Source organism: uncultured Methanobrevibacter sp. (assembly GCF_902769175.1).
GTDB lineage: Archaea > Methanobacteriota > Methanobacteria > Methanobacteriales > Methanobacteriaceae > Methanobrevibacter.
On record NZ_CACXNW010000004.1, the window covers coordinates 57672 to 113697 of the forward strand.

At 29.5% G+C, this 56026-nt stretch carries 34 protein-coding genes, 3 pseudogenes and 1 CRISPR repeat array (1 of these 38 running past the window's edge); of the genes and pseudogenes, 35 read left to right on the forward strand and 2 right to left on the reverse strand.

Annotated elements, in window-relative coordinates:
* The 13 genes and pseudogenes from prf1 to rbr all read left to right on the forward strand — a co-directional run.
* A protein-coding gene (prf1, locus tag QZV12_RS02205) for a peptide chain release factor aRF-1 (protein ID WP_295616518.1) crosses the window boundary here: on the forward strand, window positions 1-159 show its 3' end. The gene continues 1086 nt to the left of window position 1, outside the view; the window shows 159 of its 1245 coding nt (coding positions 1087-1245); the start codon falls outside the window, past its left edge; it ends in the stop codon at window positions 157-159.
* A 17-nt stretch (window positions 160-176) separates the two neighbouring features.
* Complete coding sequence (locus QZV12_RS02210; protein ID WP_295616521.1) at window positions 177-830, forward strand: DUF655 domain-containing protein; 654 nt, start codon at window positions 177-179, stop codon at window positions 828-830.
* 836 nt (window positions 831-1666) lie between these two features.
* Entirely contained in the window at window positions 1667-2092 is a 426-nt protein-coding gene (locus QZV12_RS02215; protein ID WP_295616524.1) for a hypothetical protein, read from the forward strand.
* Window positions 2093-2104: 12 nt separating this feature from the next.
* Window positions 2105-3931 carry a subtype A tannase gene (locus QZV12_RS02220; RefSeq protein ID WP_295616527.1) on the forward strand — a complete coding sequence of 609 codons (1827 nt, stop codon included), beginning with the start codon at window positions 2105-2107 and terminating at the stop codon, window positions 3929-3931.
* Window positions 3932-4531: 600 nt separating this feature from the next.
* Window positions 4532-5173 (forward strand): hypothetical protein, encoded by a 642-nt coding sequence (locus tag QZV12_RS02225; protein WP_295616530.1) that lies wholly within the window; start codon window positions 4532-4534, stop codon window positions 5171-5173.
* A 51-nt stretch (window positions 5174-5224) separates the two neighbouring features.
* Window positions 5225-5497: pseudogene (locus QZV12_RS13630) on the forward strand (hypothetical protein); the annotation flags it as partial.
* A gap of 186 nt (window positions 5498-5683) precedes the next feature.
* A pseudogene (locus tag QZV12_RS13635) lies at window positions 5684-5896 on the forward strand (hypothetical protein); the annotation flags it as partial.
* An 84-nt stretch (window positions 5897-5980) separates the two neighbouring features.
* Window positions 5981-6979 (forward strand): hypothetical protein, encoded by a 999-nt coding sequence (locus tag QZV12_RS02230; protein WP_295616533.1) that lies wholly within the window; start codon window positions 5981-5983, stop codon window positions 6977-6979.
* Window positions 6980-7325: 346 nt separating this feature from the next.
* Window positions 7326-8126: a hypothetical protein gene (locus QZV12_RS02235; protein WP_295616535.1), complete on the forward strand. Its 801-nt coding sequence runs from the start codon at window positions 7326-7328 to the stop codon at window positions 8124-8126.
* A 114-nt stretch (window positions 8127-8240) separates the two neighbouring features.
* Window positions 8241-8681: a hypothetical protein gene (locus QZV12_RS02240; RefSeq protein ID WP_295616538.1), complete on the forward strand. Its 441-nt coding sequence runs from the start codon at window positions 8241-8243 to the stop codon at window positions 8679-8681.
* A 410-nt stretch (window positions 8682-9091) separates the two neighbouring features.
* Window positions 9092-9514 (forward strand): hypothetical protein, encoded by a 423-nt coding sequence (locus QZV12_RS02245; protein ID WP_295616541.1) that lies wholly within the window; start codon window positions 9092-9094, stop codon window positions 9512-9514.
* A 173-nt stretch (window positions 9515-9687) separates the two neighbouring features.
* Window positions 9688-10320, forward strand: coding sequence for a 5-formyltetrahydrofolate cyclo-ligase (locus tag QZV12_RS02250; protein ID WP_295616544.1), 633 nt, complete (start codon window positions 9688-9690; stop codon window positions 10318-10320).
* Window positions 10321-10798: 478 nt separating this feature from the next.
* Complete coding sequence (gene rbr / locus QZV12_RS02255; protein ID WP_295616547.1) at window positions 10799-11344, forward strand: rubrerythrin; 546 nt, start codon at window positions 10799-10801, stop codon at window positions 11342-11344.
* Between the two features lie 1053 nt (window positions 11345-12397).
* On the opposite strand, the gene QZV12_RS02260 is transcribed toward rbr, so the two are convergent.
* A complete protein-coding gene (locus QZV12_RS02260; protein WP_295616550.1) occupies window positions 12398-12892 on the reverse strand; it encodes an SseB family protein in 495 nt (164 codons plus the stop codon).
* 1957 nt (window positions 12893-14849) lie between these two features.
* Here QZV12_RS02260 and cas6 point away from each other — a divergent pair.
* The 20 genes from cas6 (at window position 14850) to QZV12_RS02355 (ending at window position 53017) form a co-directional block, all read left to right on the forward strand.
* On the forward strand, window positions 14850-15581 hold the full coding sequence (gene cas6, locus QZV12_RS02265; protein ID WP_295616553.1) for a CRISPR-associated endoribonuclease Cas6: 732 nt from the start codon (window positions 14850-14852) through the stop codon (window positions 15579-15581).
* Window positions 15582-15601: 20 nt separating this feature from the next.
* Complete coding sequence (locus QZV12_RS02270; RefSeq protein WP_295616556.1) at window positions 15602-17647, forward strand: hypothetical protein; 2046 nt, start codon at window positions 15602-15604, stop codon at window positions 17645-17647.
* A gap of 56 nt (window positions 17648-17703) precedes the next feature.
* Window positions 17704-18603 (forward strand): type I CRISPR-associated protein Cas7, encoded by a 900-nt coding sequence (locus QZV12_RS02275; RefSeq protein WP_295616616.1) that lies wholly within the window; start codon window positions 17704-17706, stop codon window positions 18601-18603.
* Window positions 18604-18618: 15 nt separating this feature from the next.
* The gene (gene cas5 / locus QZV12_RS02280) at window positions 18619-19449 is read left to right on the forward strand and encodes a CRISPR-associated protein Cas5 (RefSeq protein WP_295616560.1); all 831 of its coding nucleotides are present in this window, start codon (window positions 18619-18621) and stop codon (window positions 19447-19449) included.
* Window positions 19431-22268, forward strand: coding sequence for a CRISPR-associated helicase Cas3' (gene cas3 / locus QZV12_RS02285; RefSeq protein ID WP_295616563.1), 2838 nt, complete (start codon window positions 19431-19433; stop codon window positions 22266-22268). The genes cas5 and cas3 overlap by 19 nt, the downstream gene beginning before the upstream one ends.
* 184 nt (window positions 22269-22452) lie before the next feature.
* Window positions 22453-22947, forward strand: a complete 495-nt coding sequence (gene cas4, locus QZV12_RS02290) for a CRISPR-associated protein Cas4 (RefSeq protein ID WP_394350716.1) — start codon at window positions 22453-22455, stop codon at window positions 22945-22947.
* A gap of 14 nt (window positions 22948-22961) precedes the next feature.
* Window positions 22962-23930, forward strand: a complete 969-nt coding sequence (cas1b, locus tag QZV12_RS02295) for a type I-B CRISPR-associated endonuclease Cas1b (RefSeq protein ID WP_295616567.1) — start codon at window positions 22962-22964, stop codon at window positions 23928-23930.
* A gap of 5 nt (window positions 23931-23935) precedes the next feature.
* A complete protein-coding gene (gene cas2, locus QZV12_RS02300; protein WP_295616570.1) occupies window positions 23936-24199 on the forward strand; it encodes a CRISPR-associated endonuclease Cas2 in 264 nt (87 codons plus the stop codon).
* Window positions 24200-24301: 102 nt separating this feature from the next.
* Window positions 24302-42983: direct repeats of the CRISPR family, unit length 30 nt; unit sequence ATTTCAATCCCAAAATGGTCTTATTTTAAC.
* Window positions 42984-43589: 606 nt separating this feature from the next.
* The gene (locus QZV12_RS02305; protein ID WP_295616573.1) at window positions 43590-43766 is read left to right on the forward strand and encodes a hypothetical protein; all 177 of its coding nucleotides are present in this window, start codon (window positions 43590-43592) and stop codon (window positions 43764-43766) included.
* Window positions 43750-43872, forward strand: a complete 123-nt coding sequence (locus QZV12_RS02310; protein ID WP_295616575.1) for a hypothetical protein — start codon at window positions 43750-43752, stop codon at window positions 43870-43872. Before QZV12_RS02305 ends, QZV12_RS02310 begins: the two co-directional genes overlap by 17 nt.
* 335 nt (window positions 43873-44207) lie before the next feature.
* Entirely contained in the window at window positions 44208-44699 is a 492-nt protein-coding gene (locus QZV12_RS02315; RefSeq protein WP_295616578.1) for a hypothetical protein, read from the forward strand.
* 100 nt (window positions 44700-44799) lie between these two features.
* A complete protein-coding gene (locus QZV12_RS13640; RefSeq protein WP_366925521.1) occupies window positions 44800-44892 on the forward strand; it encodes a zinc-ribbon domain-containing protein in 93 nt (30 codons plus the stop codon).
* A 41-nt stretch (window positions 44893-44933) separates the two neighbouring features.
* Entirely contained in the window at window positions 44934-45035 is a 102-nt protein-coding gene (locus QZV12_RS02320; protein ID WP_295616582.1) for a zinc ribbon domain-containing protein, read from the forward strand.
* A 344-nt stretch (window positions 45036-45379) separates the two neighbouring features.
* Window positions 45380-45508, forward strand: coding sequence for a hypothetical protein (locus QZV12_RS02325; RefSeq protein WP_295616585.1), 129 nt, complete (start codon window positions 45380-45382; stop codon window positions 45506-45508).
* 344 nt (window positions 45509-45852) lie between these two features.
* Window positions 45853-48816 (forward strand): Ig-like domain repeat protein, encoded by a 2964-nt coding sequence (locus QZV12_RS02330; protein WP_295616588.1) that lies wholly within the window; start codon window positions 45853-45855, stop codon window positions 48814-48816.
* Between the two features lie 280 nt (window positions 48817-49096).
* Window positions 49097-49348, forward strand: a complete 252-nt coding sequence (locus QZV12_RS02335) for a hypothetical protein (RefSeq protein ID WP_295616591.1) — start codon at window positions 49097-49099, stop codon at window positions 49346-49348.
* Window positions 49349-49501: 153 nt separating this feature from the next.
* The gene (locus QZV12_RS02340) at window positions 49502-50221 is read left to right on the forward strand and encodes a potassium channel family protein (protein ID WP_295616594.1); all 720 of its coding nucleotides are present in this window, start codon (window positions 49502-49504) and stop codon (window positions 50219-50221) included.
* 48 nt (window positions 50222-50269) lie between these two features.
* Window positions 50270-50728: a hypothetical protein gene (locus tag QZV12_RS02345; RefSeq protein ID WP_295616597.1), complete on the forward strand. Its 459-nt coding sequence runs from the start codon at window positions 50270-50272 to the stop codon at window positions 50726-50728.
* A gap of 699 nt (window positions 50729-51427) precedes the next feature.
* Window positions 51428-52684 carry an exodeoxyribonuclease VII large subunit gene (gene xseA / locus QZV12_RS02350; RefSeq protein ID WP_295616600.1) on the forward strand — a complete coding sequence of 419 codons (1257 nt, stop codon included), beginning with the start codon at window positions 51428-51430 and terminating at the stop codon, window positions 52682-52684.
* Between the two features lie 93 nt (window positions 52685-52777).
* Complete coding sequence (locus QZV12_RS02355; RefSeq protein ID WP_295616603.1) at window positions 52778-53017, forward strand: exodeoxyribonuclease VII small subunit; 240 nt, start codon at window positions 52778-52780, stop codon at window positions 53015-53017.
* 202 nt (window positions 53018-53219) lie between these two features.
* On the opposite strand, the gene QZV12_RS02360 is transcribed toward QZV12_RS02355, so the two are convergent.
* Complete coding sequence (locus tag QZV12_RS02360) at window positions 53220-53954, reverse strand: archaeosine tRNA-ribosyltransferase (RefSeq protein WP_295616606.1); 735 nt, start codon at window positions 53952-53954, stop codon at window positions 53220-53222.
* A 525-nt stretch (window positions 53955-54479) separates the two neighbouring features.
* Here QZV12_RS02360 and QZV12_RS02365 point away from each other — a divergent pair.
* Together QZV12_RS02365 and QZV12_RS02370 are read left to right on the forward strand one after the other, a co-directional pair.
* A complete protein-coding gene (locus tag QZV12_RS02365; RefSeq protein ID WP_295616608.1) occupies window positions 54480-54920 on the forward strand; it encodes a MarR family winged helix-turn-helix transcriptional regulator in 441 nt (146 codons plus the stop codon).
* A gap of 467 nt (window positions 54921-55387) precedes the next feature.
* A pseudogene (locus tag QZV12_RS02370) lies at window positions 55388-56026 on the forward strand (CoB--CoM heterodisulfide reductase subunit C); the annotation flags it as partial.

Here is a 56026-nt window from a genome sequence, read left to right on the forward strand (position 1 = left end):
AAAATCACCAATGAGGAAGATTTGGTTGAAGACTTGGCAAACATTGCTGAAGAGTTAGGTTCCTCTGTTGAGATCATTTCCACCGAAACTGAAGAAGGAAGCCAATTATATAGGGCATTTGGTGGAATCGGAGCTATTTTAAGATATAATGTAAGATAATTCCTGAGGTGTTTCTTATGAAAAAAGATGAGGATTATGGTTTGGTTTTAAGCACCAAAGAAAATGATGACATTAAATCTGCACGTATCATTGGTACAAAATATTTCCAATTGGTTGAATTTGATTTAAACCCAGATGCAAATGTAAATGTTCAGGATAAAATTTTCATCGGAAAAGGCAGTGAAATCATCAAACAGGAAAGATCTCAATTAAGTTATGATGATTTGAATAAGACTGAAGAATTTGAAGTTGAAAAGGCAATTCATAGCATTGTAATTGCTAATGAACCTTATTATGTGGAATTCTTCAATAAGCAAAGCAAGGAAGGAAGCCAATTGCATTTATTGGATGATAGCCTCAGCAGAAAGTTAGGTTCTAAGATATTAGCTGAAAAGGAACTTAACGGTGACTTTGAAAGTTTTGAAGACATTGACAGTAGGATAAGATTCATTGACAGCTCAATGGAATTGGTTGTTAATAGGATTCTCCATGAAATGATTGTGGAACATACAATCAAAAAGGGAAGACCTGTTTATTTATTCACTGTTGTTAAGAGTTCCAACAAAAAAGAGGTCCCAGAATATGATGAATTCGTTACTGATGACACTCGTTTCATAGAAATGATCAAAGAAAAAGGACTTCTAGAAAAAGAAGGTAAACGTATAAAATAGTTTTCTTCTTTCTTTTTTTATTTTTATTATTTTTAGTTATTTTTTAGCATTTTTTAGCTATTTTTTAGTTATTTTTTTATTCTTTTTATTTTTATTAGTTTTTTAATAGATTTTTTTATTCTTTTATCATTTTTAGTTATTTTTTTAGCTATTGCTTTTATTTTCATATTTATTTTTTTAAAATCTTCAAAAGAGATTATTGCATTATTATTTTAATTCATTATCGTGTTGATGTATGGTAATTTTTTAGAGTGATAGGGGGTGGGGGGATTAACAAATATATTGAGTTTTTTGGGTTAAAATTGAATGAGTAACTTTGAGTACAATCTATTGAGTGAATATGCTAATTTTCCAGTAAAATAAAAAGGTATTTTTCTATAAATGTTAATCCCAATTCTTTATTTATTCTAAATTACATTTAAATCTTTCTATTTGATTTTTAACTCTTTATAATTTCTTTATTTAATTTTATAATTGATTTTCACTTGTTAAATTAAAATTACATTGTTAAATTTATTTTATATTAGAATATTGTTTGATTTTGGAATATTTTTTAATTTAGTTAAATTTATTTTATATTAGAATATTGTTTGATTTTGGAATATTTTTTAATTTTGTAAAATTTATTTTATATTAGAATATTGTTTGATTTTAGAATATTTTTTGAACTTGTTAAATTGCTTTTATCTTAGAATATTCAACAAACTTGTTAAATTATAATCATTCTCTAAAATTAATTTCACATTATCAAATTATAATCACATTCCCAAATTCAGTTTAAAAAAATTTATATTATATGATTTAAAAAATTTTATTTAATAATAAATGGTGTTTTTATGTCTAATCTGAATATATGTTCAAATGAGAAATTTTCATTCAAATACAATGAGGAATGGGAATTGGAAGATGTTCCATTGGATAATAACCCTGATTGCTTGGCTACATTGAGTTATATTGATGGCAGCTTATTGAATGTAATTGCTTTTCAATCTGAAATGCCTTCATTAGATGCATTTAAGGAAATCATTGAAGAAAGCATTTTAAATGACAATAATGAAATAGTCGCATCTGAAATAGCAAATGTAGGCAAAAGGCAATCTATTCAAATTCATTCAAAGATTTCCATTCCTGAAATTGATTTTGAAATGTTTTCAGTTGTATTTTTAGAGGATGGTTTTGTTTATATCTTTGAACTTAGGACAGTTAGTGATATAGTTTCCAAATTTATGGAAATCGTCAGAACATTTGAGATTCTTTGTTAGTGGGGTGTGATTATGGATAGGACAGATAAATTGAGTTTGCTTATAACTGTGGTGATTGGAATATTTGCAGTTGTGGCAGTTGCAGGTCAAATGGGCTTATTGAATGATGCCAATCATTATGATGTCAATCTAACAGAAGTGATTAGTGACTTAACCATTGATATGTCCAATTGGAGTTATGACGAGAAAAATAATGTCTATTATCAAACTGGAATCGTCTACTGCACACATCCTGAAGCACCAGAATATGAGTCCTTAGCAATTTATGTTCCTGGACAGTACTTCAATGGAAAGAAAAATCATAATGGCACATATACCTGTGCAGCAGTAAATGGTGTAGGTGGTAATTATTCAGAATCTAATGCTCCTATTGTAATGCCTATCAACACTCCGGGATATTCTGCCCATAAATCTCCTACAGGCTATAATGCTGATGAAGTGAAACCATACATAGATGCAGGTTTCATCTATGTAGATGCCGGTTGCAGAGGTAGGGAAAATGGCAAGAATTACTCTGGCGGAGCTCCTTGGGGAGTGGCTGACTTAAAGGCAGCAGTCCTTTATTTGAAATTCAATGATATATCCCTTCCTGGAGATAGCAATAGGATCTTTTCCTTTGGTCACAGTGGCGGTGGAGCTCAAAGCGCTATTTTAGGTGTAAGCGGTAACAGTGAATTGTACATTCCATACCTTGAATCCATTGGAGCAGTGCTATTGGATAGAAACGGCAAAAAATTGTCTGATGGCATATGTGGAGCAATGTGCTGGTGTCCTATCACCTCTTTAGATAGTGCTGATGAGGCTTACGAATGGACTATGGGCCAATATTCAAGTAGGGGAGTACGTGGAAACGGCACTTGGACTGGGGCTTTATCTGATGATTTGGCTAGCGCTTATGCGCAACACATAAATGAGTTAGACCTTAGAAGTCCTGATGGCAAGCCTTTAATCCTTAACGAATCTGAAAACGGCACTTTTGCATCTGGACCTTATTATGATTATTTGCTTTCAGTTGTAGAGGATTCCTTAAATAATTTCCTGAATGATACAGATTTCCCATACACTCCAAGTTCCAATGGAGGAATGGGCATAGGTTCTGCAGCAGGAGGCAGTCCTAATGGAGATATGCTTAGTGGAGAGATACCTGATGGGGTCACTCCTTCAACTGAGATGGGAGGTTCAGGCTCACAAACCTATAGGACCCCAAAGGATTATATTGATTCATTGAATGGTGATGAAGAATGGATTAAATACAACAGTTCTTCAAATTCTGTAAAAATCACAAGCATTGAAGCATTTGTAAATCATTGCAAATCTCCATCTAAGGATGTTGGGGCATTTGATGATTTAGGAAGAGCTCAAGCAGAAAACGATTTGTTTGGAAATGACAAGTATGATTCATTGCACTTTGACAGCATTATGGCAGATGTATTGAAGAATAATTCAGAAAAGTACTCTAACTTCTCTGATTATGACTCTTCTAAAGCAAGCAGCTATGCAAAAGACTTAACTAAATTGGATAAATTTAATTACACAATTGAAAATCGTTCCAATATGTATGATCCATTGTATTACATTTCTGGCCATTATGATGGTGTTGGATCATCTAAGCCTGCTAAATATTGGAGAATAAATGCAGGAATCCAACAGACCGACACTTCATTTACAGTTGAAACTAATTTGATGCTTACATTAAAGCAATGTAGTGATGTTGATAGCGTTGAATTCAATGAAGTCTGGGGTCAAGGCCATACCCAAGCTGAAAGAACAGGATCTCCTGAATCAAACTTCATTTATTGGGTAAATAATTGCTTAAGCAAAGAATCAAATTTATTTTAATTTGAGACTGTAAAATTTTATGGGCCTTTTTTAATTTTATTAGATTTCTTTATAAATAAAAATTAATATTATGATTTTAAGCCTAAACTTTTTTTTAGAAACTCTTTAATTTTAATTTCTTTTTTTTAATTAGAGTGTCCGCCAAAAGAATAAAAATCCTTTCAAAAAACTTCAGTTATAGATTGTTTTTATGAAAACATATTTGCTTCGTTTTCTAAAAATCCTTAAATAATTTTAGGGGCCTGATAATTTCAGTTTTCAGATAATTGCTGTATGGCTGTTTTTGAGTAAAATCCTTGCGATACTATCAGCGCTCCTAAAAATACATTTAAATATAGAGTATAGGTTAAAAGAATGGAAATTTATAGGAATTTTCATATCAAAAAATTCAGACTCCTAAATAATTTTAATAAGTTTAAATTGTTATTTTTGAATTGAAATTCGTTTAATTATTTTAAATAATTAATTTTTTCCTCTTATAAATCTTATTAAGCGTTAAATGATGGTATTGGGGAGCAAGCAAGTACATACATGCGAAAAAGTTTAAATACTATTCGAATAAATATTTTATTGAATTAAATCTAAATTAGGGGATGTAATATGAATAAAAGGATACTTGTTTTTTCTATTTTTTTGTGTCTTGTTCTATTGAGTTTAAGTTCTGTTAGTGCAATTGATAATAATGGCACTATAATTCAAAATAAGGATTTAAGCTCTTTAGATAGTAACTCTGAAAAAATGAAACTACTGGAAGATGTTGATATTAATCAAGTAAATGAAGATGATAGCAAGGAAAATATTGCTATAGATGAACCTGATGCCAATCACTTAAATAATGATTGTGTTGGTGAGTTAGCTATAACTGAATCTAAAAATTTAAATATTGGCAATGATTTGAGAAACTATGCTCTTGATTTAAATGACCTTCAAGATCTCATCGATAATAATTCTGAAGGCTCAACTTTAGACTTGAATTCTGATTATGCAGCTGTCAAAAATAAGTTAATAATCAAAATTTCTAAAAGCATGGCGATAGATGGTCATGGCCATACAATTGATTTAGCTGGAAGCAGCAAAAATGACCATTATTTCAAAGTCAATAAGGGATCAGTTACATTTAAAAACATCAAATTCACAAACGGATACAACAATGATGGTGATGATAAAGGTGGAGCGATTCTCTTTAATAGTTCCGGAATCAGTACTTTAATCAACTGTACCTTTGAAAATTGCTTTTTCTGAAAAAATGGGGGGGGTGCAGTTTTTTCCGTTGGAGAATTAGGTGTTTACAACTCTAGATTCTTCAATAATACTAGTAAAAGGGGTGGAGCCATTTATACTGAAGGCAAATTAATCGTTAATGGTACTTCTTTTGCTGGCAATAGTGTTGGTTACGGAAGTGGAGCTATTCAAGCTAATGGTTCTAATTCGGAAATATGTGGCTGTGTTTTTGAAAATAATAGTGCAAAATACTATGCTGGAGCAGTTTGGGCCATGGGTAATATGGTCGTAAAGGATAGCTTATTTGTTGGCAATAATGTTGGTATCTGTGCTGGGGCCATTTAGATTAATCCTAAGGAAGGTTTTAAGGCAGAAATATGTGGCTGTGCTTTTGAAAATAACAGCGCAAAGGATGACGATGCTGGAGCAATTTATGCTAATGGCAATCTAATCCTTAATGGTACTTCTTTTGTTGGCAATAGTGCTGGTGACTGTGCTGGGGCTGTTGATGTTGAAGGTTCTAGGGCACAAATATTTGGTTGTGTTTTTGAAAATAACAGTGCAAAAGACGATGGTGGAGCAATTTATGCTAATGGCAATCTAATCCTTAATGGTACTTCTTTTGTTGGCAATAGTGCTGGTGACTGTGCTGGGGCTATTGATGTTGAAGGTTCTAGGGCACAAATATATGGTTGTGTTTTTGAAAATAACAGTGCAAAAGACGATGGTGGAGCATTATGGGTCAAGAGTTATCTAAACGTCCAAAATACAACATTTAAACATAACAGTGCTGGTGATGAAGCAGGAACAATCTATGTTGGAAGCGACTTGAGTTTAATTAACTCTTCTATTTTCACTGATTCTACAGATAAAAAATCAATTGTATGCAAAGGTAGTATGAAGATAAATGCCTCTCTTACTCCTAACCTAAAGGACCTTTCATTTTTAATTGACAATGTTGCGGAAAATTCAATTTTAGATTTGGGTTCTGATTATGTAACTATCTATGGTAAGTTAATAATCAACATTACTGAAAGCATGACGATAGATGGTCATGGCCATACAATGGATTTAGCTGGAGGTAGCAAACATGACCATTATTTCAAAGTCAATAAGGGATCAGTTACATTTAAAAACATCAAATTCACAAACGGATACAACAAGGATGATGATAAGGGAGGTGCAATCTTCTTTAAAAGTTCAGGAGTTTGTACTTTAATCAATTGTATCTTTGAAAACTGTTGGGCAGAAGATTATGGTGGTGCAGTTTATTCCGTTGGGGAATTACGTGTTTACAACTCTACATTCTTCAATAACAGTGTTGAAAATGACGGTGGAGCCATTTATGCTGAAGGCAATCTAATCCTTAATGGTACTTCATTTGTTGGCAATAGTGCTGGTGACTGTGCTGGGGCTGTTGATGTTGAAGGTTCTAAGGCAGAAATGTCTGGTTGTGTTTTTGAAAATAACTCTGCAGAAGACGATGGTGGAGCAGCATGGGTCAATGGTAATCTAATCCTTAATGGTACTTCTTTTGTTGGCAATAGTGCTGGTGACTGTGGTGGGACTGTTGATGTTGAAGGTTCAAAAGCTGAAATAAATAACTGTACTCTTGAAAGTAATCGTGCAGGAGATCGCAGTGGAGCAGTATGGGCTAAAAACAACCTAAATGTATTCAATACAACACTTAAGAACAACAATGCTCCTAATGCAGGAACAATTTATACTGGAGGGGACTTGAGTTTAGTTAAATCCAATGTTCTATATGATACTGCAGAAGACGATAAAGCAATTGTATGTAAAGGCTACATTACATTTTCAATTTAAAAAATTGGACAATTTATAATTTTAATTAAAATAATTAAAAGTTTATTAATTATTTTAATTTATTTTAATTATTTTTATTCATTAGTTTTTAGTGAAATTTTTTTTAATTATTTTTCTATAATCGTCCGATATTTTATTTCATTAAAAAGATCATTTTCATTACATGGATTTATCATATATAAGCACATGTTCATGCATCTACCTATTTTAAATTTATTTATTTTTAGCTATTATTCTCAAATTTCTTTTTATTTTTATAGTTTTATTATAAAATCGCTTTAATTTTTATATAATTTTTTAAAATTTAATAATAAGGTTTATAAAGACTAAATACATATTAATAATTATGATTATCAAGGCTGGGAAAATTAATAAGTCAAGAGGTAATATTGTTCTCACAATTGGTAAGGAAGATGTGAATAAGCATAATCTTGAAGATGGAGATTTTGTAATCTTGACTCCTCAAGAGTATGAAGATTTAAAGACTTCTTCTGAAATTGAAGTTTCCACTTTGGAAGTGGTTCCAGATGATGAAGCAGTTGTAAAGTTGGAGTATGATCTTAAGGAAGCAAAGTCTAAGGAAAAGATTCTTTTCTCCAAAGTTGAGGAATTGGAAAACATTAATTTAGAGCTTACCACTAAATTGTCTCAAATTGAAAAGGCAAATTATATCAATAGCAGTGTTCTATCTGATGAAGAGTCTAATTCTCTCATTGATGAAGTCAAAAAGCTTAATGGAGAGATTGATGATTTAAATCAGGAAATCAAAAATTTAAATAAGGATTTAAATGAATCAAATGAAGAAAGAATCGAATTATTGCAAGACATGAATGTTTTGAAAACCAAAATGAGCTTTGATGCAAGCGAATTGTCAAGATTGCGTGAAAGAGAAGATAAGCATAAGGAAATCATTGAGATTATTCTTAGAACAAATAAAAACATGCTTGATGAAGTTGTAAACAAGACATTAACAGCTACAATTAATGAAATCAATAAGGAATTGTCTGAAACTGGCATTATAAGAAGAATCAGAGGATTGACTATTGTAAGGGAACCTGATATTCATAAGGATGGAATATCTAAAAAGGCATATGCTCAACTTGAGGAATTGGTTCCTGAAGACTATTTCCTTGAAAGCGGAGAATAGTTTTATTTTAAATTGATCTTAGATTTCCAAGTATTTCCTAGTCCATTTTATCAATGATTTTAATAATTTATCATATTTATATAGTTTTAGGGTGTCAAATTCAAAGGTGAAATTATGGATGAAATCCAATTTAATGAAGACGGCATTAAATTCAGATATTTAAGTAACTGGAAAGAGCAAAACAAAGAAATGATAGGCCCAAATTGTATTAAGGCTTTAGTTAAGGTTGTTGAAGAAAATCCATCAACTATAACTGTACATAAAAATGATGCAGGAGAAATCACTGCAGTAGCTCAACTTGAAGAACCATTCAAGGAAAGCTTTGAAGCCCAAGGATGGACAATTGTTGAATCCAGAATCTTAAATCTTAATGATATGCCAGTTTACAATATTATTACAACTGCTGAAGAAGGTGGAAAGACTTTAGAAAACAACACTTCTGTATTAATCAATGATGGAAATATGTACATTTTTGAATTGATGCACTTTAAAGAGTTCCCATATGCTTATAATGATTATTTAGCTATTATGGATTCTGTAGAATTTGAAGAATAAGTTTTCTATTCTTTTTTCTTTTTTTATTTTTTATTTTTTATTATCAATTAATTTTAATAATTAAATTTAATAATTAAATTTAATAATTAAATTTAATAATTAAATTTAATAATTAATTTTTATTAATAATTTAAAATTAGATTTAATAGTTAATTTTTATTAATTAATTTTAATAATTAATTTTAATAATTAATTTTAATAATTAATTTTAATAATTAATTTTAATAATTAGATTTAATAATTAGATTTAATAATTAGATTTAATAATTAGATTTAATAATTAATTTTAATAATTAGATTTAATAATTAGATTTAATAATTAGATTTAGAATTAGATTTAATAATTAATTTTTTTAATTTTAAATTTTATTTAATTTTTAATTTATCTCATTTTAAAGGAGTTTCAAATTATGTCTAATATGTTTCAAAATGAAGAATTAAGCTTTAAATATCCAAACAATTGGAAATTGGTGGAAGCAGGAGATATTGAAAATTGCATAGCAGTGCTTGACTGTGACAGCAAATTCAGCAGAGTTATGATATTCAAATATCCTGAGGAGGGATTGTCTCTTGAATATCTTAAAAATGCAATTGAAGACATTCCAAGGGAAGAAAGCTTGATCGTAGAGGATTCTCATTTGACTATAATGGGAAATAAGGAAACTCATGAACTGATTGCAAGTGATGAAAGTCACGAACCTCCTTTAAACACTCATTCATTATCTACAATTAATGATAGAGATGCATTCAGCTTTAATTTCTTTGGTTTTGGAGACAAAAATTCAGATAAGGAAGGATTTTTAATGATGTATAAGACTTTAGAGTTCAAATAAAACTTTTAAAAAAAGTTTAATCAAAATAATTTAGTATTTAGGGGCTTTGACTTAAAAAGAAGATATTTTATCTTTTTCCGTTGTCATGACTTTAAATGGGGATAATTTTTATTTTTATCTTTTTTCAGTTTTCATGACTTAAAAAGAAGATATTTTTATTATTTTAGATAATTATGACATTACAAGAAGAAAAGCAGCATATTAGAAAATCAATTTATGATAAATTGTTTAATGAAGGAGAATCCCTTCGTCCTAATGGAGACTATGGCAAGATTCCTGATTTTAATGGAAAGGATATTGCAGCAGAATTGCTTGCCACCATAGATGAATGGAAACAGTCAAAAACAATATTCTGCAGTCCAGATTCTGCTCAAATTCCAGTAAGATATCTTGCTTTAAAGGAAAATAAGAATCTCATTATGGCAAGTCCAAATCTTGAGCATGGATATTTATATCTTGAAGGAAAGAAATTAGATGGCTATGAAGAAGAAGCTTCAACAAAGGAAGGGGCTTTTGTTCATTGCTCTAAGTTTCTTGACTTTGGAGGAAATGATTCCTTTGGCATAGCTATTGATATGGTTGTGGAAGGTTCTGTTGCTGTAGACAGATTAGGAAATCGAATGGGAAAAGGAAAGGGATTTGCAGATAGGGAAATCCAAGATCTTTTCAATAAATGCCTTATAGATGAAAACAGTCCTTTGGTAACTACAATTCATCCATTTCAATTGGTGGATCATGTTCCAATGGAAAGTCATGACAAAAAGTTGAATATGATTGCGAGTACTGAAGAAATCATTAGGATTTAATTTTGTCAGTTTTTCTATTTTAAAACTCATTTAATCATTTGGATTTAATTTTGTCAGTTTTTCTATTCTAAAACTCATTTAATCATTTGGATTTAATTTTGTCAGTTTTTCTATTTTAAAACTTATTTGATTATTCATGATTTAACTTTTTTAGTATTATATAAAACTCAATTAAACAATAAAATTCACTTTTTTAAATATTCTATTATATAGTTCAGAATTTAATCTTTTTTTCACTTATTCTATTAATTTAAAGGCTCTGAATAATTTATTTTTATTCATTCAATTATTTTAATTAACTTTAGTTCATTTTGGTTTATTTTTTTAAGTTATGCCTAAATATTAGGCTTCTACTAAAATTTTTAGAAATATTTATTAATCTATAAAACTAAAATAGTTTTAAGTAGTTTAAACTACTTAAAAAAAATTCTTATTTTTAAGAATTAACACATGTGTTAAAAAAATTTTAGGTGATTATATGGCAGATTTAAAAGGTACTAAAACCGAAGCTAACTTAGCAGCAGCTTTCGCTGGTGAATCTCAAGCTCACGCTAAATACCAATACTTCGCAAGCAAAGCTAAAAAAGAAGGATACGTACAAATCCACAATATCTTTATGGAAACTTCCAAAAACGAAAAAGAACATGCTAAAATCTGGTTCAAACTCTTACACGATGGTGAAGTCCCAGACACTATTGCAAACTTAAACGCTGCAGCAGATGGTGAAAACGAAGAATGGACTGCAATGTACAAAGAATTCGCAGAAACCGCAATCGAAGAAGGTTTCGATGAAATCGCAGGTTTATTCACCATGGTTGGTAACATTGAAAAAGAACACGAAGAAAGATACAGAGCTTTACTCGCTAACGTAGAAGGCGAAACTGTATTCAAAAAAGAAAGTGACATTGAATGGAAATGTATTAACTGTGGTCACATCATTGAAGGAACCGAAGCTCCTTTCATTTGCCCAGTATGTAAACACCCTCAATCTTACTTCGAAGAAAGAGCAACCAACTTTAAATAAGTTTGTTACTGGACTTTTAGAATATTCTAGCTATTAATGATTATAATTCATTAATAGCATTTTTTTATATTTTTCAGCTATTTTTAAAAGGAGATTTTTTTTATATTTATTCGGTTTAACTATTTTTTATAATTAAACTAATATGATTTATTTTGGTGATAAAGTGTCTAAAAAAAAGATAATTGTTAAATCGAGGATAATTGTTCTAGCGGTACTTGTGCACCTGTAAGTCCTTTTCAAAGGAAGGAGCTTTATATTTAGTTTTTTTTTTAGTGCTTATTTTAGCTATTCTATTTGCAGTATTGTATTTTAATGGGTTAGTTTAATTCTATTTAATTTATATATTATACAATACCATCAAATGATTATACTGCTTACAAAACCTGTGAAAGCATAAAAGTCCATGGCTTATCCTGAAAATGAGTGTAGAAAGTGATGAAGTTGTCATTAGTGATGAGCATAGATGGTGTAGGGATGGTTAACTAAGGAAGAGATTAATAAAGATTTGCAAATAATGAATTAACTTCTCCAGCAATCAATGCTTTCTTAAAGTAAGTGTTATTTTAATTTTAACATATATCAAGCAAGTTTACATAATAAATATCAAAAACCTGTCATTACAATTGTTTTTAGTATGATTCACAATGAACATAAAATTATCACTCATAAAATCACTCCATATGATGAGTTTACTATACTTATAATATCGTTAAAGTCTTTAAATCAAAAACAAAGTTTAAAATAATAGTTTATATAAAATATCCAATAAAATTAACTTATTAAATAAGGAAAAAGCTTTATTTTTATTAAGTCCTATGATGGATTTGAGTCATAATATTGAATTATTGGCTGGTGCTAATTAATACATTCTATCAAATAAATAATCTTAGTCTAGATAATAGTTGGAGATACTTGACAATATAAGTCCTATTTCTATATAAAAGACTTTATTTAGTTTTATAAAATGATTTGCTTATTCTCTCTGGCCTATTATATTTTAATTAGCTCTTAATTTAAAATTAAATTATGATCCATTTTTTAACTAAAATATTTTTAGTCTATTTTTTCATCTTCTTCCACCATTTCCTCTTCAATCTCTTTCATCAAATCTTCAAATTCTCGCTCTTCATCAAACAATGCCATAAAGTCATCAATGCTTATTTTATATTCATTCTCTGCACTTGGATTTATGATGATTTGATCAAAGCTGTCTTGAATTAGAATAATGGATCTGTACAGGTCTCTCATGAATAATGATCCAACAGTTGTGTTTAACTTAACATCATGAATATTTTCCTCATCTGTAAAGATAGGGAGGACTTTTATGTCATTTGGGCCTATGAATATTTTTAAATGAAATTTAACCTCATCATTGATTTCATTCAAACCATCAAGATTCATATTTTCAAGGTCAAGTGAATCAAGTTCAATTTGGAGGGGAACTAATAGTTCTGATTTCCTAAATTCATTTAGAAATACATCATTTTCCTCTTCTGTCATTTCTGATTGATTTTTCATTAATGATTCAAGCTTAGTATTAAATAGCAAGCTTATTTTATCACCTAAACTTTTTTAAAAAAAATTTGATTAAACTATTTTTAGTTTATTTCCTTAGAGTTATTTTTTCTCTAAAAATTCATTAAAATCTATTTTATAGGAATATACACTATTATATGAGTTGATTATGATATAGTTAAATTCAATATCAAACTATGATAATATCACTGACAGTTCCATCATATTGACAACCATTGACATTATTTGATATCCTGCCTTTTCCAATTCATTTGTATCTATAAATAAGTATATATTTCGATCTCCATTTTCCTCATCAAAGAAACCTATCTACAAATCAAGAGTCTCACCATCTTCAAGTGATTCTTCATCCTCCATAGCAATCACTGGAACAAAGAATGTTGATTTTAAGAACTCCTTATAAAATAAATCAGGGTTCTATTCTATTTTCACTCAGGATTTGGATTTCAATAATTTAAGTTTTTTATTGTTCAAATCACTCATTTCAATCAAATAGATTTTATATTTTTAATAATATAAATTATTTTTTGAATTTTTTTTCTTCTCGTAGAAAGCTTTAAAGATTTCATTATTTTTTGAAGTCTTTTCTTTTGTAGCTTATGTTATATGATTTTTTATTGTTTTTAATTTTTTTTTTATTTTTGATAATTTGCATAGATATAATTACTTTTCTTAAACAATGTTTAATTGAATTATTCATTGATTAAAATTAATTAGAAATCTTTTTATATAAAATATATACATAAAAATATATACGATTTTAAAAATCAATAATATTGAAGTAAAGTTTTATATATTTGAAAAATAGAATTTATTCCAAAGAGTATTATATGGTTAAATTTGATTATACTTAAAGCATCACTAGACCATTATAGCAGTCTTCATATAAAGGAAAGAAAGGAAAACTTAATGCATGGATTTTATTAAGTGATAATCAAGATCAATATAGTCTACCCTAATAAAGTCTGTTCTACAGAAGACCTTAATAAAGTCTTTAATAAGATTGGATGCGTATTAATAGAATAGGAGTATGAACAAGAAATTCTTCAAGTCTATTAAAAAAAAAAATAGACAAAATCTGTTTTAGAAAAATTCTTAAAGCAGATTCGGAAGATAATTTGAAAATCCTAATATCGGCAAACACATTGCATGCAACCACAAAGGCCAATTGGAGATATATGTTACTGACACATTCCCAACTATACTATTCCTATAATGAAAAAGATGATAAAATTGTGTTTCTTGACTTTTCACGAATAAAAACACCAATAAACTTTTTGAGTTTTGATTATATGATTATCAAATTTCAAATAAATTTATTACAAATCTTTCCCCCTTTTTCTCATATTATCAATTGTTACAATTTTTTTAAAGCTTTTACTTTCATTATTTATTTTTGTTTATTTTTCTTAATTTTTTGAAATTTTATCTAAATTACATTATTTTTGTTCTTTACTCTAGAATATTTGTCATTATTTTTCATTTTTAAATATACAACCAAGCACTTACATTCCAAAAACTTTTTATATATGTTTTTACATAGTTAAATATGAAGATAAAAGATTAATACTAGTATAATATTGGATGAATATTTTATCATTTTAATTAATTTAAAAGGAGGAATTATCTAAATAAAAATGTTTTATTATCAAATTACCTAATTAGTATTTTGTAATTGGGCTTGGTTGCACTTCTGCAGCTGACTTACATTCTGCTGATTCTGGATTCTGCTCTGAATTAGGTGGAAATGATGATAATGGACCTTTCAATGGTACTTTCCAATGCTTTTATATAACTAAAAATATAAATGTATTTTCTAACGATTTCACCCATGAAAAAATTCAGGTCCCTAAAAACAATTAAATTTAAATTTCATATAGAAATTTTTAATAAAGTTGAATTTCAAATAATATTAATAGACAATTAATATTTTTCTAAAAAATATTATTCTATATGGAAATGAGTGCATATGAGGTTAAAAGTTTGTTTAAAGTCTAAAAAGAATAGGTTGAAAATTCCTTTTAATTATAATCATATTCTTTCAGCTATTGTTTATAATAAGATTTATGATTTGGAATTAGCTCAAAAAATTCATTCTTCTCAATCTTATAAATTCTTTACTTTTTCTAATTTGCACATTCATAAGTTTAGATTACTTAAGGATGGTTTGTTGTCTCAAAATGGAGTAATCGACTTTTTAATCTCTTCTCCAGACGATTATTTAATCAAAAGTCTTGTAGAAGGATTTTTAGATGATTTAACTGTTAATTTCATTGGAGAAGAACTTCTAGTTCAGAAAGTGGAATTGTTAGCTTATCCAGATTTTGAAGAAAAAGTCAAAGTAAAAACATTATCTCCAGTTATAGTTAGAATTAAAAAAGAAGTCGACGGTGAGTTAAAAACTTGGGATCTCGCTCCTAGCAAGGAGCAATTCTACACTAACCTTGAGAACAATCTTATTAGCAAATATAAAGAATCTAATAAATTGGAAGAAACAGACAAAAAGATAACTATTTCTTCAGAAATGAGGCATGTTAAATCTAAAAGAATATTTATTGATAAACGAGATCAGAAAACATTCCACAGAGGCTATTTGATGGATCTGGTTCTAGAAGGAGATTCAGATTTAATTAAGTTTGCTTATGACAGTGGATTAGGTGAAAAGAACGCTTTAGGCTTTGGTATGGTGAAAATTATTTAATTTTTCTAGTGAGATGTAATATGATAGGTGATTTAATCGAATATGGAAAGTGGTTATCTAATAATGATATGGATGATTTTGGAAAAGATACCAAAGATGCTGATTATATACTAGTTGTAAATTATGTAGATGGGAAATTTAATTTAAATAATCTTTATTTAAAAAAGGATATTGGAGAACATTTTAATTATTTTGAAGATTCTATCTTTTCTAAAGATTTTTTAATTTCAACTGACCAAAGATTTATGATTCCTTCAAAATCTAATTTATTAGGTTTATCTCCTTTTTTTATAAAATTAGACCATAATTTTTTAAAGAATGGGGAAGTAGATCCTGATAAAATAAAAAAATTTAAATATAAAGTTGAAAGGTCAATTAAGTCTAATAGTAATAATAAAGAATTTGTTGCTGCATTAAGTAATATTTATGTAGATAGTGACAATTTTATAAATGATTGTGCTTTGGATGATGAAAAAAATGAATTATTTTCATCATTTTTTTCAAAAAATACTTTTGATGATCTTTCTTTGTTAATAGTGGATTATTATAAATTTATTTTTGAAAATAGTGATGTTATTATTTCTAAAATTTTGGAATTAAAGGATTCAGAGGACTTTGATAAAAAATCAAGACCAAATTTTTATTTATCTTGTTGTTTTGGAAATTCATTTGATTTAATAAATGATTTATTTATTTTTTATTCAAAGATTTTCAAAAAGAGAGATGAAAAAATTAAAGATTTTGATAAAGGAATCTGTTCTTTTTGTGGAAAGGAGTCTATCACTTACCCTTCTTTAGGGAGTTATGCATTATCTAAACCCGCATCATTTAATTTCTCTGAAAATATGTCAAATTCTAGATTGAGGATTTGTAATCTTTGTAATTCTTATTTAAGGACTGCAGAAGATAATTTAAAAAAGGCATTAAATGGTCCAATGATGATAATACCTAAATCAAAAGGAATTTATGATTATGAATCTTTTGTAAAAATATCCCATTTAGAAGATAAAAGTTCTTTTTCAAAAATAAATGAATTTCTTAAAGATAATTCAAAGCAATTTAATTATGATTTAGTTTTTTATAAAGAAGGAAATGGTAATACATATGTTATTAACAAATATGTTGAAAATTACCAAGCTTTCTTAATCGATTTTAATAAAGAAATTAAATTGTATGATAATGGCTTAAATTATTTATTTAATGAAAAATATTTTAGCAACATTGAAGAGGATAAACAATTTGTAAATAATTTATTTGATTTAGAGCAGATTTTCAAGTCTTTATTTATAAAATTTGATGGTGAACAAATTAAGGATCCTAGTTTATTTAATTTCTATAATATTTATACTAGGGATTTAACTGGTTCCGGTGGAATTTTATATGGTTTTGATTCTAAAACTGTTTCTATATTTACAAAATATATGCACAGTATATTTAATTTTGTTTATGAACTCAATGAGGATGCATTAAATAAAAGCATGATTGATGAAATGATCTTAAATGTTTTAATTAAGCTCCAAAGGAATACTACAAATAATAAGAGTCATAAATGTAGAATTTTAAATTATCTAAATTATTATTTTATGATTATAAAAGAATTTTTAGGTGAGTCAATGTTAGAAGATGAAAATGTAAAGAAATTAAAAGAAATTTTTTCCAAATATCATAAGGGTTATGATTTTAAAAAAATAAGTGCTAAAGATGAAAAAGAGATTTTTGAAACTATTGAAAAAGATGTTTCTCTCAAATATTATTTAATAGGGCAATTTATTTCTTTAATTGATACCACAAAAAAGACAGGAGGCAAAAATTCAGACATTTTTTACAATTTTGTTCTAAATGCTAATAAAAACAATATTAAAAAATTATTCACTTCTGAAGTATTACAAAAAAATAATTATTATATTAGTGGTATGAATAAAAAAGGTAAATTTATATTTAAAATTTTTGAAAACAATTTTAATGAGTTGTTTGATGAAGATGATTTTTTCTTTGAAGATTATTTGTTGTTGATCTTTACAGGGTATTATACTGAAAATATTTTATCCTCTAGCTATGGCGCTTAAATTTAGGTGGTGTAAATATTACTGAAGAAAATACTGTTAAAAACTTTTATCAAGGAATATATGTAACTGAAACAATTTTAGGTAATCCTAATGGGGATTTTGTAGACAATTCTCCTAGGAATTTTGATGGAAATGTGTTTACAACTGATAAATGCATTAAATATAATGTTCGTAAATACATTCATGAATCAATAGAAGATTTGGAGGAAAAAAAGAACATTGTTTTCTTCTTCCCAAGATTAACTGATAATGCTAAAGAAGAAGATAACAAATTCAGAACTCGTGATGATGTATTTAAGTTGTTATTCAAAGAAGATTTTGAAGCTTTAAAAAATAATTCTCCTGATGTTAGAATGTTTGGTGGAACATTCAGTTTCAAAAATGAGGATTCTAAACAAATTTATGGACCTATACAATTATCTTATGGTGTAGACATCAATGATGCACAGATTAAACGTCTTCAAATAGGTGCTCCTTTCGCCACAGAGTCTGGCAAGCAAAAAACTAATGGATCAGAAGCGGTAGTTGATGATGCGATAATTACTTATGATATAACTATCAATCCAAAAAATCATCCTAATTTATTGTTGGAATCTGACTTGGATTTATTTAAAAAGGCTTTATGGTTTGGTACCAATGCTAGAAAATCAACCAGTAAAAAATCTGATTCCAAATTATTAGTTTTGATAAAATTCGTTGATGAGGATACTATTGTAAATATTGGGGAGTTAAAAGAATTAATTAAAGTTTCTAATATTAAAGAACATAAATTAGGTGAAGAGGAAATTAAATTAGACTGCAATATTTTATTCAAAAAGTTAAATAAATATGTGAATTTAATTGGTTCAATCGAATTCTTTTATGATTCTGATGAATTAACTTTAGAATATGATGAAATTAAGTTTTCTGATTTAATTACTAAATGTGACTGTAAGGAACCTAATGAATTATTATAAATTTAGGTAATTACTATGAATTTTTCTAAAATTATAGAATTGGATATTTGGAGTAAATTCGGTTGCTTTAGCAAGTCATTTTCTAATAGTGGAGGAATTTTATCTTATTTTATTCCTCCTAAAACTTCTATAATTGGGATGATAGGGTCTGTGCTTGGTTATTCATATGATGATTTCGTTATTGGGGAAAATAATAATAAAATTTATTCAATTGAAAAGTTTAATAATATTAAAATTTCAATACAACCATTATTTTCTTTAAAAACCAAAAGAGTCACTTTTAATAATGTTTCTGGTAGTGGTATAAAAAATATTCATCAGGATGTTCTATTAAATCCATATTATAAGATTTACATATCCTTTCTAGATACGTTAAAAGATGATGAATCTTTATTTTTAGATAGAATAAAAAATAATCGTTCTGTTTACAATATTTATATGGGTAAAAATGAATTTTTACTAAATTATGAATTTAAGAATGTTTATGATTATGAGCCTATAATACTAAACAATTACAATAAAACAGAATTTTTTGCTGAAAATAAAGTTTATGGTTCCTTAAATAGAAAAAATGTTAAAGACACTATTTTAATATCCAAGAAAAAAAGTACTAAACGGTCTTTATTTTCTAGAGGTTCCCCAACCCAATTAGAAAGTTTTTATGAATATTTTATTCATGATTATCCAATAAAAAGAGAAAATTTTGTTGATTTCACATATTCTCCTATCTCTTTTTATGCATATCCTAAAGAGGAAGATTGTTATTTTTCAGATTTGAAGCTAAAAGAGGATAGCGAAATTGAATTATGTAAAATAGGGGATAAAGAATGGATATCTTTGATTTAAAATATGATTTTGAATCTTCATCTATTGATTTAGATGAAGATGCTTTTTTTATTTATGCACATACAAATGAATTTTTAAATGACCATCTTTTGAAAACAGAGTATGTTTTTGAAAATTTAATTGATAAGAAAATTTTAAATAAGTTCTATAATACCTTTCAAGAAAATAATATCATAAATTTAACTTTTGATGAATTTTGGGATGTTATCTTGTCATGTGTTTACTTTCATGATATTGGCAAAATATCATTTAATTTTCAAATCAATCGTTTAAATTCTAAAAATGAACAAGGTCTTACTCAAAAGAATTTTTTAAAAAAATATGGTTTAGATGAATATGCTGATTATTTGACTGCAGACCATTCTTTAACAAGTTCTTTGACTTTTTTGTCAAAATATGAAACTATTTTTGAAGAAAATAAGTTATTTTTGTTAATGTTAGCTTATGCTATTTATGGACATCATACAAATTTAAAAGATCTTTTATTACAATCTAAGTTTGCTTATGGTATGAATGAGGACATTTTTGAAACGTTTAAATTAATTTCATTATTTTTAGATATTTCTGCTTCTGAAGAAAGTATTTTGGAAAGGCTTATTTTTCAAAAAATGCAGGATACAACTTATAAGTTGTTGAATAATGAAATCAGTGTTTTGTATAGTCCTATTTCTTTCTTTTATATGTACATTTATTCATTGTTAATTTCTGCCGATGTTTTTGCCAGTTATAAGGCTGATTTAAATTTTAAAGAAGTAAAAAAAATTAATTTCAATGAACGTCTTGATGAGCAATTAAAAGAGAAAATGTTTAATTCCTTTTACAGCAAATCTTATAATAAAAATTTGGATTTTAATCAGGAATTGGATTTAGAAAATGTAAAAGATATTAATGTTTTAAGAAGACAAATGTTATTGGAATCTTCTAAAAATCTGAAAAATTCAATAAATTCTAACAATGTTTTTTTCTTGCATATGCCTACTGGTGGGGGAAAAACTAACACATCTATGAAATTAGCTTTGGATATTTTAGAAAATACTGATGCGGATAGAATCATTTATGCAATGCCTTTTATTAATATTATTGAGCAGAATTTTGATGTAATTTGTGATTCATTTGGTTTGTCTGAGGAATATGGTGAAATAAGAAAAATATATTCCGGTTCTGAGGTTATTTTCCCAAATAAAGATGATGATTTTAAAGGTCATAGATTATTAAGGGATGATTTTTTTAATTATCCTGTAATTTGTACAACTTTTGTTAGCTTATTTAATAGCATTATTAAAAACAATAAAAAATTAAAATTTAAATTATCATCATTAGCAAATTCAGTAATAATATTAGATGAAATACAATCATTGCCTTTAAAAAATTGGAACAGCCTATATTATATTATTAATGAATTAGCTAATAATTATAATATTTATTTCATTGTTATGAGTGCTACTTTGCCCAATTTTGAAAAATTAAAATTGGATTCCGAATCAAACTTATATTATGAAAATATTTCATTAATAGATAATCCTTCAAAATACTTTAACCATTACTTGTTTAGCAGAACTGAAATTCAAGATAATATTAAAACATTTGAATTTAATGAAGAAAATCACGAAGAATTCATTGGATATTTGGCTGACATTATTCAAAAAAATTTTAATAAAGGTTTTACAAAAGGACTGATGGTGCTTAACACGATTAAATCTTCCAGATTAGTTTTTGAAAAATTATCTGAATTTATGGAGACTCAACTTCTAGAAGAGGAGTCTTTAGTTTGGGCAGATGTTGAAATAGACTTATTAAATTCAAGTCTAATGCCATCTACCAAAAGAGAAATTATCTCAAAAATTAATAATTTTGATGATGATCAGAAATATCTTTTAATCAGCACCCAAAGTATAGAGGCAGGAGTTGATGTTAGCTTTGATTTTGTTGTTAGGGATTTTGCTATTATTGATTCAATCGAACAAGTTCGTGGGCGTTGTAATAGGAGTAGAGAGCTAAATAAACGTTTTAATGATGAATTTATAAAAGGAAATGTTTATTTAACAAAATTAATTAATAAAAGGAGCCAACATTTCTATGAGTACATTTATGAAAAGGAAGAAATGAAAACAAGAATTAATTGTACAGATAAATTATTTGAAAATCATGTGAATTATTCATTTTTAGAGATTGACAATTATTATCTGGAGGTTTCAAATTTAATAAATTCTATTCAAGATGATAAAGAGAAATTTAATTTCATTGATCGTGATAACATCAAACATCTTAATAATCTAAACTATTCTAAGCTAATGGATAAAGAAACTGGGATTCATATAATTAATAACAATCAAGAACAATTTTCTATATTCATATGTGCTGATGTGAATATATTTTCAGAAAATTTAGATGTAAATCTGTTTGAGTTAGATGATGAATCTCTTGAAGAATTTTATTTTTCAAATAAAAATAAATTCATTTTTTCTTTAAATGAATTAAAGTTTATTAAGAGTTTTGATTATGATGAAAAAGTCTATGGAATGAATTGTGTCCATGGAGACGTCTTATTAAATTATTATCAGTACTTATTAAAAAATGTGGATAAAACGGATTATTTTCAATATCTGTTGCTTCAAAGGGAGTTTTCATCTATTTTTTATAAATTCATAATTAATGTTTCTGTAAACTTTTTTGATGAATTGTATTCTGAAATAAGATCTTTAGAACAAGTAGGTTATTTCTATGTTTTACCAAAAGACAATATCGGCGATGACGAGTATGATTTTTATTCTCTAAAAACCGGTTTTAATTATAATTCCTCCGATTTGAAGTTATTTTGAAGTATATTTAATTTAAATTTCATAGTCGAATAAATTATCAAACCTTAGAATATTGAAATAAGACTGTTTTGGGATTGAAATATCGCACAAAGACTAGGGAGAAATAAAATTGATTTTTGTTGAAATAAGACTGTTTTGGGATTTAATAATATATTATCCAATATAGAAAATCATAGGTGATTAAATTAAACTAATTAACGGAACTCAAATAAACTACTATTTCATTTGTAAAACTAAATTGTGGTTATTTTCACATAATATACAAATGGAACAAGAATCTGATAATGTTTCTTTAGGTAAACAGCTACATGAAAATTCATATAAAAAAGAAAAAGAATTCTTAATAGACAACCTAATAAATGTGGACTTTATTAAATACAAAGATCCAATTGAAATTCATGAAGTTAAAAAGACGCAATCTATGGAAAAGTCTCATGAATATCAATTATTATATTATATGTACTATCTAAAGAATGAAAAGGATATTAACAATACTGTAGGTTATCTTAATTATCCTAATATCAGAAAGGAAATTAAGATAGAACTTACAGAAGAGAAAGAAAAAGAACTTGAACTTGTTCTAGATGATATTATCAATATTATAAATTCAGATATTCCAAACCCTAAAAAGTCTAGGATTTGTCGAAAATGTGCTTATTTTGAATTTTGTTTTTCTTAAGAAGGAGGTTTATAATGTCTAAAAAGAATTATTATTTATCATCCGAAGGTATTTTAAAAAGAAAAGAGAATACAATATACTTTGTAAATGAAAAAGGTTCAAAGCCATTACCTATTAATAAAATATATTCAATTTATGCTTATGGCCAAATAACCATCTCATCACAAGTAATTAATCTATTTGCAAAAGAAGGAATTCCAATTCATTTCTTTAATTACTATGGTTATTACAATGGCAGCTTTTATCCAAGAGAATCTTTACTTTCAGGAGACTTATTAATCAAGCAAGCTGAACATAACATTGATTTTTCTAAAAGACTTAAGCTTGCAAAACTTTTTGTTGAAGGTTCCGCAAAAAACATCCTAAAAGTACTGGCATATTATAAAATAGAAAACAACATAAAAGAAACCATAACAGAAATAGAAAAAGCGAGTAAAATAACTGAAGTTATGAATGTTGAAGGTAGAATACGTGCAGAGTATTATAAGTATTTTGATGATATACTTCCTGATGAATTTAAAATGGAAGGTAGATCAAGACAGCCTCCTACAAATATGATTAATTCGTTAATTAGTTTTGGTAATTCAATGATGTATTCAACTGTACTGTCTGAATTATATAATACTCAACTTAATCCAACTATTTCCTATTTGCATGAACCTTCTGAGAGAAGATTTTCTCTTGCTCTTGATTTAAGTGAAATATTTAAACCTTTTCTTGTAGATAGGGTTATATTTTATTTGGTAAATAAGAAAATGATTACTAAAAAAGACTTTAATCAAGATCTAAATTGTTGTCTATTGAATGATAAAGGAAGAGCTACTTTCATTAAGGAATATAATAAACGACTGGAAACAACTATTAAACATAAGGATTTGGGCAGGAAAGTTTCTTATCAAAGATTAATTCGTTTGGAGGCTTATAAACTTAAAAAGCATGTATTAGGCATGAGAACTTATGACCCATTTGTGATTTGGTGGTAATTTTTATGTATGTTATAATAGTTTATGATGTTAAGGTAGAAAGAGTTAATAAAGTAAAAAGCTTTTTAAGGCAACATTTATTTTGGATACAAAATTCAGTATTTGAAGGAGAATTAACCAAAAGTGAATTTAAAAAAGTTAGTGATGGATTAATGGATATAATTGATGAAGAGTGTGATTCTGTAATTATTTATCAATTAATGATGGAAGAATCTTTGACTAGAAAAGTTTTAGGAGTTGAAAAGTCCCCAATAGATGAGATTCTTTAAATTTTTTATTCTTTTTTTTATTTTTTTTTTTTTTTTAAATTAAAATATATTTTTTTTAATCTTTATTTTGTACATATAAAAAAGAGGTTTTGTTTTATTATTATTTCAATCCCAAAATGATCTTATTTTAACTCAAAACCCGTATTATTTCATCGGGATGCACACTCATTTCAATCCCAAAATGGTCTTATTTTAACGCTCCTCCAGGCATGAAACAATTCCATGAAGAAGACTATTTCAATCCCAAAATGGTCTTATTTTAACCTGTTACTACTCTTGGTGAGTTTTGTTTCAGTGCCTGATTTCAATCCCAAAATGGTCTTATTTTAACCATTTCCATGGTTTGAAACCAAAACACCTGAATCTATTTCAATCCCAAAATGGTCTTATTTTAACTTTGGAGACTTATGTTGTTACAGATGACTTATACTGATTTCAATCCCAAAATGGTCTTATTTTAACACATAAAGAATATGATAGAATATATTAGCACAATTAGATTTCAATCCCAAAATGGTCTTATTTTAACAATGATAGAATATATTAGCACAATTAGATTTCAATCCCAAAATGGTCTTATTTTAACACAAGAGAGATTTCCTGCACAATAGTGAACAGGAAGATTTCAATCCCAAAATGGTCTTATTTTAACTTGGTTACCATATCTGTTAGTAAAGTGGTTACCAAATTTCAATCCCAAAATGGTCTTATTTTAACTTACAACTCCATTATTATGCAAGTTTTTTGCCCATTATTTCAATCCCAAAATGGTCTTATTTTAACTCTTTGGCAGCTCTGCTATGATGCTTTGTGCCAATGCATTTCAATCCCAAAATGGTCTTATTTTAACTGGCAGGATATGGGTATATTATCACAAAATATCCTCATTTCAATCCCAAAATGGTCTTATTTTAACAAGAAGCATTAATAGACTTTTATAACAAGCATAATTTATTTCAATCCCAAAATGGTCTTATTTTAACAAGCAGTAAAAGTAATGAAACATAATACTAAGTACTTATTTCAATCCCAAAATGGTCTTATTTTAACTCCCAAAAAAAATAGAGAGTGTGATGAATGATGAAATTTCAATCCCAAAATGGTCTTATTTTAACTAGATAAAGACAAAGATTATACAAAAATATTAAAATAATTTCAATCCCAAAATGGTCTTATTTTAACGAGTATTTTAGAAGCTCTAAAATATGCTGCAGAATTATTTCAATCCCAAAATGGTCTTATTTTAACTAACATTCACCGATGTTAGTTTTGGTGAGCATACTCATTTCAATCCCAAAATGGTCTTATTTTAACCTGTATAGCAGCATGTTCTTTTGCCTCATCTTCCCATATTTCAATCCCAAAATGGTCTTATTTTAACCTTATCTTCAATGTACTTGTCAGGGAAAGTGTCAAATTTCAATCCCAAAATGGTCTTATTTTAACCCTAACACATAGCAGGTTTCATAACACCGCAAGGAGATTTCAATCCCAAAATGGTCTTATTTTAACTCTGTACTGCCGCACATTGGACATTTACGTATGAATAATTTCAATCCCAAAATGGTCTTATTTTAACTTTGCTAACCAATCCAGAAGAGGAATGATTATCATTATTTCAATCCCAAAATGGTCTTATTTTAACATGTGGCTGTTTCTTCAACTATCTTTTCAGCTTCCATATTTCAATCCCAAAATGGTCTTATTTTAACACGGGACCAGAAAAAGACAATAGGAGATGATACAGAATTTCAATCCCAAAATGGTCTTATTTTAACTCCTTTTTGTTGCGTTTCACTGATGATATGATTGTATTTCAATCCCAAAATGATCTTATTTTAACTGGGTATCACGTTTTTTCAACGTTTCCACTGGTGGATTTCAATCCCAAAATGGTCTTATTTTAACCAGAACAAGTTGAATAGATTATTCTATCACTATCAAATTTCAATCCCAAAATGGTCTTATTTTAACAGGACAAATGCTCCGGGTGTGCCTGGAGCATGATTCAATTTCAATCCCAAAATGGTCTTATTTTAACTTTGCAACATAGTCTATGTTCTTTCGACTAGTTGGCATTTCAATCCCAAAATGGTCTTATTTTAACTTGAAACAACGGGTAGGGATACTGGTAATACCTTGATTTCAATCCCAAAATGGTCTTATTTTAACAAGAAGAGTCCTTGAAAAAAGTCTTGATATATGGCCATTTCAATCCCAAAATGGTCTTATTTTAACTCATATTCCTTGTAGGTGTCATTAACCGCTTTGTTGATTTCAATCCCAAAATGGTCTTATTTTAACAAAAAACATGAGAATAACAGGAGGAGGCATATAATAATTTCAATCCCAAAATGGTCTTATTTTAACAAGTCTTTGAAGTAGTGATGTGCTCTGTCGGATTCATTTCAATCCCAAAATGGTCTTATTTTAACCTTATTGAATGAGGAAGATTTTGATATATTAACAGTATTTCAATCCCAAAATGGTCTTATTTTAACTTATTATGCACCATACGGAGCGGTGGAATATGCGACATTTCAATCCCAAAATGGTCTTATTTTAACCAGAGAATACAGCTTTACCCTCACCATCAGTATAGATATTTCAATCCCAAAATGGTCTTATTTTAACTTGATGTTCCCGAGTGCCTTTTTGACGTTCCTTGTATTTCAATCCCAAAATGGTCTTATTTTAACGATTTATCAATCAGCATCAGAAATGAAGATAATGCATTTCAATCCCAAAATGGTCTTATTTTAACTTTCTGGTTTCTGCAGATAATGATTTGCCATAATTGATTTCAATCCCAAAATGGTCTTATTTTAACACTCATATTTTCATGAATCTTACATTCATTACTCAAATTTCAATCCCAAAATGGTCTTATTTTAACCGGCACGTATATGGGGCGGGATATGAGTTGTGAAGATATTTCAATCCCAAAATGGTCTTATTTTAACTAATCTAAATATTCCATTCCTATATTCCGTGAAAATAATTTCAATCCCAAAATGGTCTTATTTTAACGATGAGGAACCAGTCTCCTTGTCTCGTATGAGTGATGATTTCAATCCCAAAATGGTCTTATTTTAACTCATCAACGATACCAAATACTCCTCGATATGGTGAATTTCAATCCCAAAATGGTCTTATTTTAACAACTTGATAGAGGCGTTTGATGAATCTAAAAAGGAAATTTCAATCCCAAAATGGTCTTATTTTAACTTTCCCAAAACTCAGGGAAAAAATAATGAAAGGAGGATTTCAATCCCAAAATGGTCTTATTTTAACTCAAACAGGACATATATGCTGCAAACAGTTTCACACATTTCAATCCCAAAATGGTCTTATTTTAACTCATCTTTACGATGAGGACAAATGCTCCAGTTGTGTTATTTCAATCCCAAAATGGTCTTATTTTAACTTGTTGATGAGGACAGTAACCCTCTCAACGAGGCAAATTTCAATCCCAAAATGGTCTTATTTTAACTCGTCCACAATAGCTCATTGGCCTTCTTTTCTGGATTTCAATCCCAAAATGGTCTTATTTTAACCTTCCCATTCGTATCAGTCAAGGTTAAGTATCCTGCATTTCAATCCCAAAATGGTCTTATTTTAACCCCGTTCAGCAAGATTATCATCCTCCATCATCATCTCAATTTCAATCCCAAAATGGTCTTATTTTAACTTAGCAGCCCTTTTCCAAACCGTAAGAGTATTATTCATTTCAATCCCAAAATGGTCTTATTTTAACTTGATTTGCTTAATTTTCTTCTGGTTTCTGCAGATAAATTTCAATCCCAAAATGGTCTTATTTTAACTACTACTATCGTATCAGATGTGCTGCAAGCTTGCAAATTTCAATCCCAAAATGGTCTTATTTTAACTTGTTTGTACACCCCATACCAAACAAACTCAGGAAATTTCAATCCCAAAATGGTCTTATTTTAACATGTAGGCGATTCTGTTGAATTAACAGTCAATGCAAATTTCAATCCCAAAATGGTCTTATTTTAACAATCAAATATCCGCGAGCGGTAAGCCAATATACTGGATTTCAATCCCAAAATGGTCTTATTTTAACGGCATTCATCAGCCCCTGGATTCCCTTCATTGCAATATTTCAATCCCAAAATGGTCTTATTTTAACGCGTCGTAAGACACAATGGTTACATCCAAATAACCGGATTTCAATCCCAAAATGGTCTTATTTTAACACCCACACAGCGCTATCTGTATCACAATTCCTTCAAAATTTCAATCCCAAAATGGTCTTATTTTAACATGAACAGTCCCGTGGACCATGGGCTTTTAAGCTCCATTTCAATCCCAAAATGGTCTTATTTTAACTATATATTTTGGCATGATGATAGGCAGTCAGAAGGAATTTCAATCCCAAAATGGTCTTATTTTAACAACCCTACCTAAAAGAAGCTCATACAGGTCTTTTCAATTTCAATCCCAAAATGATCTTATTTTAACGGTCTCCGTACCCAATATTCACAGTAGCTTCAGACACATTTCAATCCCAAAATGGTCTTATTTTAACTTTCCAGTTCCGCGATTTTCTTGATGATTTTTTCTTATTTCAATCCCAAAATGGTCTTATTTTAACGCGGAGGGTCTTCCAATTGCACATAGATATTTGCCATATTTCAATCCCAAAATGGTCTTATTTTAACTACGGGATATTACCGTCTATCATGCGGATTAGGTCAATTTCAATCCCAAAATGGTCTTATTTTAACACTACATTGCCCAATGCCAAAGTAACACTGGACAAATTTCAATCCCAAAATGGTCTTATTTTAACTGTTAGGACAACGCTTCTTTGACCGAACTTACCCGTATTTCAATCCCAAAATGGTCTTATTTTAACGCTTACTCGTAACCAGATTAATACAGTGATCAACCGTATTTCAATCCCAAAATGGTCTTATTTTAACAGCGAACACTGTTCTGTTCATCATACGGGTAGGGAAGATTTCAATCCCAAAATGGTCTTATTTTAACTATGTTGACTATCTCATCAACTTCAGATGAGGACAAATTTCAATCCCAAAATGGTCTTATTTTAACCACTTCCTTAGCTATTTCTATTATAGCAGGTGTTTCATTTCAATCCCAAAATGGTCTTATTTTAACGCATACTGCCTGTAATATCAAGATTAACAAAAACAGAATTTCAATCCCAAAATGGTCTTATTTTAACGAAGACATCACTAAAAAAAATAGAAGATATGAAAAGATTTCAATCCCAAAATGGTCTTATTTTAACTAAAAAATCAGAAAAAGTAAAAATAATAGAATAAACAATTTCAATCCCAAAATGGTCTTATTTTAACCAAGGAAATTCATGACTCGTGCTGCGAGCTCAATTGCATTTCAATCCCAAAATGGTCTTATTTTAACTATTGAGGTGAATAAAGTGAAATTTGTTGATTTTTATTTCAATCCCAAAATGGTCTTATTTTAACTCGTCATATCACTGGAAAAGTGTATAATGAGAATAATTTCAATCCCAAAATGGTCTTATTTTAACTGACGGACGAGGTATTTATTTTTATGACGCCTGTGCAATTTCAATCCCAAAATGGTCTTATTTTAACCTTGATAATCAATATTAAAGCAATTGTAGTTTACGGAATTTCAATCCCAAAATGGTCTTATTTTAACCGACCCATTTGAAGCAACAGAGAAGGGTTATGATAGATTTCAATCCCAAAATGGTCTTATTTTAACCAGTCCACAGCAGCTCATAGACAATGCAGGAAGATTATTTCAATCCCAAAATGGTCTTATTTTAACTATTACCTCTTTGAAGATGTCTTCAACTAGTTTTTTATTTCAATCCCAAAATGGTCTTATTTTAACGGGCCAATTGTTGCAATCATAGCCGCCTTGGTGGCATATTTCAATCCCAAAATGGTCTTATTTTAACACTTGTAGAATCCACAGACATGCGCAAATTGATAATATTTCAATCCCAAAATGGTCTTATTTTAACGGATATCCTCTCTTTTCATTAGTTTTTCACGCAATTTATTTCAATCCCAAAATGGTCTTATTTTAACTTATACTCCACATTCAAGGTGCATTTTGGGAATATGAATTTCAATCCCAAAATGGTCTTATTTTAACTGAATTATGCGAGGCAACAGAAACAATAGAAAAAGAATTTCAATCCCAAAATGGTCTTATTTTAACATGTATCAGGCAGAGACCCCTTAACAACCGATGAAAAATTTCAATCCCAAAATGGTCTTATTTTAACCAATTATTCAGTATAATTCTGAGTGGAACATATCAACATTTCAATCCCAAAATGGTCTTATTTTAACCACTATCAAGTCTGTTATGACGTCTAGGAGTCTGGTATATTTCAATCCCAAAATGGTCTTATTTTAACCATGAATAACCTCATCACGTGTGTCTTTTCGGTACATGATTTCAATCCCAAAATGGTCTTATTTTAACATAATGTAACACCATGAAGTGTTTCCCGTGAACGAATTTCAATCCCAAAATGGTCTTATTTTAACAATCAGAAGGTGAATGTCAGCGGTACAATGAATCTTAATTTCAATCCCAAAATGGTCTTATTTTAACTCCTTAGTTTCTTCTTTGCTTCATCTGTGATTGTTCATTTCAATCCCAAAATGGTCTTATTTTAACCAAATCAATCCAGATGCATTATTTTTTTGGGATCAAATTTCAATCCCAAAATGGTCTTATTTTAACTTGATTTTCTAAATCCAGTGAGCGTGGACAAAAATATTTCAATCCCAAAATGGTCTTATTTTAACTTTGCACTACTAGCACATGTGAGAGGTGATTGTAGAATTTCAATCCCAAAATGGTCTTATTTTAACTGTTGAAAAATCATAAAGGTAAATGTGCAAAATTACAATTTCAATCCCAAAATGGTCTTATTTTAACGAAAAGGATGATATATGACCGGCGTAGCATTGGTTAATTTCAATCCCAAAATGGTCTTATTTTAACTGTCTTGTAGACTTTCAAGCTTTTGTGATTGTGATTAATTTCAATCCCAAAATGGTCTTATTTTAACTTGTTGATGAGGACAGCAACCCCTTGAATGAGGCGAATTTCAATCCCAAAATGGTCTTATTTTAACCTATGTAATAGCTGAGGAGCTTGACGATGAAGACCAATTTCAATCCCAAAATGGTCTTATTTTAACCAACTATTAAACGTGAGGGTTACACCCTCTACCTCAAATTTCAATCCCAAAATGGTCTTATTTTAACTTCCAGTTCCGCGATTTTCTTGATGATTTTTTCTTTATTTCAATCCCAAAATGGTCTTATTTTAACCTACCTCGTATTTGAAATAGACCACCGTACTATCCGATTTCAATCCCAAAATGGTCTTATTTTAACTTGAGTAATGCTCGTAGCCGTAATAATGAACGGCAATATTTCAATCCCAAAATGGTCTTATTTTAACACCTACAACAGCTAACATGGTATTTCAGAGCTTTCTATTTCAATCCCAAAATGGTCTTATTTTAACTAATATGGGCAAAGTACTATTTGAAAACATAGATTAATTTCAATCCCAAAATGGTCTTATTTTAACTTTTACTCTGTTCGAAATAAACAGTATGCTCTCTGAGATTTCAATCCCAAAATGGTCTTATTTTAACAATGTCTGTGCAGACAAGTTGAAAGAGCACCAGACACCATTTCAATCCCAAAATGGTCTTATTTTAACTTTTTTTCAATAAAAAATTCATTTTGTTCGTACATGTATTTCAATCCCAAAATGGTCTTATTTTAACAATAATATTCGGTTTTTTCCTCTGCAACGATACGATTATTTCAATCCCAAAATGGTCTTATTTTAACGCGGTATGTGGACCCGTGCAAGCAATATAATGGCGCAATTTCAATCCCAAAATGGTCTTATTTTAACACAATCAAACCTTCAATTATATAAGTCTGGAGGAAATTTCAATCCCAAAATGGTCTTATTTTAACATTGGCTAAACAATGAAGGCGTTACAAACGCATATATTTCAATCCCAAAATGGTCTTATTTTAACTTGTTTCATACTATACGAACATACGATTTTTTCTTATTTCAATCCCAAAATGGTCTTATTTTAACTCCCATAACTTGCAAGTGGTTAATCCTCCATCTTCCATTTCAATCCCAAAATGGTCTTATTTTAACGAACAAAACAAAATAGAATCACAACAAAGACTAGTAATTTCAATCCCAAAATGGTCTTATTTTAACATTAGAAAAAAAAAGAATATTAGAGGTGAAAAAAAAATTTCAATCCCAAAATGGTCTTATTTTAACATTGTAATGTTTTTGATGGTGAAAGGTGGCATCATGATTTCAATCCCAAAATGGTCTTATTTTAACGCCTACACAAGAAGAAAAGGATGAGGAATGAAGACAAATTTCAATCCCAAAATGGTCTTATTTTAACATCTATGATTACGGTTAATCGTTTACATGAGAATCTATTTCAATCCCAAAATGGTCTTATTTTAACATGACATACGAGAATGGCTACTACTATACAAAGAAACATTTCAATCCCAAAATGGTCTTATTTTAACACCAGTGCTGCTTTTTGCTTTGCTTAATTTTTTTCATTTCAATCCCAAAATGGTCTTATTTTAACTTGAAAATGTTCATCCGCATAGATTCAGACGGACAAATTTCAATCCCAAAATGGTCTTATTTTAACAGGGACGGCGGACCAAGGTTATTAGGCAATTTGGGTATTTCAATCCCAAAATGGTCTTATTTTAACCTGTTTGTAGCATTGTCCTGTCCTCATAATGTGGTAATTTCAATCCCAAAATGGTCTTATTTTAACCGAGAAAAACCTCATTTTCATCGGGCAAATTGACAATTTCAATCCCAAAATGGTCTTATTTTAACGCTTGTAGTGAGATTATCTGTTAGACCAATCATACACATTTCAATCCCAAAATGGTCTTATTTTAACGATAATGAAGGCATAGGCGTTTTCTCAAGTCTCGAATATTTCAATCCCAAAATGGTCTTATTTTAACAACTAGTTCGTGACTGTTTCAGCTTAGGCAAGGAAAGATTTCAATCCCAAAATGGTCTTATTTTAACGTTTGCCACATCAACATCAATCTCAAAACTGGGAGTCATTTCAATCCCAAAATGGTCTTATTTTAACTTGTAGTGAGATTATCGGTTAGGCCAATCATACACATTTCAATCCCAAAATGGTCTTATTTTAACGCATAGGCCTAAACTTGCCGATAACACAAGAAGAAAATTTCAATCCCAAAATGGTCTTATTTTAACAATACCTCATTGATAATATCGATGAAATATATAATAATTTCAATCCCAAAATGGTCTTATTTTAACAGGAAGTAACTGTTAAGGAAAGAGTAAGAGGCAACGAATTTCAATCCCAAAATGGTCTTATTTTAACTTATTTGAAGAGCAAATATGACAATGCCTATTATAAATTTCAATCCCAAAATGGTCTTATTTTAACGGAAGTGATAAGTGATGAATTAAGCCAAGGGGCTAAATTTCAATCCCAAAATGGTCTTATTTTAACAATACGATATCGTGGGTGTCACACTGGGTTATGATAATTTCAATCCCAAAATGGTCTTATTTTAACAGACGGTGAAAAACGTTTATTTCAGTGGCTAAAACGATTTCAATCCCAAAATGGTCTTATTTTAACAGGCACTTGGTGGAAACCTTTCAAAAGCATTAGTTGATTTCAATCCCAAAATGGTCTTATTTTAACCTTGTTGGAAGACCAGCACTCAGCTACAAAAACATTCATTTCAATCCCAAAATGGTCTTATTTTAACTTTTTCTCCTTGAATTTTATGCCAAGCGCTTTTGCAAATTTCAATCCCAAAATGGTCTTATTTTAACTTGTGAGCTCAGATGGCAAATGCACATCGTTTAACTATTTCAATCCCAAAATGGTCTTATTTTAACCCTATTTTCCTGCCATTCTTTGTCAAGCCATGTTCAATTTCAATCCCAAAATGGTCTTATTTTAACAAGTGATACTGTACGGGACATTCTTGACGCACAGTAATTTCAATCCCAAAATGGTCTTATTTTAACATTTATACATCGATTACAGCTTGACAAAGGAAGAAATTTCAATCCCAAAATGGTCTTATTTTAACAATTGTATCACGTGTCTTACCGCTTATTAGAAATTCAATTTCAATCCCAAAATGGTCTTATTTTAACTTTTCTGTGATATATTCAAAATAGATATCTGGTTTGATTTCAATCCCAAAATGGTCTTATTTTAACTAAAAGCAGTCAAGCCGTTGTAAAGGTGAATAGTAATTTCAATCCCAAAATGGTCTTATTTTAACTTATCAATGTGCTGATATTGTCTTGTAATAGGCCTGATTTCAATCCCAAAATGGTCTTATTTTAACAAAAATAGCTCTGGTTTCCTCTTTGTCGTGAAACATATTTCAATCCCAAAATGGTCTTATTTTAACGAGAAGACCGCTTTGCCCTCTGCATCTGAATACAAATTTCAATCCCAAAATGGTCTTATTTTAACTACGTGCTATTCGTTTAGATTCCCATGTTTGTAGCATTTCAATCCCAAAATGGTCTTATTTTAACGTTATGGTGACCGCACTACCGATAATGAAGGAAAAGATTTCAATCCCAAAATGGTCTTATTTTAACTTTACACCTAAACGGTGCAAATCATTATAGCCCTCTATTTCAATCCCAAAATGGTCTTATTTTAACTTGAGATACACCATTATCCAATGTTACTTTTGCATTATTTCAATCCCAAAATGGTCTTATTTTAACCAGGTTTGGCAGCTGCAAAGAAAATAGCTGCATGGTTATTTCAATCCCAAAATGGTCTTATTTTAACCCTAATGCCTTGCTGCAGGCTGATTCTGATTTGTAAATTTCAATCCCAAAATGGTCTTATTTTAACTCTTGAATAGTTTCTTTGTCTTCTAGGAGATCAACTATTTCAATCCCAAAATGGTCTTATTTTAACAGTTTCTCCAACATATAATGTTGTGAAATTTCAGAAATTTCAATCCCAAAATGGTCTTATTTTAACGTCTGTGCAGACAAGTTGAAAGAGCACCAGACTCCATTTCAATCCCAAAATGGTCTTATTTTAACCAAGCAAGTCTGCGAGAAGAAATCAGGAAAGAAATCAATTTCAATCCCAAAATGGTCTTATTTTAACATTATTCATCATGTTCTATGATATCAGCTTGTTTCTATTTCAATCCCAAAATGGTCTTATTTTAACGAAAATCGTATCAAAGGAAATTATGAACGCAATCAAAATTTCAATCCCAAAATGGTCTTATTTTAACAGATACTTGATGAAGTGAAGGATACGATTGAGAAGAATTTCAATCCCAAAATGGTCTTATTTTAACGCGTATTTGCTCATACAAGCCCTCCCCGCTTCTCCATTTCAATCCCAAAATGGTCTTATTTTAACCTTTCCATGTACAAATCCAAGTGTACACTTGTTCCATATTTCAATCCCAAAATGGTCTTATTTTAACTATTTTTACCATATTTTTTATGGTAATATGAAGCAATTTCAATCCCAAAATGGTCTTATTTTAACACCCAATCCGTATTATGCCTGAAACCCGCGTATTGATTTCAATCCCAAAATGGTCTTATTTTAACGAGGATTTCTCATTCTCTTGAAAAAATGGAAAAAAGGATTTCAATCCCAAAATGGTCTTATTTTAACGCTGTTGTAGGTCTGCATCGGCACTTGTACTGCCGCATTTCAATCCCAAAATGGTCTTATTTTAACAATTAAAAACCGATGATGAATCCCTGCGTAAATTTAATTTCAATCCCAAAATGGTCTTATTTTAACTTGTACGGGATATTACCGTCTATCATGCGTATTAGGTCAATTTCAATCCCAAAATGGTCTTATTTTAACCTTATCACTCGAAGTCAGCGATGAATCCATGACAGTATTTCAATCCCAAAATGGTCTTATTTTAACAAGACGACCATCAGACCATCGATGAAACTATCACAAATTTCAATCCCAAAATGGTCTTATTTTAACACAATGGACAAAAATCATAAGTCTTTTGAGTACATAAATTTCAATCCCAAAATGGTCTTATTTTAACAATGTACAATCGTATTCCCGAAATGCACCTTGAACGATTTCAATCCCAAAATGGTCTTATTTTAACTAGTGAAATAGGACATGTACATGAAGAAATATTAAACTTATTTCAATCCCAAAATGGTCTTATTTTAACTTTGGGCAGGGGAAAAGGAGATTTCATGGAAGATGGATTTCAATCCCAAAATGGTCTTATTTTAACAAATAACAACTAACAGTGCATATAACCAGTGTATGATATTTCAATCCCAAAATGGTCTTATTTTAACATTACTGAAATGGTACCATTTCAAGTGTATAAAACGAATTTCAATCCCAAAATGGTCTTATTTTAACTATACTGATTTAAGGAGGATACTACGGGTTTAGCTAATTTCAATCCCAAAATGGTCTTATTTTAACCATTTACAAAAAAAATACAATTATAATAAAATCATTATTTCAATCCCAAAATGGTCTTATTTTAACAAGGGTGGTGAAGACAGAGAAGGATCTGCATGACCCATTTCAATCCCAAAATGGTCTTATTTTAACGCTGCGATACATCGCAAAATTCAAGATTTTTCCCATTTCAATCCCAAAATGGTCTTATTTTAACGCACGTTATTTGAACGGGCAGCCGTTAGAAAAAGTTATTTCAATCCCAAAATGGTCTTATTTTAACAGAAATTGTACACAATAATAACCCGTTGTTTGCACAATTTCAATCCCAAAATGGTCTTATTTTAACCCTGCAGTTGCTGCAAGCTGGGCATTCATCAGCCCGATTTCAATCCCAAAATGGTCTTATTTTAACCAAGCCACCAAAAAAAAATGCGAAAAGAGGTGATATTTCAATCCCAAAATGGTCTTATTTTAACCATTGATACCTAAATCAGATTGACTTACTAATACACATTTCAATCCCAAAATGGTCTTATTTTAACCTTTCATCACTGACGCTGATGATAATATTAATTTGAAATTTCAATCCCAAAATGGTCTTATTTTAACTCTTACACTGCTTCTGCAATGCTTTAACAGCTTGTATTTCAATCCCAAAATGGTCTTATTTTAACGGGTACCATGCAAATTCATCCCACCAACATAGACGGATTTCAATCCCAAAATGGTCTTATTTTAACTCAGCTTCAATCTTATCTCCTATCTTACCATCAAAAATTTCAATCCCAAAATGGTCTTATTTTAACATATTATATTTATCTACTAGTTTCTTATTTTTCCAATTTCAATCCCAAAATGGTCTTATTTTAACTCATCATCTTCAATATCAGTACCGCCCGTGAATGCAATTTCAATCCCAAAATGGTCTTATTTTAACTTGATACTCATGATTTTCCATTGCAGCAACTAATTGATTTCAATCCCAAAATGGTCTTATTTTAACGGTGTTATTGTCTCCAATGTAGCCTCAGGGTATTCCGATTTCAATCCCAAAATGGTCTTATTTTAACAATAAATCAAAGATTACTATACTTTGAATTCAAACAATTTCAATCCCAAAATGGTCTTATTTTAACATGTTACTATGGGTACCTATACTCTTAGTGCAACTTGATTTCAATCCCAAAATGGTCTTATTTTAACTCACAAATAACAGACCTGGAAAACAAAGTCACCTCCATTTCAATCCCAAAATGGTCTTATTTTAACTAGGAATATAATATTCGGTACTCAAACTTTTGATTAATTTCAATCCCAAAATGGTCTTATTTTAACTTTTACACTTGCCGGCACATTATACGTTACGGACGGATTTCAATCCCAAAATGGTCTTATTTTAACAATTCAATCTGATGGAATGCTTTGATGAGAGCTTTATTTCAATCCCAAAATGGTCTTATTTTAACCCAAAAATATGGGAATTGGCATTACAAAGCAACCACATTTCAATCCCAAAATGGTCTTATTTTAACACTGATTTCACGGAAGGAAGCGAGGCATATCACTTATATTTCAATCCCAAAATGGTCTTATTTTAACAAGATTTCTGCGTGCTAGTATGGTCCCTTGTCTCAATTTCAATCCCAAAATGGTCTTATTTTAACTTGACAATTGTTGAGGAAAACAGTGACCCTGTTGTATTTCAATCCCAAAATGGTCTTATTTTAACGATAAACAGAGCTTAGAGTTAGTGAATATGGATATAAATTTCAATCCCAAAATGGTCTTATTTTAACAAGTGTAGCAATTGTAGCCGCTACTAAAAAGTATGGATTTCAATCCCAAAATGGTCTTATTTTAACCAAAGAAAAAGGTACGGCTTTATCCTAAGCAATATGCATTTCAATCCCAAAATGGTCTTATTTTAACACGTTTAGGAACATATCCTACGATTGACACGGAGTAATTTCAATCCCAAAATGGTCTTATTTTAACTGAAATCATCATAACTGTCAAGTGCAATGTAACCAGTATTTCAATCCCAAAATGGTCTTATTTTAACTCAGGACAATTGAGGATATTGATGATGATGATGGTGATTTCAATCCCAAAATGGTCTTATTTTAACTCACCATAACCGATATTTACGGTAGCGTCGCTTACATTTCAATCCCAAAATGGTCTTATTTTAACTTCTATTTCATCAAAACCGGTGAGTGTAATGTCGATATTTCAATCCCAAAATGGTCTTATTTTAACTTTCTGTCTTGTACTTGTGTTTTCCTTTTTGGATTCATTTCAATCCCAAAATGGTCTTATTTTAACCTGATGGGTATTCAGCGCTAGTGCTACTGTCATCCATTTCAATCCCAAAATGGTCTTATTTTAACTTGTTTTTTTCACCGCTCCTGGCGGTATTATGAAACATTTCAATCCCAAAATGGTCTTATTTTAACATACGTATACAAATCCAATAATTTTATTAGGTCATAATTTCAATCCCAAAATGGTCTTATTTTAACCATATCACGATGAAAAAGAGTTCTGCTAGTTCTTCTATTTCAATCCCAAAATGGTCTTATTTTAACCATTTCCTCGTCGTACACTTTGCCGCGGATAGTACGAATTTCAATCCCAAAATGGTCTTATTTTAACCGTCTGGTTTCTGCAGATAATGGTTTTCCATAATTAATTTCAATCCCAAAATGGTCTTATTTTAACTTTTTTCTCTATTTTAATAACCACAAAAGTAAAATTAATTTCAATCCCAAAATGGTCTTATTTTAACGGATAATGTAACACCATGCAATGTTTCCCGTGAACGAATTTCAATCCCAAAATGGTCTTATTTTAACGAAGAGCTGAATAAGCTGGATAATACGATTACCGTCATTTCAATCCCAAAATGGTCTTATTTTAACTTACTTTGCTTAATTTTCGTCTGGTTTCTGCAGATAAATTTCAATCCCAAAATGGTCTTATTTTAACTCAATAGGTATATCAGTTATTTTTACCATATTTTTTAATTTCAATCCCAAAATGGTCTTATTTTAACAAGACGACCATCAAACCATCGATGAAACCATCACAAATTTCAATCCCAAAATGGTCTTATTTTAACATCCTACCCTTTCTAGTAATACTCTTTATGTTGGTGTATTTCAATCCCAAAATGGTCTTATTTTAACTGTATTTCCTCATGCATGAAGGTTATTGTGAAGATATTTCAATCCCAAAATGGTCTTATTTTAACTCCAAAGATTACCATAATTCTTTGGTTGATTTGAAACATTTCAATCCCAAAATGGTCTTATTTTAACATTTTCATGCTTAAGGAAGTAAATTATTACTTCAATATTTCAATCCCAAAATGGTCTTATTTTAACTGCAAAAATAGTATCAAACAAGCACAAACATATTCCATTTCAATCCCAAAATGGTCTTATTTTAACCGGCACGTATATGGGCCGGGATATGAGTTGTGAATTTATTTCAATCCCAAAATGGTCTTATTTTAACTCAATTCAGAATTCTTGTTTTCATCAATACGAATGAATTTCAATCCCAAAATGGTCTTATTTTAACCTTGCACGTCGCTGTGGATACCTGCTGCCGAGTCCTAATTTCAATCCCAAAATGGTCTTATTTTAACTTAACCCTTGTAAGCATTTGTTCAAAAAACTCTTCTATTTCAATCCCAAAATGGTCTTATTTTAACTTTTTGTAATCTGTAAATCAAGCACTTCCCGAACCCTATTTCAATCCCAAAATGGTCTTATTTTAACCTTTACAAACCAACCGCCATCGCCCTGGAAATTTGTATTTCAATCCCAAAATGGTCTTATTTTAACGCATAAATGCTGTTATCTACAAAACCTAATACAACAATTTCAATCCCAAAATGGTCTTATTTTAACAGAGGTAAATATGATAATAATATAATAGAATGGGAATTTCAATCCCAAAATGGTCTTATTTTAACTGTAGCAGTGAGGTATTGTTTTTTTCACCTATAACTATTTCAATCCCAAAATGGTCTTATTTTAACACGGTCAATAAGCACTTGTATAAGACTATCAGGGTAATTTCAATCCCAAAATGGTCTTATTTTAACTTCAAGACCTCAAATTTACCATTTAGGTTAACTGTTATTTCAATCCCAAAATGGTCTTATTTTAACTTTATATCATCTCCATTTTTATATTAGTGTAACAAAATTTCAATCCCAAAATGGTCTTATTTTAACACAGGAACAGACTCCTTTAGAACAGAATCATACTTAATTTCAATCCCAAAATGGTCTTATTTTAACTATTCACTGTCGGAGATTGACCATATCAACGAATAAATTTCAATCCCAAAATGGTCTTATTTTAACTACCAGGTGGAAGTATAAGTTGATGAGTAGTGTTAATTTCAATCCCAAAATGGTCTTATTTTAACCGTTCACTTTAAATGTGTCGATGTTTTGATTGACAAAATTTCAATCCCAAAATGGTCTTATTTTAACCCTTTTCTTTTACGTAATTTAACTTTACTACTTTGATTTCAATCCCAAAATGGTCTTATTTTAACCATCTTGCATTATAATTTTTCCAATAACTGCACTTAATTTCAATCCCAAAATGGTCTTATTTTAACTTTACTTAGTTGCATATTCTCATAGGCATTAAGACAAATTTCAATCCCAAAATGGTCTTATTTTAACAGTATCATTAGTTGTTTCATTATTTACCGGTACTTCATTTCAATCCCAAAATGGTCTTATTTTAACCAGCAATATTTGCAACTGCCAATGTAGCATAATATAATTTCAATCCCAAAATGGTCTTATTTTAACTCGTTGAGGCTTCCTTCGTAAGCATTTTTATCTATGAAATTTCAATCCCAAAATGGTCTTATTTTAACTCTAAATTAACTATCCCAGACGCGCTTAAATAATAGCGATTTCAATCCCAAAATGGTCTTATTTTAACTTTCAGAGAATATGAAAGATTTTTTAGTATTAGTGATTTCAATCCCAAAATGGTCTTATTTTAACGCACTTGTAAACGGCTCAACTGGAGACGTGACTGAATTTCAATCCCAAAATGGTCTTATTTTAACTTTAACAATCAGAATAGTTTTGAGATTTATCATCAATTTCAATCCCAAAATGGTCTTATTTTAACAATTCACCTTCAAAGAACATTATCTCTTCATTATCCTCATTTCAATCCCAAAATGGTCTTATTTTAACATTAAATACCCAAGTTTCGTTCGTATCTTTCCGTTATTTCAATCCCAAAATGGTCTTATTTTAACAGTTAATAAGACTGATGAAAATGACACAACTACTAGATTTCAATCCCAAAATGGTCTTATTTTAACTCGCATTATTATCATGATTTATGAAAACACGTTTACTTATTTCAATCCCAAAATGGTCTTATTTTAACCTTTAGAAGGTCCAGTAAATTGGTTGAAAAACGCAATTTCAATCCCAAAATGGTCTTATTTTAACTTTAGAGAATAATTTTATGAATCCTCCATCTCCTCTATTTCAATCCCAAAATGGTCTTATTTTAACTAGAGGATACTATTAATTTGATTGATGATTCATTACCATTTCAATCCCAAAATGGTCTTATTTTAACCCCAGATAACAGATTTGGAAAACAAGGTAACCTCCATTTCAATCCCAAAATGGTCTTATTTTAACATGAAAAATAAATATAAACTGAAAAGCAAACAAACTGATTTCAATCCCAAAATGGTCTTATTTTAACACTTACTACTGTCAGTTTTATTAGTTAATATTACTTATTTCAATCCCAAAATGGTCTTATTTTAACAAATTGTTCTACCAGGTATGTTGTACTGTCCCCTCCATTTCAATCCCAAAATGGTCTTATTTTAACCTCAACTACAGTATTTCCACACACATAATCACCAATATTTCAATCCCAAAATGGTCTTATTTTAACTTGTTTAATAATTGTTTTCAATTCAGTCATTAACTCTATTTCAATCCCAAAATGGTCTTATTTTAACCACTAGATACTCCTATCTGGTCTAATGTCCTTATGTATTTCAATCCCAAAATGGTCTTATTTTAACATATCATCCTCCTCCTTAAAAGAAACCATATGTTTGATTTCAATCCCAAAATGGTCTTATTTTAACAGATATAAGTATAACTTGTACAATCACTGATGTCTAATTTCAATCCCAAAATGGTCTTATTTTAACAGGGCCTAAATTTCGAATAAAAATCCATTTAATATATTAATATTTGTCCAATTTTCAATTTAAACTTTTCGATTATCAAAAAAGATTTTATTTAAAAAGACTAACAATTCCACTAAATCCTTTAATTTAATAAATAAAAATCTAATTTTGATCTAAATTAAATTTAAAAATAATTTCAAGGGAAATATTATTAATTAAGAAATATTTTTTATTTATTCGGAAATTAAAGAAATATTTATTTATAACTTAACTTAATTAACTATATTTTTCATCATCATCGACGATATTTGTAAAGCATAGTTATCCATATTTTTATGTGAGGTGAAAAAATGGACATTAAGCAAACAATTATTATAGCGCTTACAGTTATTTTAGTAGCATTAATTGCTTTAGGGACTTATATATATTTCTAATCAAGGGTCAGAATATCAAAATGTAAGCATAACGAAATCTGCTTCAACTATCATAGCATTTGATGAGTCTGGGTCAGAATATCAAAATGTAAGCATAACAGATACATTTTCATTAGAAATTCCAGTTTCAGACAATATAACCAATAAAACAATCAGCAATCGCATAAATGTTATAAACGATACCAAAAATGATGTGGTGATCACATCATTTAATAGTGCAGGAACATCATTCGATGAACTTCTAACTGATGGAACTCAACTTGCGGTTATAAGGGATGCATATAAAGTCGGAGATGAACAAATAACTATAGCAAATCAAACGGTTTGGTATAATGGAGATATTGGTTATTACATTGGCTTATTATTCTAGTGAAAAAACTCATGATAATGTAGTCATTTCTTGTAAAAGTAATGATACTATGGCGCATATGATTAGTACTGTAAATGATACTGGTGATGTGGCTATAGCCAACTAATTTTATTTTTTTTTTTTTTTAAGCAAACCTTTAAATACCACTATTCCCTAAAATATTGTACCTTAAGAGGAGAACATCAAGGGGGGGAATAAACATAGCACATATACAAACATTCCAATGGTGACAATTGCGGATTCCATTTCAAAGACAATGTAAAAGGATTTTATCTCAATCTAGAAACAGGCTAATTAGAAACTTTCACCACAAGTGGCATAAGATTAAACAAAGACTATAAAAAATCTCCTTTAAGAGGATACATTCCACAAACATATTTTGGCGGTTGCAATAAAACGGTAGACACATACAATATAGAATCCTTTGGAGATGTTTACAATATGGAAACTGCAGCTCTTCTACTTCAAATACTCATTCCAAACAGAGTTTTATTTGCCAGAATGAAATTGGAACAATCAGAATATCTAAAAAAGTTATGGAATTATCAGCTTAAGGAAGAGAAATCTTTATTTGAGGATGAAGATTTTCTTCTTGACATGTTGGTAAGCAATCCTAATTTTCCAAAAAATTTTATATCTAATTATAAAGAGTATCTTGGTGAGTTAGTTCACTATGTGGATAAGCTAGAGCTTCTGGATATTATGGTTGACAATCATATAACTTCTGCAAAGGAAGATTTGAATCGTTTGGAAAATACAGCAAGTTGCATTCACTTGCAGGATAATAACTATAATATTCGCTTGGATGGAAAAAGAATCGAATTGGACACTTGTCATGGTTGTGGAGAAAAAATCTTTAGGATAAAGGCAGATGAGCCTTGTCCTAAATGTTCCTCTCCTATAAGGATGGTTAGATCAATGTTTGTTGATTAAATTTAAATCAGTAAATTTTACTGACTCTCATTTTCTTTTTTTAAAAACATTTATAAGCTCCCAAAAGTATACTACTATTAAAGTTAAGGGAGGAAATATCATGATTTGTCTATTCTGTGGAGAATATGTAAACAACGGAGACTTGATCTGTCCACATTGCGGAGCAGATTTAAGCTCCTGTTATCATAAATAATTTATTGAGGAAAACCATGACTATTAAAAAGGAGTGATGATATGGAAGAATGCCCTTATTGCGGTGAACTTTTAGAAACTTATGAGCTTGTTTGCCCTCATTGTTATTCTGATTTGGAATTATATTGGTTTGGAGAATATTGAAATGGTTAAGAAAGACATGATAATTATAATCCTATTCCTTGCAATAATTGGACTTATTGTATTCAGTATGATTGATTTTTCACTGGAAAACTAAAATCTATACTACACTGTCAACATAACAGACATTTTCTCACTGGAATGTTCCAGTTTTTGAAAATGTTACTAAAAATTAAGTAAGTCCAGATATGCATATTGTAAATGATTCTAAAAACAATATTACTATAAAATTATTCAATATGTGAAATGACTCTGTATTAGACCTTATAGAAGACGGTTCTCACTATCTATACACACAGGAAGTATATATGATTGGAGTTGAATAGATAAACATATCTAACTATACAGTGTGGTTTAATAGGAAGAATAATGAGTATATCATATTCTTTTCACCTGAAAACACTAATGATAACATTATCATTGTATGCAAGGATAATGAAACTATGGCTCGCATGATTTCAAGTGTAAGATATTAATTATTCAATAATAATATAATGTTTTTCTATTTTTATTCAATTTTAAACTGATTTTTCCTATATAAACATTAAAAATATAAATAATTTACTCTATTTAACTATTTTAATTATGATTATTTTATTAACTATTTAAAGTATAATTCGATTTTTTTTTTAATATTTTTTCAATTTAATAAACTTTTTTTTTAGACAATAATATAATTTTTTTTTTTTTTTACTTAATTATAAATTTTTTTTTTAGTTAATTGCACATTTTTATTATTTGATTAAAAAAATATTTTTTTTTAGTAAATTTTAATATATATTAAATATAAATGTATATCTGTTAAATGAGGAGGTTTTTAATGAAAGTAAATAAGAAACTAATAATAGGTATTCTTTTATTGCTTGTCTTAACTATAGGTGCTGTCAGCGCATCTGAAGATATATCAGATGATTCCATGGCAGCAGAGCCAAGTGATGATATGCTTACCGATCATATTGACAATAATTTAGCAACTGATTCTCAAGATGAAGACTTGAGGGCAGATGAACCTTTGAGCTTAAAAGATTTAAATGAAACATTGACATCTGCGAAACCGTTATCTGATGAATCAAATCTAATAGAAATAAACTTAACAAATAATTATAAATACAATCCTGATAAAGATGATGATGTTTCTCGCATTGTTCTCAATGGAGAATATTATAGATTTAAAACAATAGTTCTTGATGGTAAAGGATATACTATTGATGGTGGTGGCAAGGACCTAATAATGCGTTTAGGTTTTATGTATACTAATGTCACTGTGAAAAATATCATATTTAAGAATTTCAATAGGACAACTGAATTTAGTTCAGGGTATAGAGATTTCCTTAATATAGACGCTGATAAAGGCAGACTTGAAAATTGTACTTTTGAAAATATAACTTCCACTACAAATAGTTATACTGTTTATCTTCAAGGAGGTATCTTAGATGATAATAATTATGCCATAAATGATTGCACTTTTACAGATAATGATGTAAAATGTCTTATGTATTTTAACAGAAACAATGTCCAAGTGAATAATTGCAGTTTTTCTAGTAACAAAGCAGTATACTTTATGGGGGACTACTATTCTCCGTATACAATTATGAATAATTTCCAAATCAACGGTTGTAATTTCACCAGTAATTCTGCTGAATGGGAATTTATCAAGTTTTACGCAAACAATACCCAAATCAATAATTGTAACTTTAAAAATAATCATGGTTGCGGATTTGGTTATGTAACCCAGCTATGTGGAAATAACAGTAAAATGTCTAATTGTACTTTTGAAGATAATTTCGCTACATCTTATTCAGATGTATATCATCTCCCAATTACATGGTTTGGTGAATGGACTTATCCTGATAGGGAACCAAGTGGAGAAAACATTTCCGTATTTAACGTCACTTTTAAGAATAATGTAGCAATTCCTATTCGTTGGCAAGCTTTAAGTGGAAATGTCACTGACTGTGTTTTCATAAACAACAATGGCACTATTGAAAATCAAGGTAATGTATACAGAGACAATGGAGTTTATGACTTTGAAGTAAAAGTCTACAATGATACAATTATAGGGGCTCCTGACAATTCTCTCTACCCTGTAGGACCAGGTCCTATTGGTCCTGTTGGTCCAGTTATTCCACAATCAGAAAACCTATTGGTTGAAGTTGAAAACTTTGGTTCAAAATCAGGCAGAATAGTTCTTATTCTAAATGGTGTAGAAACTTACAATAAGGAAATGGACTTAAATCCACTTTCAATTACTCTTGATGACCTTAGCTTTGCCACAGCAGGGGACCTTGCTTTAGTTATCAAATTCATCAGTGATGAAGAACTTGTATTGTATGATGATAATGTTCATATTGATTATTATTTGGGAATAGATGATTTCTACAATGTAAATCCTGTTTCCCCACATAGTATCTTAATCCTTAACATCACTATTCCAAAGGATGCTGACGGTCTTTTGGTTTTCAATGATGGAATTAAAAATTCTACACTTGAATATGCAGATGGCAAAGCCACCTATATATTGGATGCATCCATTTATGACGAACTAGATCTTCATACTATTAGCATAATCTTAGTTGGTGATTCAAAGTATCCAAACAAAAGTCAAGAATATCCAATTTTCATAAGACCTAAATTTGATACTCCACAATTCGTTTCTGAAGGGGAAACACCTTACATATTCTATGATGTGCCTGATGATTTTGTAGGTGAAATTAAAGTTTATAATCTTACTGAAGATGGGGAAAAAGATCAACTGATAGTATCTGAAGTTCTTAATGGCAGCAGTAAAATTCCGATTCCTGTTTCTTTAGAAGAAGGTGTAACCTATTATTCATTTGAAGTTTCCGGACTTGAGGAAGATGAATTTGATATAAAATGCATTAAAAATCAGGAAGAATTTGATTCCAGCATTGAGTCAAATGAGATTTTAGTTGGTGAGGATACAGTTGTCACTATAAGCTCTGACTTGGATAATGCTGCTGCATATTTTTTAGTAGATTCCAATACTCCGAATCAATCCCATTATGAACAATTAGTTTTAAACGGCACTCCGTTGATTTACAATATTTCTGATTTAACTCTTGGAGAACATATCATTAAAGTATATATGTTTAATCCTATTGATCTTTCAACTCTGCTGTATACTAATAGCTTTGCAGTGAATGTTGTTGAATCTCCTGCTCCAACTAAAAAGGCAACTAAGATTATATGTGAGGATATGGTTACAACTGCTGTAAGTCCATTTGATCCTAAAACCGGAGAATATTTCCAATGGAAACTTGTGGATGAAAAAGGAAACCCAGTTAAAAACGCTCCTATGCAAATAGAAGTTAACGGAGTCATATACACATATGAAAAGGACGGCATACAAACAGATGAGAATGGTATTGCAAGACTCCAAATCAACCTTGGATATGCAGGAGTCTACACCTTTAAAATGTATTTCTTAGGTGATGATAACTACAATGCATCCTCTGCAGTAGCAAAAATCACTGTAAAACCACAAACCCCACAACTTGTGGCTGCAAGCAGATCATATGTTGCAACATCTAAAACCAAAAAGTTGACTGCAACATTCAAAACAGCTAAAGGAACTGCAATTGCAAATAAATGGATTACTTTTACTTTAAACGGCAAGGCTTATAAGACAAAAACCAATGCAAATGGTCTTGCAACTGTAAATATAATCTTGAACAAAAAAGGAACATACAAATTTGTTGCTAAGTTTGCAGGAGACAGTACTTACGCTCCTATAAGCAAGACAGCTAAGTTAACTATTAAATAACTCCCAAGCTTTTACACCCCTTCGGGGTGCAAAACCTTGACCAAAATTATTTTCATTGGGGTTTTTAAAGGAAGAATAGTGTTATGCTATTCTTTATTCTTTTTTTTTTTTTTTTTTTTTTTTTTTTTTTTTTTTTTTTTTTTTTTTTTTTTTTTTTTTTCAAAAATAATTATTTTTCAAATGCTCTAGTTTTTCATTTATAAGCATTCAAATCCAACATTAATTTACATATGGTTAAAACTTTTTTTAAATATGGGTTAATTTATTTAGGAGGCTTAATATGATAAGAATAGATGAATTAACTGCAGAAATCAATGAGGCCACTTTAGAGCTTCAAGGGATTAAGGACCAGATGAGTAAGCAATTCAAGGAAATCTGGAAACTTCAATGCAAAAAGAATGTGGGAAAGGAATACGATGAGGAACGTTACGAATCCCTAATGTACAATCATAAAGTGCTTCAAATGAAAAGAAGGCAATTGATCACTCACATCCACTATTTAAACAAGGAATTCTTTGAAGTCCTAATCTAATAGATTTCTTTGAGATTCTAATTTAATAGATTTCTTTGAAGTCCTAATCTAATAGATTTCTTTGAAATCCTAATTTAATAGATTTCTTTGAAATCCTAATCTAATAGATTTATTTATAGGTATAAATAAAGTAATAAGCAGGAAGGTGAAAGGTTGAAACACGTTGACAATTTGGATAAAATCTTTACAATTCTGCTTATACTTGACATTTTGCTCATAATGGGTGCTATTTTATTTAAATGGATTGATAACTACGGAGAATACATTCTATTGTTTGATACTCTCCTTTGTGCTATTTTAATAATTCAGTTCATAATGAAATACAGAAGGGCTAAAGACAAGAATCTGTTTTTTAGGAGTCATTGGCTTGACCTGTTTTCATCACTGCCAATTGCATTGGTGATTTTGCCATTCCTTTCAAGCACATTATACACTTATAATGCAATTATTTTGGTTAGGTTTTTAAGACTTTTTCTGCTCTTAAAGCTGTTTTCACAATTTCTTAAAAGATTAGTGGATGCCACTTATCTTGATAAGTTCATAGCTATCTTCATAGTCATTATTCTATCTTCCATACTGATTTTGTATTATTTTGACCCAAGTATTGTAAGCCTTTTTGATGCTGTTTGGTTCATATTCCAGACAATTTCTACAGTAGGTTATGGAGATGTAATTCCAACAAGCCCTATAGGTCATTCCATAGGTTTGATGCTTCTTATAGTTGGGGTCTTGATGTTTTCAATCATTACAGCAATCTTTGCATATATCTTCAACAAAAAGATTTTCAAAGATGAAAATGGGGAGTTCCATACGAAAATAAACACCATTAGGGAAAGCGTGAATGAAACAAGGGCATCAATTGAGGAAATCTGAGGAACTGTTAATTCAAATGAGGGGGAGTTAGCGGAAATTAAGGAAAACATGAAAGAATTGTCATTAAGGAGTGATGAGTATATCTCTTTTTTAGAAAAAGCGGAACATGAAGATGATTTGGAAGAGAGATACATTTTAGAATATGACTTTAAGAAGGAAGTTCTAAGCAAGGATTTTGATTTGGATGGATTGAATTATCTTCTTGTAAACATATTGTTTAAATACAAACTGACTATTGAAGACTATAACGAATATGTGAATCTCCTTAAGGAAAAGCATGATGTTGAGCTAAAGGCTGATTGGGAGAGGATATTGTCTAAGAAAGACCTTGATTTACTTGAAGCCCTTAGTCTCCTTAGCTTCATTCAAAGATCTGATTATTGGGATTATGAGCATATGCCACTTTCCTATGCAATCTTTGATGGAACAATTGACAATATATTGGAAAGCATTGAAGATAATGTCAATCAGGAAAACATAGAGTTTTTGAATGTTTTTGTTAAATGAAGTTTTATGCTTTGATTCTAATTTTATTAGTTAATTAATTTTTCTATGCTGATTTTAATTTTATAAAATAACTTATTTTTACCATATAATTATAATATTGGCATTATTTTAAAAAATAACATCTTAAAATTAGCTATATTTATAAATAAGTTCTTATAAATCTATTTTTGGGTTTTGCCACCTCATAAAATCATCTTCATTCATAAAAATTAAAATGGGGGTGGTGCAATGGAACAAGATTATAGATTGATTTTGAACTTTATAATTGAAGTTATTAAAATCATTTTACTCTTCTTAGCTTAATTGCATCATGTGGTTGAATGTAAAAAAAATTATGGCTTTATGATTTTTGCATTAGGTGGCTTTTTCATCCCCTATTTTCATATGATTAAAATAGTTGGAAATCTTTATATATTAAAAAGAACAATAGAATATTTGATGATGATTTATTCTCTAAGTATAAATCCCCTATTAATTTTTTATGAATGAAGCAGTTATTTGAATTCAATTTTGAATTCATTTAACTATTTTTAAATAGTTTACTATTTCTAACTTTTTTTTAAGAATTTTAAACTTCTTTTTCTTTGTTTTTTTTTAAATTTAACAAACTTATTATACCATTAAAATGATACTATAAAATAGCAAATATTTATAAGCAATCAAATCTATAAACTTTGTATTAATTTATGGGGTTATGTAATGGAAGATCAATATATTTCAGTATCTCAGCTTACAGATTATATAAAGAGGATAATTGGCAGAGACCCTAATCTAAGGGAAGTCTATGTAAGAGGAGAAATATCTAATTTTAGACGTTATCCTTCTGGTCATTGCTATTTCAGCCTAAATGATAAGGATAGTGTCCTTCCTGCAGTGATGTTTCGTGGCAGTGCCCAATACCTTAAGTTTGAACCTGAAGACGGCATGAAGGTTTTGGCAAGGGGAAAAGTGGATGTCTATAATCCTCAGGGAAGATACCAATTTTATGCTGAAAAGCTGACAGAAGATGGATTAGGGGAATTGTATATTGCTTTTGAACAATTGAAAAAGGAATTGAAAGCAGCAGGCTATTTTGATGAATCTCTAAAAAAGCCAATACCTAAGTTTCCTAAAAGGGTAGGTGTTGTTACAGCTTCAACTGGTGCTGCAATCAGGGATATTGTAACTACAATCAAGAGAAGATGGCCTTTATGTGAAATCATCCTATTTCCATCACTTGTTCAAGGGGATATGGCTGCCCACAATATTGTAAGGCAGATGTTTAAGGCAGACACTCAATTTGATTTGGATACCCTTATTGTAGGTAGAGGTGGAGGAAGCATAGAGGATTTATGGGCTTTCAATGAAAGGATAGTGGCTGAAGCCATTCGCCAATGTGAAACTCCTGTGATAAGTGCTGTTGGACATGAGATCGACACTACAATTTCAGATTATGTTGCAGACTTAAGGGCGGCAACTCCAACTGCAGCTGCAGAGCTTGCTGTACCTGACATAAATGAGATAAGGTCAAATCTGGATAATCTAAATTCAAGAGCAAACAATGTTGTAGTCAAGCAATTGAATGGAAACCTTGAAAGATTCAATAGAATAAAGGAAAGGTCACTATTCAGAAATCCATATGAGATTCATGACAGGAAGGCTATGGACTTGGACCACATCAAAAGAAGATTGGACTCATCTTCCAAGGGAATGATTCACTCATATCAAATGACAATGTCTAGAATCAAGAGTTCAAATGTTTTCAAGGATCCTGAATCAATTATAGAAAAGAAAAGGATTAGGGTGGATGCTTACATTGGCAAACTTGAAGTCTTAAATCCTTTGTTGACTATAAAAAGAGGATATGCAGTTGCAAGAACTGGCGGAAAAGTGGTTTCTCTTGCAAAGGATTTAAAAAAGGATGATGAATTGGAAGTGGAATTCAAGGATGGAAAAGTGAATACAATAGTTTTATGAATTATGGATTAATTGGTGAAATTACTTAATTGTATTTTTATGATTATATTAAAATAATAGTTTAAATTAAAAACATTAAAAAAAGGTGATATGATGGATGGAGAATTTGTTGAAGAGAAAAAGGAATTTAGCTTTGAGGAAAATTTAGAGGAATTGGAAAAGATTGTAAATAAATTGGAAACTGGTGAAGTTCCTTTGGATGATGCAATAGAAGAGTTTAAAAAAGCTATGGATTTAGTAAAAAAATGTGATGAAAAATTAAATAGCGCTCATGAAGCTATTGCAAAAATAGTCAATGATGATAACAGTTTAGAAAACTTTGATGTTGAATAAGCTTTCTAAACTAATTCAAAACTTTAAAATAGTTAAGCATTGATGTTTATATTGCTTTTTAATTGAGTTAAAATTTAAAATAGTTAATCTTTGATGTTTAATAAACTTTTAAAATAAGTAAAATAAATTAAGAAGAGTGTTCTCTTCTTAAAATTCTTTTTTTTAATAATTTTTTATATCTTTTATTGTATTTTTAATATATTTAATAGACTTGAGTATACTCTAATAAGTAATCAGAATATTCCTTATCAAGTATTCTAAGTGCAGAAGCATATTGTGGGCTTGTAGCAGACCTTTCCTCTACAAGGTTTCTTAAACTGCTGTTTTTCATATGTTCCCTTACTTCTCTAAGGACAAAATCAATTGTATTCTTATTGTATGCTTCAAGCTCTTCCCTAGTCATTTCATAGAGTTGGTAAGTCTTCAAGTCATAGTTTTTAGTTGGACTCATCAATACTTCGATATAGCTGTAGTATTCTCCAATATCATCAAAGAAAGCATCTACACCCATGTATGCAAGAAGTGGGATGAATTGTGCTTCAGCAAATGGGAATATTAGATAACTTGAGGATTTCATGTTTTGCCTTAGGGCAACAATCAGGTCAACCAAGTCTCTTGGATGAAGAAGCAAATCGTCTGCATTTGCTATGATGAATCCATTGAATCCAAGATCTTCAAGTTCCTTCAAACATTTGATGCGTAAGTCAATGTATTTGCTTCCTTGAATGACAGCTATTTCCTTGTCTTCAACAGATTTTGCCTTTTCAATAGTTTGGTTAACGCTCCATTCAGCTATTTCCTTTTCAACATCGTAAGCTGAGGATTCATCATCTGCTATATTGAAATCATCTTTATTGATTAATGTTGGAGTTTCCATATCTCCAAGTTTCCCATATCTTCCAGGGCCATCATGGCTTTTAATTTCAAATTGTTTCATTTTATCTTAAATTCCTTATTTTTTGTAATTAGTTTTATTATCTATTCTTTTTATTAATTAATATTTTGTGTAGATTTGAACTTTTAATTTAGCATTTGATATTTTATTGGATTAATCTTTTGAATATCACATAAAATTGGATATTTGAAAATTTTCATATTTGATTAATTTTTTAGGGTTTATATAAAATCGGTGATGTTTAAAAAAATTTTATATTTATATTAGTTAATTCAATAAACATTCATTTTTTTGAATTAAATAATTTTTAAAAAAAATTAAAGCATGATTAATTTAAAAAGGATTAATTCTTTTTATTTTAGGAAATAAAGGATATTCTTTCTTTAATTTCAAAATTCTTGTTAATCAATTTTAATTTAAGTGAAAACTTAATTAATTTAAGTAACATACTAACCTTTTTATATATTAAAAAATATAGTTATTAATACAAAGGTCTGATAACTTAACTAACTAAAATTATTAATTTGTTCAATTGTGGCATTATGTCTATGATGGGATGGGGAATTTATGACAATAGAAAAGACCAAAATACCAGAACATTTGAATTATCTATTAAATTTAACAAAAAGCTATGAAGCATATTTTAAGAAAAATATGGACACTACAGATATAAACATTGGCGAAATCCTTATTTTATTGGAAATCTATAATAATGAAGGCTTAAATCAAATTGATATTGTAAAAAAATTCCATGTGACAGAAGCTAACATTAGTAAAACCACTAAAAACCTATTGGTTAAAGGATTGATAATCAAAAAGATTGATGTTGAAAACAACACAAAAAAATTATTGTTCTTAACTGACAAAGGACAGGAAGCTTGTGAAAAATTGCTTGGAATATTTAAAAATTGGAATGAGGAAGTTATAAAAGACATCCCTATGGATGAATTAATTAAATTCTCAGAGATTTTAAGCAGACTTTCTGAAAATTCCATACAATTAATTTAATTCTGGTTTTTTCCCATTATTTTTTTCTTTTCTTTAGTTATTTTTAATTGTTTGGATTAAATTATTCTTTTTTTATTTTTTCATATTTTTTTCATTGTTTTTAATTTAATTTATATCTATTTTTTTTTTAAATTTTATGATCTTTTTTTTAAATAAATTTTCATTGAAACCTTAATTGCTTTAGGATTTTTTTCATCTATTTTTTCATCATTTTAATTTGGGTTCTGAATTACTTTTCTCGTCTTATTTTTTCATTTCAAAATGAGTTCCACATTATTTTACTTGCTGATTTTTTAATTTTTATCATTTCAAAATAAGTTCGTATTTAAGGCAAACCTAAAGATTTTGTTAAGTGTCACCTTTTAGGTTACACTTTCAAAATTTTTCAAAACCTTTATATACTATACTACTATAATTATAATTAAGGACGTGAGGTAATCCTATGATTGTCCTAGGTGTGTTTTTCAATGTCTGTGTTAGATACTCTTAAATCCCTCATCGGAGGGGCAAAAAAAGATATAGATGCAAATTTAACTAAAGAAGCAGAATCTGTTGAAGAAGCTGCTGATTCTATACAGACATCTTCAGAAGAGGAAATTGAAATAAAATCTGATTCTGAAACTATTTCTGAAGAAGAAACTTTAGAAGCTCCTGAAGAGGAAGCTGCTGAAGAGGAAGCTCCTGAGGAAGAAGCTGCTATTGAAGAAGCTGCTGAAGAGGAAGCTCCTGAAGAGGAGGCAGCTGAGGAAGAAGTTGCTGAAGAAGTTGAAACTGAAGAAGAAGTTGAAGCTGAAGAGGCTCCTATTGAAGAAGAAGCTGTTGAAGAAGCAGTTGAAACTGAAGAGGCTCCTGTTGAAGAAGAAGCTGTTGAAGAAGCAGCTGAAGAGGAAGTTTCTTTAGAAGAAGCGGAAGAATCAATTGATGATAAACTTTCAGAAGATGAAGAACCTTCAGAAGAAGCTGATGAACCTGTAAAAATAGAGGTTGAAGAAGCTGATGAAGAAGAGGCTTCAGAAGAAAATGAAGAGAGCGATAATATGACTTTATTAAAAGAAAATGATATATATTCAATGGATGATATTGATAAAGAATTTACTCAAAAATTC

Bases quoted from the DNA above. Each gene is read 5' to 3' on its own strand.
- QZV12_RS02210 (WP_295616521.1), top strand. From the start codon at position 177: ATGAAAAAAGATGAGGATTATGGTTTGGTTTTAAGCACCAAAGAAAAT.
- QZV12_RS02215 (WP_295616524.1), top strand. From the start codon at position 1,667: ATGTCTAATCTGAATATATGTTCAAATGAGAAATTTTCATTCAAATAC.
- QZV12_RS02220 (WP_295616527.1), top strand. From the start codon at position 2,105: ATGGATAGGACAGATAAATTGAGTTTGCTTATAACTGTGGTGATTGGA.
- QZV12_RS02225 (WP_295616530.1), top strand. From the start codon at position 4,532: ATGAATAAAAGGATACTTGTTTTTTCTATTTTTTTGTGTCTTGTTCTA.
- QZV12_RS02235 (WP_295616535.1), top strand. From the start codon at position 7,326: ATGATTATCAAGGCTGGGAAAATTAATAAGTCAAGAGGTAATATTGTT.
- QZV12_RS02240 (WP_295616538.1), top strand. From the start codon at position 8,241: ATGGATGAAATCCAATTTAATGAAGACGGCATTAAATTCAGATATTTA.
- QZV12_RS02245 (WP_295616541.1), top strand. From the start codon at position 9,092: ATGTCTAATATGTTTCAAAATGAAGAATTAAGCTTTAAATATCCAAAC.
- QZV12_RS02250 (WP_295616544.1), top strand. From the start codon at position 9,688: ATGACATTACAAGAAGAAAAGCAGCATATTAGAAAATCAATTTATGAT.
- rbr (WP_295616547.1), top strand. From the start codon at position 10,799: ATGGCAGATTTAAAAGGTACTAAAACCGAAGCTAACTTAGCAGCAGCT.
- cas6 (WP_295616553.1), top strand. From the start codon at position 14,850: ATGAGGTTAAAAGTTTGTTTAAAGTCTAAAAAGAATAGGTTGAAAATT.
- QZV12_RS02270 (WP_295616556.1), top strand. From the start codon at position 15,602: ATGATAGGTGATTTAATCGAATATGGAAAGTGGTTATCTAATAATGAT.
- cas5 (WP_295616560.1), top strand. From the start codon at position 18,619: ATGAATTTTTCTAAAATTATAGAATTGGATATTTGGAGTAAATTCGGT.
- cas3 (WP_295616563.1), top strand. From the start codon at position 19,431: ATGGATATCTTTGATTTAAAATATGATTTTGAATCTTCATCTATTGAT.
- cas1b (WP_295616567.1), top strand. From the start codon at position 22,962: ATGTCTAAAAAGAATTATTATTTATCATCCGAAGGTATTTTAAAAAGA.
- cas2 (WP_295616570.1), top strand. From the start codon at position 23,936: ATGTATGTTATAATAGTTTATGATGTTAAGGTAGAAAGAGTTAATAAA.
- QZV12_RS02315 (WP_295616578.1), top strand. From the start codon at position 44,208: ATGGAAACTGCAGCTCTTCTACTTCAAATACTCATTCCAAACAGAGTT.
- QZV12_RS13640 (WP_366925521.1), top strand. From the start codon at position 44,800: ATGATTTGTCTATTCTGTGGAGAATATGTAAACAACGGAGACTTGATC.
- QZV12_RS02320 (WP_295616582.1), top strand. From the start codon at position 44,934: ATGGAAGAATGCCCTTATTGCGGTGAACTTTTAGAAACTTATGAGCTT.
- QZV12_RS02330 (WP_295616588.1), top strand. From the start codon at position 45,853: ATGAAAGTAAATAAGAAACTAATAATAGGTATTCTTTTATTGCTTGTC.
- QZV12_RS02335 (WP_295616591.1), top strand. From the start codon at position 49,097: ATGATAAGAATAGATGAATTAACTGCAGAAATCAATGAGGCCACTTTA.
- QZV12_RS02345 (WP_295616597.1), top strand. From the start codon at position 50,270: ATGAAAGAATTGTCATTAAGGAGTGATGAGTATATCTCTTTTTTAGAA.
- xseA (WP_295616600.1), top strand. From the start codon at position 51,428: ATGGAAGATCAATATATTTCAGTATCTCAGCTTACAGATTATATAAAG.
- QZV12_RS02355 (WP_295616603.1), top strand. From the start codon at position 52,778: ATGGATGGAGAATTTGTTGAAGAGAAAAAGGAATTTAGCTTTGAGGAA.
- QZV12_RS02360 (WP_295616606.1), bottom strand. From the start codon at position 53,954: ATGAAACAATTTGAAATTAAAAGCCATGATGGCCCTGGAAGATATGGG.
- QZV12_RS02365 (WP_295616608.1), top strand. From the start codon at position 54,480: ATGACAATAGAAAAGACCAAAATACCAGAACATTTGAATTATCTATTA.